Raw genomic sequence first — 53,043 nt, forward strand, 5'->3', positions numbered from 1 at the left:
TTACATGGACGTACTTGCAGCGGCCCCCAGCCAATCCACCCGCCCGGCCAAACCCAGCTTTACGGAACCCACCGCAGAGGGGGCTCAGCCCGTTGGCCGGGAAACCTCAATACCCCGCCGCCTGCCCGTCCTTGCGGCTCTCCGAAGCCCCGTAGTACACCCCGGTATCGGGATCGCGCATGATCGCCTGATAGCCACCATACGGGCCGTCGGCGAACACGATGCGATGCCCCTTGCGCATCAGCGCGCGCACGGTTTCATACGGGAAGCCGGTTTCCAGGTTCACTTCACCACCGTCGGTCATCGCCGTGGCCTGGCCGGTCGGCTCGGTGGAACCCTCATGCTGGATGCGCGGTGCGTCACCGGCTTCCTGCAGGTTCATGCCAAAGTCCACCAGGTTCATCACGATCTGCGCATGGCCCTGCGGTTGCATCGCGCCGCCCATCACGCCGAAGCTGGCATACGGCTTGCCCCCCTTGGTAATGAACGCCGGAATGATCGTCTGGAAGGGGCGCTTGCCCGGTGCGTATCCGTTGGGATGGTTCTTCTGCAGCACGAACATCTCGCCGCGGTCCTGCAGGATGAAGCCCAACCCCGGCGGCGCCATGCCGCTGCCCATGCCGCGGTAATTGGACTGGATCAACGAGACCATCATGCCGTCGGCGTCGGCCACCGTCATGTAGATCGTGTCGCCTTCCTCCAGCTGCTTCGGTGTGCCCGGCTGCACTTCCTTCAAGGCCTTGTCCATCGAGATCAGCGCGCGGCGCTGCGCGGCGTACTCCTTGGAGATCAGCTTCTGCACCGGCGCCGGCTGGAATGCCATGTCGGCGTAGAAGCGCGCACGGTCGGCGAAGGCCAGCTTCTTCGCCTCAACGAACAGGTGCACATGCTCGGGTGAGCCGAACGGGATCTTCGAGAAATCGTAGCCTTCCAGCACGTTGAGGATCTGAAGCGCAGCGATGCCCTGGCTGTTGGGTGGCAGCTCCCAGACATCGTAGCCACGGTAGTTGCTGCTGACCGGCTCGACCCATTCACCGTGGTGGTCGGCCATGTCCTGGTAGCTCAGGTAGCCACCGTTGGCCTTGAAGTAGTCACCGATGGTGCGCGCGATCTCGCCCTTGTAGAAGGCGTCGCGCCCGCCGTCGGCGATCTTCTGCAGGGTGCTGGCCAGGTTCGGGTTCTTCCACATCTCGCCCTTGCGCGGGGCGTGGCCGTTGATCGTGAACTGCTCCTTGAAGCCCGGGTACTGCGACAGCTTGGGCACCGAACGGTCCCAGTAGTAGGCGATCACCTCGGCCACCGGGTGGCCCTCGCGGGCGTAGCGGATGGCCGGCGCCAGGTTGTCGGCCATCGGCTTGCGACCGAAACGGTCGTGCAGGGCGAACCAGCCATCGACCGCGCCAGGTACCGACACCGGCAGCGGGCCGGTGGCCGGGATGTCCTTCAGGCCACGACGCTGGAACTCGGCCAGGGTGAGCGACTTCGGCGAGCGGCCCGAGCCGTTGTAGCCGTAGAGCTTCTGCGTCTTTGGGTCCCAGACGATGGCGAACAGGTCGCCACCGATACCGTTGCCGGTCGGCTCCATCAATCCGAGCGCGGCATTGGCCGCGATCGCCGCGTCGACCGCCGAGCCACCGCCCTTCATCACGTCCAGCGCGATCTGGGTGGCCAGCGGCTGCGAGGTAGCCGCCATCGCATGCGGGGCGATCACCTCCGAACGGGTGGCGAAGGTGTGGCCGGTGATGCGGTCGGCGGCGATGGACAGTGCAGGCACGGCAGCCAGCACGGCGGCGGCGAGCAGGGAGCGGGCAAGGCGTCGGGACACGGTCGGGTTCCGGTGGAAGGTGGTTCCGCGATCTTCGCCGCTGCGGCCTTCATGCGGTATCGGGCAGAGGTCATGGGCGATGGCCTTTCGGTAGGTGCCGACCAGGGTCCGCCCCAGCATGGCGAACAGCGACCCGGAATCCGCGCAAAAAGCGTGTTGAAAGGAGTGAATTCGGGTTCACTGAAACACTTTCAGTGGCAACCATCCTTGCGGCGCAAGCGATTTCGCTGGACTCACTGGAAACCGATAAAAAAACTGTCGTGAGGGTTGACACCGCCAAAACGCCTGTGTTTCTCTCGATCGCATGTTGCATCACAACACGCCACCGCGAACCCACATCGAAGCCGCCGCCATCGGCGCCGCCTCGCTGCGTTCGATTCTTGTGCTCGTACTTATTACCCAACCCACAGGTGCGGGACGAGCCAGCGTGTAAGCAACAGACACACCGGAACTCTTCAAAAACCCGCACCCGCCCCGGTGCGGGTTTTTTCATTTCAGAACCTGGTTTCAGACGCAACCACCATGACCAACGCTCATCGCACAACCCGGACCTGCAGCACCACGCCTCGTGGTGGCTGTGCCTGTGCGATGCGCGGCGCCCCCTCCACCGCTTTCCCCTGACCGGCCGGCACGTCACCTCGACGACCGGCCGTTCTTTTTTCTTCCCACCGCAAGGAACCTCCCCCATGAGCACCAACGACCTGCCCCAGACCAAGATCGCCGTCATCGGCTACGGCAGCCAGGGCCGCGCCCACGCACTGAACCTGCGCGAATCCGGCTTCGACGTGGTGGTAGGCCTGCGTCCGGGCGGTCCGACCGAAGCCAAGGCCCAGGCCGATGGATTCACCGTGGTCGCGCCCGCCGATGCGGTGAAGGACGCCGATCTGGTCGCCGTGCTGACCCCCGACATGGTGCAGAAGAAGCTCTACAACGATGTGCTGGCGCCGAACATGAAGCAGGGGGCGTGCCTGCTGTTCGCCCACGGACTGAACGTGCACTACGGCATGATCGAGCCGCGCGCCGATCTGGACGTGGTGCTGGTCGCGCCGAAGGGCCCGGGTGCGCTGGTGCGCCGTGAGTACGAGATCGGCCGTGGCGTGCCGTGCATCTGGGCGGTCTACCAGGACGTCAGCGGCAAGGCCGCGCAGCATGCCCAGGCCTATGCGGCCGGCCTCGGCGGTGCCCGTGCCAACCTGATCCAGACCACCTTCAAGGAAGAGACCGAGACCGATCTGTTCGGCGAGCAGGCGGTGCTGTGTGGTGGTGCGTCGGCGCTGGTGCAGGCCGGTTTCGAGACCCTGGTGGAAGCCGGCTACCAGCCGGAGATCGCCTACTACGAAGTACTGCACGAGCTGAAGCTGATCGTCGACCTGTTCTACGAAGGCGGCATCTCGCGCATGCTGGAATTCATCTCCGAGACCGCGCAGTACGGCGACTACGTCAGCGGCCCGCGCGTGATCGACGCCGGCACCAAGGCACGCATGAAGGAAGTACTGAAGGACATCCAGGACGGCACCTTCACCAAGAACTGGGTGGCCGAGTACGAAGCGGGCCTGCCGAACTACAACAGGTTCAAGCAGGCCGACCTGGAGCACCCGATCGAAAAGGTGGGCAAGGAACTGCGCGCCAAGATGGTCTGGTTGCAAGGACAGGCCGCGTAACCGCGCGGCCCTCCCCCACCCGCTTTGCAAGGTTCCCCCATGAACTCTTCCACACACCGCAGCGCGCCGCCCAACGGCGCGCGCTGGCTGACCCAGGCGCTGGAGGCCGAAGGCGTCCGCACGCTGTTCGGCTATCCCGGTGGCACCATCATGCCGTTCTACGACGCGCTGGTGGACTCGTCGCTGAAGCACATCCTGGTGCGCCACGAGCAGGGTGCCGCCCTGGCCGCCAATGGTTTCGCCCGCGCCAGCAACCAGGTGGGCGTCTGCGTGGCCACCTCCGGGCCGGGCGCGTCGAACCTGGTCACCGGCATCGCCGATGCGATGCTGGACTCGGTACCGATGGTCTGCATCACCGGCCAGGTCGGCACGCCGCTGCTGGGCACCGACGCCTTCCAGGAACTGGATGTGTTCGGCCTGACGATGCCGATCGTCAAGCACAGCTGGCTGGTGCGCAGCGTCGATGACCTGCCGCGCGTGGTGGCCGATGCGTTCCGGATCGCCCGCGAAGGTCGCCCCGGCCCGGTGCTGATCGACCTGCCCAAGGACGTGCAGCTGGCCGACGCCAGCCATCTGCCGGCCCATGCGCCCAGCAGCGTCGAACCACCGCCGGCGCCGGCCGAGGCCGCCATTGCCGAAGCCATTGCCGCGCTGGCCGCGGCCGAGAAGCCGGTGGTCTACGCCGGCGGTGGCATCGCGCTGGGTGATGCGGTGCAGGACCTGCGCGATTTCGTCGAGGCCAGTGCCATCCCCACCGTGATGACGCTGCGCGGCCTGGGCGCACTGCCGGCCAGCCATCCGCAGTCGCTGGGCATGCTGGGCATGCACGGGACCCGCGCGGCCAACATGGCGGTGCAGGAAAGCGACCTGCTGCTGGTGCTGGGCGCACGCTTCGACGACCGTGCCACCGGCAAGCTGGCCGAGTTCGCACCGTTCGCCCGCGTCGTTCACATCGATGCGGACGCATATGAGATCTCCAAGCTGCGCAGCGCCGATGTCGCCGTGCCCGGCAACGTCGGTCACGCCATCCGCGCCCTGCGTGCGGCCTTCCCCTCCCCCAAGGCCCACCAGGACGCATGGCGCAAGCGCTGTGCACAGCATCGCGATCGTTTCGCTGCGCGCTACGACGCACCGGGCCAGCACATCTACGCCCCGGCGCTGCTGAAGCGCCTGAGCGAGCTGGCCCCGGCCGATGCGGTGATCGCCTGCGACGTTGGCCAGCACCAGATGTGGGTGGCGCAGCACTGCCGCTTCAACCACCCGCGCAACCACCTGACCAGTGGCGCGCTGGGCACCATGGGCTTCGGCCTGCCGGCAGCGATGGGCGCGCAGTTCGCCTGCCCCGATCGCACCGTGGTGCTGGTGTCCGGCGACGGCAGCTTCATGATGAACGTACAGGAGCTGGCGACCATCGCGCGCTGCCGCCTGCCGGTGAAGATCGTGCTGCTGGACAACAGTTCGCTGGGCATGGTGCGGCAGTGGCAGGAGCTGTTCTTCGCCGAGCGCTACAGCGAGATCGACCTGTCCGACAACCCGGACTTCGTGGCGCTGGCGCAGGTGTTCGGCATTTCCGCCACCCGCATCGACGCGCGGGATGACGTCGAGGGTGGCCTGGCCGCGCTGCTGGCCGAACCCGGCCCGGCACTGCTGCACGTGGCCATCGATGCACGCGCCAACGTATGGCCGCTGGTGCCACCGAACACCGCCAACAGCACGATGCTGGAAAGCAACCCCGCCCATGCCCGCCAGGAGATCCCCAATGCACTACCGGCTTGACCTGGTGCTGCACCCGGCCGAAGGCGCGCTGTTGCGCGTGATCGGCATGGCCGAGCGCCGTGGCTTCGCGCCGCGTGCGATCAGCGGTGCGCCGGTGGCCGCCGACGATGGCCGCTGGCACCTGCAACTGGTGGTGGATGGCCAGCGCCCGGCGGAAACGCTGTGCCGGCAGATCGAAAAGATCTACGACTGCGTGTCCGTGCAGGTCACCGCCGTGGAAGGAGCATCCGTATGAACACCCGTACCGTAGTGACCACGGTGCCGGTACGGAGGCGTCTTCTTCGCCGCCCGTGCCCGCATGCGGCGGTCGCCTGCACCCCGCTGGTGGCCCATGCCGGCCGCTGATGCCAGCCAGGAAAGCGATGTCGGCGACGTAAGCGTCGCCGACGTACTGGCGGCGCAGGCCCGGCTGCGCCGCTTCCTGCCGCCTACCCCGCTGCACCATGCCGAGCGCTTCGGCACCTGGCTGAAGCTGGAGAACCTGCAGCGCACCGGGTCCTACAAAGTGCGCGGCGCGTTGAACGCGCTGCTGGCCGGCCGCGAGCGCGGCGATACCCGGCCGGTGATCTGCGCCTCGGCCGGCAACCATGCCCAGGGCGTGGCGTGGGCGGCCTACCGCCTGGACGTTCCGGCCATCACCGTGATGCCACATGGCGCGCCGGCCACCAAGATCGCCGGCGTCGCTCACTGGGGCGCCACCGTGCGCCAGCATGGCACCAGCTATGACGAGGCCTACGCCTTCGCGGTTGAACTGGCACAACGCCACGGCTACCGCTTCCTTTCCGCGTTCGACGACGCCGATGTGATTGCCGGCCAGGGTACGGTCGGCATCGAGCTGGCCGCGCACGCACCGGACGTGGTGATCGTGCCGATCGGCGGCGGTGGCCTGGCCTCCGGCGTTGCACTGGCGCTGAAATCACAGGGCGTGCGCGTGATCGGTGCCCAGGTGGAAGGCGTTGACTCAATGGCGCGCGCCATCCGCGGCGACGTACGCGAGATCGCCCCCGTCGCCTCGCTGGCCGACGGCGTGCGGGTGAAGATCCCTGGATTCCTGACCCGACGCCTGTGCACCTCGCTGCTGGACGACGTAGTGATCGTGCGCGAAGCCGAACTGCGTGAAACCCTGGTCCGGCTGGCACTGGAAGAACACATCATCGCCGAGGGCGCCGGTGCGCTGGCGCTGGCCGCAGGCCGCCGTGTCGCTGGCCGCCGCAAGTGCGCGGTGGTGTCCGGCGGGAATATCGATGCGGGTGTCCTGGCCGGCCTGCTCACCGACATCCGGCCGCGCCCGCCGCGCAAACCACGGCGACGGCGTAGTGAAACCCCGCGCTCGCCCGGCAAGGCCAGCGCCCTCGCGTCCCCCACCTCTTCCCCTTCCCCCCTGCAAGCCGCCGCACCCGCTGTCGAGGAGATTTCCCTGTGACCACCATCGAACGAATTACCACCCCGCGCATCCGCATCTTCGACACCACCCTGCGTGACGGCGAGCAGTCCCCCGGCTGCAGCATGAGCCCGCCGCAGAAGCTGGTGATGGCGCGTGCGCTGGACGAACTGGGCGTGGACATCATCGAGACCGGCTTCCCGGCCAGCTCGCAGTCCGACCGCGAGGCGATGGCGCTGATCGGCCGCGAACTGCGCCGCCCGAGCCTGAGCCTGGCCGTGCTGTCGCGCTGCCTGCAGGCCGACATCGAGACCTCGGCACGCGCACTGGAAGCGGCCGCCAACCCGCGCCTGCACGTGTTCCTGTCGACCAGCCCGCTGCACCGCGAGCACAAGCTGCGGATGACCCGCGAGCAGGTACTGGAATCGGTACGCAAGCACGTCTCGCTGGCTCGATCGTACATCGACGATGTCGAGTTCTCCGCCGAGGATGCCACCCGTACCGAGCTGGACTACCTGATCGAAGTCTCGCGCGTGGCCATTGCCGCCGGCGCCACCACCATCAACCTGCCCGACACCGTCGGCTTCACCACGCCGGAAGAGATCCGCGCGATGTTCCAGCAGGTCATCGCCGGCGTCGCCGACGTGCCGAATGCCGCCAATGTGATCTTCAGCGCGCACTGCCACAACGACCTGGGCCTGGCGGTGGCCAACTCGCTGGCCGCCATCGAAGGCGGTGCACGCCAGGTCGAGTGCACCGTCAACGGCATCGGCGAGCGCGCCGGCAACTGTTCGCTGGAAGAGATCGCGATGGTGCTGAAGGTGCGCCAGGCCTTCTACGAACAGGACAGTTCGATCAACACCCCGCGCATCGTCGGCACCTCGCAGCTGCTGCAGCGCCTGGTCGGCATGCCGGTACAGCGCAACAAGGCCATCGTCGGTGCCAATGCCTTCGCCCACGAATCGGGCATCCACCAGCACGGCATGCTGCGCCATCGCGGCACCTACGAAATCATGCGCCCGGAAGACGTGGGCTGGGAAGATTCGCAGATGGTGCTGGGCCGCCACAGTGGCCGCGCCGCCGTCGAAGCACGCCTGCGTGCACTGGGCTTCTGGCTGGACGAAGACGAACTGAAGCTGGTGTTCGAGCAGTTCAAGGGCCTGTGCGAACAGCAGCGCGTGGTCACCGATGCCGACCTGCAAACCTTGATGCAGGGCGGCTCCAACGCGCAGGGCTATCGCCTGGCGTCGATGACCATCAGCGACGTCGGCAGCCGCGCCAATGCACTGGTCGAACTGTCCGACCCGGACGGCAACCGCGTGGCCGAGACCGCGCAGGGCGACGGCCCGGTCGATGCGCTGTTCGGCGCGCTGTCGGCTGCCACCGGCGTGCAGCTGATGCTGGACAGCTACCAGGTGCACAGCGTCGGCATCGGCGCCGATGCGCGCGGTGAAGCCAATCTGAGCGTGCGCCACGACGGCGTGGAGTACGACGGCACCGGCACCAGCAAGGACATCATCGAAGCCTCCGCGCTGGCCTGGCTGGATGTGGCCAACCGCCTGCTGCGCCAGCGCCAGGCCACCGCCCACAGCAGCACCGACGTTCCCACCCCTGCCACCGCCTGAGGAACCCGAGATGAGCGCCTTCGACACTCCTACCGCAGCCGCTGGCCAGCAGTGGAACGCCCAGGACTATGCGATCGATGCCGGCTTCGTACCGTTGCTCGGTGGCGCGGTCGCGCGCCTGCTCGATCCGCGCGCCGGTGAGCGCATCCTCGACCTGGGCTGTGGCGATGGCGTGCTCAGCACCGAGCTGGCCCTGAGCGGCGCGTGCATCCACGGCGTGGACGCGTCGCCGGAACTGGTGATCGCCGCCCGTGCACGTGGCGTCGACGCGCAGGTGATGGACGGCCACGCGCTGTCGTTCGACAGCGAGTTCGATGCGGTCTTCAGCAATGCCGCATTGCATTGGATGGGCAACCCGGACCGCGTGCTGGAAGGCGTGCGTCGCGCGCTGCGCCCCGGCGGCCGCTTCGTCGCCGAGTTCGGCGGCCATGGCAACGTGGCCACGATCGTCGCGGCGGTACAGGCCGCACGCGTGGCCCACGGCCATGGCGCCAGCACCTTCCAGTGGTACTTCCCGACCGCCGATGCCTATGCAGACCGCCTGCGCCAGCATGGCTTCCAGGTGCAACTGATCGAATGCACGCCGCGCCCGACCCCACTGCCGACCGGCGTGGCCGGCTGGCTGCGGGTATTCGCCGCGCCGCTGCTGGATGACCTGCCCGCCGAGGCCCGCGCCACCGTGCGCGAGGCTGCCACCGCGTTGCTGGCCGACCTGCCACGCAATGCCGCCGGCCAGGCGCTGGCCGACTACGTGCGCCTGCGTGTGCTCGCCCGCCGTCGCTGACTTGACCGTTCCGCTTTCTTTACTGATGTTCGCTATCTCGTACTTCTGCCAGGCATACGCATGACTTCCGCACCCCGCACCCTGTACGACAAACTGTGGGACGCCCACGTGGTGGTTCCCGAATCCGACAGCGCGCCCGCCGTGCTGTACATCGACCTGCACCTGATCCATGAGGTCACCTCGCCGCAGGCATTCACCGAACTGCGCGAGCGCGGCCTGGCGCCGCGCCGGCCGGACCGCACCAAGGCGACGATGGACCACTCCACGCCGACCTTGCCGGCTGCGGCCGACGGCACGCTGCCCTATGCCAGTGCCGCCTCCGAAGCACAGGTCGCCACCCTGGCGCGAAACTGCGCCGAGCACGGCATCGAACTGTTCGACATGGCCTCGGACAACCGCGGCATCGTCCATGTCATTGCGCCGGAACAGGGCTTCACCCAGCCGGGCATGACCATCGTCTGCGGCGACAGCCACACCTCCACCCACGGTGCATTCGGCTCGCTGGCCTTCGGCATCGGCACCAGCGAGGTCGGCCACGTGCTGGCCACGCAGTGCCTGCTGCAGCGCAAGGCCAAGACCTTCGCGATCACCGTTGACGGTGCGCTGGCACCCGGCGTCGGCGCCAAGGATGTGGTCCTGCACATCATCGGCGTGATCGGCGTCAACGGCGGCACCGGCCACGTGATCGAGTTCCGTGGCAGCACCATCGAAGCGATGGACATGGAACAGCGCATGACCCTGTGCAACATGTCGATCGAGGCCGGTGCACGCGCCGGCATGGTCGCGCCCGACCAGGTCACCTTCGACTTCGTCGCCGCTACGCCGCGCGGCCCCAAGGGCGCCGACTTCGACGCTGCCGTGGCGCGCTGGCAACAGCTGCGCAGCGATGACGGCGCGCGCTTCGACAGCGAAGTGCACATCGACGCCGCCGACATCCGCCCGACCCTGACCTGGGGTACGCATCCGGGTACCGCGATCGCCGTGGATGCGCCGATTCCCGCCGCCAACGATGCCGCCGCACAGAAGGGCCTGGACTACATGAACTTCCAGGCCGGCAAGGCGCTGGCGGGCACACCGGTGGACGTAGTGTTCGTTGGTTCGTGCACCAACGGCCGCCTGAGCGACATGCGCGAAGTCGCACAGGTGCTGCGCGGCCGTCGTGTTGCCGAGCGCGTACGCATGCTGGTGGTACCGGGCTCGGAGATCGTCAAGCGCGAGGCCGAGGCCGAGGGCATCCACGAGATCGTGCGCGCGGCCGGTGCCGAATGGCGCGAGCCGGGCTGCTCGATGTGCATCGCGATGAACGGCGATCTGGTCGCCCCCGGCCAGCTGGCCGTGAGTACCAGCAACCGCAACTTCGAGGGCCGCCAGGGCCCCGGTTCGCGCACGCTGCTGGCCTCGCCGATGAGCGCGGCGTGGGCCGCGGTGAACGGGCACGTTGCCGATACCCGCGAACTGTTCGCACAGGAGGTGGCGTGATGGCCGGCTTCCGTACCCTGACCTCGGCCAGCGTGGTGCTGCGCCAGACCAACATCGACACCGACCAGATCATCCCGGCGCGGTTCCTGTCCACCACCGAGCGTGCCGGGCTGGGTCGCAACGCGTTCAACGACTGGCGCTGGCAAGCTGATGGTTCGCCGGTGGCCGACTTCGCCTTCAACCAGCCGCACAACGCCGGCCGCAGCATCCTGCTGGCGGGCCGCAACTTCGGCTGCGGCTCGTCGCGCGAACACGCACCATGGGCGCTGACCGACCTGGGCCTGCGTGCCATCGTCAGCAGCGAGATCGCTGATATCTTCCGCGGCAACGCGCTGAAGAACGGCCTGCTGCCGATCGTGCTGGACGAGGCCGACGTACAGGCGCTGATGCAGCGCCCGGACGATGCGCTGACCATCGACGTGGCTGCGCGCGAACTGCGCACCCCCGATGGCCAGGTCTATTCCTTCCCGCTGGATGGCTTCTCGCAGACCTGCCTGCTGGAAGGCGTCGACCAGTTGGGGTATCTGTTGGGCCGTGTCCCTGAAATCGAACGTTACGAGAGTGAGCATGCACGCTGAAATTGTTGTCCTGCCCGGTGATGGCATCGGCCCGGAAGTGGCCGCCGCGGCAGTTGCCGTCCTGAAGGCGGTCGCCGGACGCTTCAACCACACCTTCACCTTCAGCGAGCACGACATCGGTGGCATCGCCATCGACCGCCACGGTGAACCGCTACCGGCGTCGACGCTGGCCGCCTGCCAGGCCGCCAATGCGGTGCTGCTGGGCGCGGTCGGCGGCCCGAAGTGGTCCGACCCGAACGCCAAGGTGCGCCCGGAACAGGGCCTGCTGGCGATCCGCAAGGCGCTGGGCCTGTATGCCAACCTGCGCCCGGTGCGTACCCACGAGGCCGCGCTGCACGCCTCGCCGATCAAGGCAGAGCTGCTGCAGGGCGTGGACTTCGTGGTGGTGCGTGAACTGACCGGCGGCATCTACTTCGGCGACAAGACCCGCGACGCCGACAGCGCCAGCGACCTGTGCCGCTACACCGTGGCCGAGATCGAGCGCGTGCTGCGCAGCGCCTTCCGCCTGGCCCAGCAGCGTCGCGGCAAGGTCACTTCGGTGGACAAGGCCAATGTGCTGGAAACCTCGCGCCTGTGGCGCGACGTGGCCGCACGCATCGGCCGCGAGGAGTTCCCGGACGTGGCGCTGGAGCACCAGTTGGTCGACTCGATGGCCATGCACCTGCTGGCCAAGCCACGCGAGTACGACGTGATCGTCACCGAGAACATGTTCGGCGACATCCTCACCGATGAGGCCTCGATGCTGGCCGGTTCGCTGGGCCTGCTGCCGTCGGCCTCGCTGGGCGAGCCCGGCGCGGTGGGCATTTACGAGCCCATCCACGGTTCGGCCCCGGACATCGCCGGCAAGGGCATCGCCAATCCGTACGCGACAATCTTCAGCGCCGCGATGCTGCTGCGCCATTCGCTGGGGCTGGAAGCCGAAGCGGCCGCGGTGGAAGCCGCCGTGCATGCGGTGCTGGATGACGGCGTGTTCACCGCCGACCTTGCGGCCAAGGGCCAGGCCGTCAGCACCGCTGCGGCAACCGACGCGGTGCTGGCGAAGCTGGGCTGATCCATCGGGCAACACCTGTAGAGTCGAGCATGGCACGGCTCTACAGGTGGCCCGTGGCCACTGCCCGACTCCGTGCCAACCAAGGTTGGCACCTACCACAGCGGTAGATCCACGCCATGCGTGGATGATTCGGTTCCCGCGCAGTAGGGCCACGCCATGCATGGCTTTGCTTACTTGGTGGTGTACCCGCCATTGACCAGAATCGTCTGCCCGGTCATCCACCAGCCATCGGTCACCAGGAAGCGGATCCACGGCACGATGTCGGCGATGTCGGTCAGCCCGGTGCGGGTGAACGCCGACAACGCCGCCGCAGTCTTGTGATACGCCTGCGCATCGGCGCTCTCGGCCGGATAGAAGAACGGCGTGTCCATCGGACCGGGACCGATCGCGGTCACCGAGATGCCGCGCTCGCCGAACTCCTTCGACGCCGCACGGGTGAAATGCTCGACCGGCGCCTTGGTGCCGGCATAGCTGGAATAGAACGGCGTGAACGCACCCAGCAGCGAGGTGACCAGGGTGCAGATGCGGCCACCGTCATTGACGTGGCGACCTGCTTCCTTCAGGAAGAAGAACGCGGCCTTGGCATTGACCGCGCTCATTTCGTCGTACTCCGCCTCGCTGATGTCCAGCAGCGGCTTCTTGAGTACCTTTCCCACCGTATTGATGGCGATGTCAGGACGGCCGACTGCGGTCACGGCATCGACGAACAAGCGCTCCATCGCTGCCGCCGACGTCAGGTCGCCCTGCAGGGCCACCGCCTTGCTGCCGGCGGCCTGCACCGCGGCTACAGTCGCTTCTGCATCGGCCTGGGTAGCGGCACTGTTGTAGTGGATGACGATGGCTTTGGCGCCCTGTGCGGCGAAGTCGCGGGCGATCAGGCCGCCCAGGTTCTTGGCGCCACCGGCGATCAGCACGGTCTTGCCCTTGAGGGAATGCTCGGTCATGGCGTCGGTCTCGGGAGGGGGCTGCCCGGGGTGGCAACCCTGCCCTCATGACGATATCGTGCAGAAAAAGCGGATAAAGCCCGCCACATTGACTTAACTTTCCAGAGTCAGCGAACAATGGACCGGATCGATCGCTTCCGCATCTTCACCCGGGTCGTGGAGTGCGCGAGCTTCACCCGCGCCGCCGACCAGCTCGGCCTGCCCCGCTCCACTGTCTCGGCAGCCATTGCGGAGCTGGAGCAGCGGCTCGGCACCCGCCTGCTGCAGCGCTCGACCCGGCGGGTGTCCACCACCCACGACGGCGACGTGTTCCATGCCCGCTGCCTGCGCCTGATCGCCGAGGTCGAGGACGCCGAATCGCTGTTCCTCCAGGTCGACGCCCAGCCGTCGGGGCTGCTGAAGATCGACGTACCCAGCCGCATCGGCCGCCGCATCATCGCACCGGCGCTGCCCGACTTCTTCGCCCGCTACCCGCAGGTGGAAGTGGACCTGGGCATGAGCGACCGCGCGGTGAACCTGATCGAGGACGGTTGCGATGCAGTGTTGCGGGTCGGCCAGCTGGGCGACTCCAGCCTGGTGGCGCGCACGCTGGGCCAACTGGATTTTGCCAACGTTGCGGCGCCGGCTTACCTGCGCGAACACGGCGTGCCGCAGCATCCTGCCGACCTGCCGCAGCATCGCGCGGTGAACTACGCGTCGCCGACCACGGCACGGGTGGAACCTTGGGAGTGGCAGGACGGCGGCCAACTGCGCACGCTGCCGATGCCTGGCTGGGTGCGTGTGAACAGCGCCGAGGCATCGATTGCGTGCTGTGTGGCGGGGTTGGGTCTTTTGCAGATTCCGCGCTACGACGTACAGGCCGAGCTGCAATCCGGCGCGCTGGTGGAAGTGATGCCACAGCACGTCGCACAGCCATTGCCGGTCACCCTGCTGCAGCCGCATCGGCAGCACCGTGCGCTGCGCGTGCAGGTGTTCATCGAATGGCTGCTGCCGGTGCTGCGGAGCGGCCTGCAGCTGCAGTAGATCCACGCCATGCGTGAATGCATGCATCCGTGCCAACCAAGGTTGGCACCTACCGAGCGATGGCGAATCGCGGTAGATCCATGCCCTGCGTGATGCTTCTGTAGAGTCGAGCCATGCTCGACTCATCCCATCATCGCGCGAAGAGCAGCCGAGCATGGCTCGGCACTACATAAAGCTGGTCCCGCGAGCAGTGCCAACCAAGGTTGGCACCTGCCAGAGGCGCTGGCCGTGGACGCGGGGGCATCACGCCCCGGATTCATCGGGCTTCACCCGGAACCACGCCGCGTACAGCGCCGGCAGGAACACCAGGGTCAGCACCGTACCGACGATCAGGCCGCCCATGATCGAGATCGCCATCGAGCCGTAGAACGCGCTGCGCGACAGCGGAATCATCGCCAGCACCGCTGCCAGTGCAGTCAGCACGATCGGGCGGAAGCGGCGCACCGTGGCGTCGATGATCGAATGCCAACGGTCATGCCCGGCATCGATGTCCTGCTGGATCTGGTCGATCAGGATCACCGAGTTGCGCATGATCATGCCGGCCAGCGCGATCGTGCCCAGCAGCGCCACGAAGCCGAACGGCGCCCGGAACAGCAGCAGGAACAGGGTCGCGCCGATGATGCCCAGCGGCGCGGTCACCAGCACCATCGCTGCACGCGAGAAGCTGCGCAGCTGCAGCATCAGCAGCGTGGCCACCACCACCAGGAACAGCGGCATGCCAGCCTTGATCGAGTTCTGGCCACGCGCCGAATCCTCCACGGTACCGCCGGTTTCCAGCAGGTACCCACTGGGCAGCTCGGCACGGATGCCGTCCAGTGTGGGCAGGATCTGATGCACCACGTCCAGCGCCTGCATGCCATCACTGATGTCGGCGCGCACGGTCACCGTCGGCAATCGGTTGCGGTGCCAGATGATGCCGTCCTCGAAGCCGTACTCCATCGTCGCCACCTGCGACAGCGTGATGCTGCCACCGTTGGCGGTGGGCATCGACAGGCTGGACAGCAGCTCCAGTTGATTGCGCTCATCGGCCGGCCCGCGCAGCAGCATCTCGATCTGGCGATTGCCCTCGCGATACACGCTTACCGATTGCCCGGCCAACGAACTGGACAGGAACTGGCTGACCTGGGCGCTGCTCACGCCCAGCGCGCGGGCGCGCTCCTGGTCGACCACCAGGCGCACCACCTTGCTCGGCTCGCTCCAGTCCAGGTTGACGTTCATCACGTGCGGGTTCTCCCGCACCTTGGCCTCGACCTGGCGCGCGATCGCCTGCACCTTCTCGATGTGCTCGCCGGAGATGCGCATCTGCACCGGATAGCCGACCGGCGGGCCGTTCTCCAGGCGGGTCACGCGCATCTGCACGTCCGGGAACTTCGGGATCACCTCGTGCAGCAGCCAGTCGCGGGTGCTTTCGCGTGAAGTGATGTCCTTGGCCAGCACCACGAACTGGGCGAAGTTGGTCGCCGGCAGCTGCTGGTCCAGCGGCAGGTAGAAACGCGGCGAACCGGTGCCCACATAGGACACGTAGTTGGCAATGCCCTCGCGGCTGGACAGCAGCTTCTCAAGCTTCTCGGCCTGGGCCTGGGTCGAGCGCAGCGAGGCGCCCTCGGCCAGCTCGATGTCCACCATCAGTTCCGGCCGGGTCGAGTCCGGGAAGAACTGCTGCGGCACGAAGCGGAACATCATCAGCGAGAACACGAACAGGCCGATGGTCGCCGCGATCACCCACCAGCGATGCCGCAGGCAGGTATCGAGGAAGCGACGGAAACTACGATAGAACGGGCGCTGGTACGGATCGTGGTCGTGCCCGTGCTGCGGCGGCGCGATCAGATTGGCCAGCGCCGGATAGCGGTCGGCCCACTGCTGGCGCTTGGCGTGCCAGCGCGCTGACAGGCTGCCCGGCTTCGGCGGCTGCGGATTGAACAGGTCCGGCAGCATCTTGTCGCCCAGGTAAGGGATGAACAGCACCGCTGCGATCCACGACACCACCAGCGCGATGGTCACCACCTGGAACAGCGAGCGGGTGTATTCACCGGTACTCGATGCCGCAGTGGCAATGGGCAGGAAGCCGGCCGCGGTGATCAGGGTGCCGGTCAGCATCGGGAACGCGGTCGACTCCCAGGCGAAACTGGCGGCGCGCAGGCGGTCGTAGCCCTGCTCCATCTTGGTGGCCATCATCTCCACCGCGATGATCGCATCGTCCACCAGCAGTCCCAGCGCCAGCACCAATGCACCCAGCGAGATCTTGTGCAGGCCGATGTCGAAGTAGTGCATGACAAAGAAGGTCATCGCCAGCACCAGCGGGATGGTCACGCCCACCACCAGGCCGGTGCGCAGGCCCAGCGAGAAGAAGCTGACCAGCAGCACGATCACCACCGCCTCGGTCAGCACCTGCACGAACTCGCCGACCGACTCTTCCACCGATTGCGGCTGGTCGGACACCTTGCGCAGCTGCATGCCGGCCGGCAGGGTCTTCTGCAGGCGTTCGAACTCGGCATCGAGGTTGGCGCCGAGCTTGAGGATGTCACCGCCATCCTTCATCGCCACCGCCAGGCCGATCGCCTCTTCGCCCATGAAGCGCATCTTCGGCGACGCCGGATCGGCGAAGCCGCGCTTGACCTCGGCGATGTCGCCCAGGTGCACGGTGCGGTCGCCGGCGCGGATCGGGAACTGGCGGATCGCTTCGATGTCGTTGAACTGGCCGGTCACCCGCAGCTGCACGCGATCGGTGGCGGTCTCGAAGAAGCTGGTGCCGGTCACTGCGTTCTGGTCGGCCAGCGCCTGCTGCACCTGCTGCATCGACACGCCCAGCGTGGCCAGCCGGGTGTTGGACAGTTCGATCCACACCTTCTCGTCCTGCAGGCCGACCAGGTCGATCTTGCCGACGTCGGGCACCCGCTGCAGTTCCAGCTGGATGCGGTCGGCGTAGTCGCGCATCACCGCGTAGTCGAAACCCTTGCCGGTCAACGCGTAGATGTTGCCGTAGGTGTCGCCGAACTCATCGTTGAAGAACGGACCGACGATCTCGCGCGGCAGCGTCGGGCGGATGTCGCCCACGCGCTTGCGCACCTGGTACCACAGGTCCGGGATCTGCCTAGAACGCAGGCTGTCGCGCGCCATGAAGATGATCTGCGATTCGCCCGGGCGCGAGTACGAGCGGATGAACTCGTACTCGCCGGTATTCATCAGCGCCTTCTCAAGCGGCTCGGTCACCTGCCGCGAGACCTGCTCGGCGGTCGCCCCCGGCCACAATGTGCGCACCACCATCGCCTTGAAGGTGAACGGCGGGTCCTCGGACTGGCCCAGATGCTTGTACGACCATGCGCCGATCAGCGCGAAAGCCAGCATCGCAAACAGCACCAGCGGGCGGTTGGACAACGCCCACTCGGAAAGATTGAAGCGGCGCACCGGCTTACTCCCTGGCCTTGGCGGCAGCGGCCGGCGTAGCCGGCTTCAGAACGGGACGGTTCTGCCGGTCCACGGCGATCACCGGCTGGCCGGCCCGCAGCAGGTGGCCACCCGCAGCAACTACCCAGTCGCCCCCGCTCACGCCCGACAGTACCGGTACCGTCTCGCTGCCAAACGCACCGGTGGTAACCGTTGCGGCCTTCAGCGTGCTGTTGCCCGGATCGACCACCCATACGCTGGCGGCACCGTTGGCACCACGCTGCAGCGCGCCCAGCGGCAGCTGCAGGGTGCCGTGGCGACCGGCGCTGCTGTAGACGCGTGCACTCTGGCCCAGTTCGACGTCGGCCAGCGCATCGGCGGGCAGGCTGACCCGGGTGGCATAGGTACGTGCCTGCGGATCGGCAGCGGCGGCGATCTCCCGGATCGTGCCCGGCAGGCGCTGGCCGGGGCGGTTCCACAACTCCACCTCGACCGGTTGGCCCACAGCATAGTCGCGGATGGTGGCCTCGGGCAGGTCGATCAGCACTTCGCGGCCACCGTCGGCGGCCAGGTTGAAGATGGTCTGCCCGGCGGACACTACCTGCCCGGCCTCGGCCTCGCGGCTGGCGATCACACCGTCGGCCGGCGCACGCAGCTGTGCGTAGCTGGCCTGGTTGCGGAGCACATCGAGGTTGGCGCGGGCGGCGTTGGCCTGGCCCTGCGCGGCCTTGAACGCGGCGGACTGCTGGTCCAGCTGCGAGCGGCTGACCAGCTGCTGGTCGGCCAGCACCTGGTAACGCTTGAGGTCATCGCGGGCGCGCACCAGATCGGCTTCGGCTGCCGCCAGCTGCGCCTGCGAGGCACGGGCCTGCAGCGCGAAGTCGGCCACGTCCAGCTCGGCCAGCACGTCGCCCTTCTTCACCCGTTGCCCGGCATCGACGTGGCGCTTGACCAGGTTGCCGCCAACGCGGAACGACAGCGGGCTTTCCTGTCGCGCACGCACCGTGCCCGGGAACGCCGCCGGCGCCTGCCCGGCCTGCTCGCCGGGGTGAACCACCAGCACCGGTACGGCCGCCGGTGGCGCCTGTTCCTGCCCCGAACAGGCTGCCAGCGCAGCCATCCACACCATACCGCCCATCCAGCGCACGATCTTCATCGGTCAACGTCCTGAAAACGCAGGGTTGCAACTAAGGGAGGAGCCGCGACTGCCGGCCCAATTTAATAAACCGGCCGGTATAGTATAAATATCGAACCGCTTGGTCTAGTATTGTCGCGATGAGTTCCCACATTTCCCGCAAGCCGTCGGCCAAGCCCGCTGCCAAGGCCGCCGGACCCGGGCGCCCCAAGGACCTCGGCAAGCGCGCGGCGATCCTTGAAGCAGCCAAGGCACTGTTCATCGAACAGGGCTATACCGGCGTGAGCATGGACACCATCGCCGCTCAGGCCGGCGTCTCGAAGCTGACTGTGTACAGCCACTTCGGCGACAAGGAGACGCTGTTCTCCGAGGCGGTGCAGTCAAAGTGCATTGAAATGCTGCCCGACGCGCTGTTCATAGCCGACGCGGACGGCCCGCTGCGCGACCAGCTGATCGGTATCGGCCTGGCCTTCTTCGAGCTGATCACCTCCGACGCGGCGATCTCGATCCAGCGCATGATGATGGCGCCGGAGACCGACGAACGCCTGCGCGCGCTGTTCTGGAAAGCCGGCCCCGAGCGTACCTGCGAGGCCCTGGCCGATTTCCTGCGTGCCCGCGCCGAACGTGGCGAACTGGATATCCCCGACTGTGCTCTGGCCGGCGAGCAGTTCCTGACCCTGGTCAAGGGCGAAGTGCACATGCATATGATGTGCGGCATGCCACTGTCGCCCGTGGAATGCGACCCTGTTGCCCACGTGACCGCCAGCATCGACTTCTTCCTGCGCGCCTACGCGCCGCGAGGGGCCGGAACGGCTGAATAACCAAAACTGAACGAACCGGAGGTCGCGATGACTTCCGGCACTGCGACCCCGGCCCCCGGCAGCTGATGCTCTGGGCGCGCCGCCGGCCTCCGGCACCGGTAAAATGGCCGGCCCACTGCGCTGGATTTGAACCTCATGACGATTGATTACGCCCACGCCCGCGAACTGATGGTGGAACAGCAGATCCGTCCCTGGGACGTGCTGGACATCAAGGTGCTCGACGTCCTGGCCCGCCTGCCGCGCGAGGCCTTTGTCGCCGACGCGCACCGGGCACTGGCCTACGCCGATGTCGAACTGCCGATCGGCCACGGCCAGAAGATGATGAAGCCGGTCATCGAGGGCCGTACCCTGCAGGCACTGGACCTGCAGCCGGGTGACGAAGTGCTGGAAATCGGCACGGGCAGCGGCTTCCTGTCGGCCTGCATCGGCGCGCTGGCGCGCGATGTGCTGAGCCTGGAAATCGACCCGGAGCTGGCCGCCGCTGCGCGTGCCCGCCTGGATGCCTCCGGCCTGGGCACCAACGTCCGCGTGGAAGTGGCCGATGCCCTGTCCTGGCAGACCGAACGCCGTTTCGACGTGATCTGTGTCACTGGCGCCGTGGACGTGGTGCCGTCACAGTTCGCATCGTGGCTGCGTCCGGGAGGGCGGCTGTTCGTGATCCATGGCCGCTCGCCGGCGATGGAGGCCCTGCTGGTCAAGGCCGACGGCGGCACCGAGTCCCTGTTCGAGACCGATATCGATTACCTGCGCGGTGCCGCCCCGGCACCCCAGTTCCACCTCTGAGTCCAAGGAAGCCGCAATGATCCGTCGATCCCTCGCTGTTGCGCTGGCCACTGCCCTGCTGCCGTTGTCCGCCCATGCCGCCGACCTGCTGCAGGTCTACGAGATGGCGCGCAACGGTGATCCGCAGCTGTCGGCCGCCGAATCGACCCGGCTGTATGACAAGGAAGGCGCCGTGCAGGCGCGCGCTGCCCTGCTGCCGCAGATCAACGGCCAGGCCACGCTCAACCGCACGCGCAGCGAGCCCGACGCCGACGCCAACTCCGGCTCGTTCACCAGCAAGCGCCGCAACTATGCGATCGAAGGCAGCCAGACGCTGTTCAACTGGACCCAGATCAACAACCTGCGCTCGCAGCGCGAACTGAGCAAGGCGGCGGACTTCACCCTCGATTCGGCCAACGACAGCCTGATCGTGCGCACCTCGGCGGCCTATTTCAACGTGCTGGTGGCGATCGAATCGCTGAACGCCGCACAGACCAACGAAGCGGCCGCGAAGAAGCAGTTCGACTTCGCCGACAAGCGCCTGGAAGTGGGCCTGGCGCCGATCACCGACGTGCACGAAGCACGCGCCCAGTACGACCAAGCGCGTGCCAACACCATCATTGCGCAGAACACCCTGGCCGATAACTACCAGGCCCTGACCGAGCTGACCGGCCAGCCGGTAACCAACCTGAAAGGCCTGCCAGCCGACTTCCGCCCGGAAGTGCCGGCCAACCGCGGCAACATCGATGAGCTGGTGCAGCAGGCCACCACCCAGAACCCGGCGCTGAAGGCGCAGGAACTGAAGGTCAGCGCCGCCGAGGCCGGTGTGCAGGCAGCCCGTGGTGGTCACTACCCGACGCTGTCGCTGGGTGGCAGCTGGGGCAAGAGCGCCACCTGGGGCGACAGCGTAGGCGCCGGTTCGCTGTCGCCGGACGCGCGCACCAACAGCATCGGGCTGACCCTGAGCGTGCCGATCTTCTCCGGTGGCGCCACCCAGTCCGGCGTGCGCCAGGCGCTGGCCCAACGCGACATCGCCCAGGACGGTTACGAGCAGCAGAAGCGCGCCCTGGACCGCAATACCCGCAATGCCTACCAGACCCTGGTGCAGGGTATCAGCGAGGTGGAGGCCCGCCGCCTGGCCGTGGTCTCGGCACAGAGCGCCTATGACGCCTCGCAGGTCGGCCTGGAAGTCGGCACCCGTACCGTGCTGGACGTGATCCAGAACCAGCGCATCCTGTTCTCGGCACAGCTGGACTATGCCCAGGCCCGCTACACCTTCCTGCAGAACCGCCTGCTGCTGAGCCAGTCGCTGGGTGCGCTGGACGTGGCCGAACTGCAGGACGTCAATCGGCTGCTGACCCAGGACGCGGGCAACCCGGCCACGACCACGCACTGAGTCGTCGCCCCTGCAACGAAAAAGCCACCCGCGAGGGTGGCTTTTTTGCAGATGCTGCATCCACACGCGCGCGCCCCGGCGTGGCCCCACGAACCGTCAGCCCGGCCATGCGCGCAGGCGTTCCAACGCCGCGAGCGCGCACAGCACGGCTGCCAAGGGGGCCAGCATCGACATCATCAGCCCGCAGCCGGCTGCGCCTTGCCGGGTTTCATCCCGACGCCGCAGCACCCCCAAGCACAGCGCCGCCATCACCACCAGCGTTGCCGGACCCGGCAGCGCCGGCAAGGTGCCCTGCGGCAGCCCCAGCACCAGCATCACCGCCGGCAGCGCAACCACCATTGCGCTCAGGCGCGTGCGGGATCGTCCCGCCGCGTCAGCTGCGCGGGGCCACAACGATGTGGCCAACCGGACGGCCAGCATCAGCAGCACCAACTGCAGGGCGGCCAGGCCCGCTGCCCCGGCCAGGGGCAACAATGGCAGCATCCACTGCAGCTGGGGGTGCACCTGCAGCGCAACCGCCAGTGGCCGGGTACTGGCGAGCGCGGAAAACTCGACCAGCCCGGCCTGCAATGCTGCCAGCACGATCAGCAGCAGCATCGCCAGCAACGAGACCAGCGCCAGCACCGCCGGCTGCCACATCGCGCCCTGGCGGCGCAGCGCAGGAAAGCCCAGTGCCAGGCCCACGCTGGCAAATATGCCCAGCAGCGGCACCGCAGCCGCCAGCACGCCCCCCAGCCCGAAGCGATACGGTGCGGTCGCCGGAGGCAGCCAGGGAATCCAATGCCCGTAGTGCACGTGACGCGCCGCCAGCGCCAGCAGCAACACCCCCACACCGATCTTCACCGTCAGCAGCGCACAGGCCGCCAGAGCCACACCCCGCGGCGGCAGCAACGCGAGCGCGCTCAACATCAGCAGACCCATGGCCGCCGCTACCTGCACGGGCAGCCAGTCGTTGGCATGGAGGCCTCCGGTAGCCAGCACGGCATGTACATGGCGGGCCATGGACTGTGCCGCGCCCGCCGTGGTCGCCGTCAGCTCAAGCAACAGGATCGCGCCCAGAACGATGGCCACCCGTGGCCCCCAGCTGGCGGCCAACAGCCCGTACAGGCCATCGGCCGCCGGCAGTCGCAGCACCAGATCCTGCAGGCAGCACAGCACCAGGCCAGCCCCCAGTGCGGCCAGCAACAGGCTCAGTACGATGGCCGGGCCAGCCTGTGCCGCCGTGTGCTGGCCCACCAGCGCGATCACGCTGCCGCCCACCAGCAGCGTCAGTGCCACCACAGCCAGGTGGTCCATCCCCAAGCGCGCCCCACCGGTGCCGTCCCTGCCCCTGTCGCCGTCCATCGCAAGTTCCCTTGATATCCGCCCAAGCGCGGTCGACAGCAGGCTGGCAGCCTGCGTCGTCCTGCGGAATCAGAATCGGTGCTGCGTGCGCCACGATGTGATGGCAGGCACGCTGCCATCGGCAGGGTCGGTCCAGCAACGACAGAAAAATCGTTGCTAAGCAGAATTGATGAAATTGATCACGACAACGCTGCACAGCGCCGCCGACGCCGCGCTGCCGGGATCACTCGCGCGGTGGTGGCAGGTGCGGTGCGACCAGCGCAAGCGTGCGCTGCAGCGCGCCACGGCCATTGCTGACCAACGTGCAGCCCGCACGCGCCATGTCTTCGCGGGCCTGCGCATCTTCAAGCAGATGCTGCAGCAGGTCGCCCACTGCCTGCACATCTTCGCCGATCAGCAGCGCACCGGCCTCGCGCATGCGCCGGGAGATTTCCGCGAAGTTGTGCAGGTGCGGGCCGGTCACCGCCGCGGTTCCCATCGCAGCGGGCTCCAGCAGGTTGTGGCCACCGATGGCCTGCAGGCTGCCGCCGACGAAGGCGACCTGGGCGCAGGCGTAGAACGGCATCAGCTCGCCGAGGGTGTCGATGACGAACACGTCTGTGGCGGCGTGCGGCCACTGGTCCACGCGGCGGGTCGCCACGCTCCAGCCCTGTTCGCGCGCCAGCGCTTCCACCTTCGGGAAACGTTCGGGATGGCGCGGTGCCCACAGCAGCAGCAGATCCGGATGCTGCTGGCGCAGGCGCCGGTGCAGGTCGATCACCGCCTGCTCTTCGCCATCATGGGTACTGGCGGCGATCCATACCGGGCGCGCGCCCGGCACCCGTGCATGGAACTGTTCGACGAAGCCCTGCACGTCCGGCGTGGTGATGTCGAACTTCAGGTTGCCCAGTGCCTGCACCTGGCCGGGCTCCGCCCCCAGCTGCACGAAGCGCTCGGCATCGTCCTGCGACTGCGCGGCCACGCAGGTGACGGTGCGCAGGGCGCGGCGGATCAATGCGGCCAGCAGCCGGTAGCCGCGCAGCGAACGCGCCGACAACCGGGCATTGAGGATGTAGACCGGAACGCCACGGTCACGGCAGCCGAACAGCATGTTCGGCCACAACTCGGTTTCCAGAATCAGCGCCAGGCTGGGCTGGAAATGGCCGAGGAAGCGGTTGACGCTGCCCGGCACGTCGTACGGCAGGTAGACATGGTCCAGCGCGTCGCCCCACAGCGCACGCACGCGCTCGGAGCCGGTCGGAGTGATGGTGGTGATGACCCAGCGGATGTCCGGGCGCTGCTGGCGCAGGGCGTTGACCAGCGGCGCGGCGGCATTGACCTCGCCCACCGAGACCGCGTGCAGCCACACCCGCGGCTGGCCGGTCGGCTGCGGATAGGAGGCGTAGCGTTCATCCCAGCGCCGGAAGTACTCACGGACCCGGAAGCCGCGCCAGACCAGGTGGTACACGGTGATCGGCAGCAGGATGTAGAGCACGACCGAGTACAGGCCGCGCAGGATCCATTCGACAGGGTCTTTACGCATGCGGCAAGGATACGGGAGCCCCCCGGGAAAGACACGCGGCCGCCTTGGTAGAATGGGCCAATGTCCGATGCCACCACCGCCGTCCGGCCGTCGCTGCGCGATCCGCGCAACTGGCCGATGTTCGCCGCCATGCTCGGCGCCTTCGCCATCGCCCGCCTGCCGTGGATGCTGCAGCGCGCGCTGGGCCGGGGCGTCGGCTGGATCACCTGGCGCCTGCTCGGCAGCCGCCGCCGCGCCGCCGAGGTCAATCTGCAGCTGTGCTTCCCGGAGAAGGACGAGGCGTGGCGGCAGCGCCTGGTGCGCGACAGTTTCGATGCGCTGGGCGTCGGCGTGTTCGAGTGCATCCGCGCCTGGTGGGGCAGCATCGACAGCATCCGCCCGCAGGTACGGATCGAAGGCCTGGAACACCTGCGGCAGATGCAGGCCGAAGGCCGCGGCGTCCTGCTGGTCTCCGGCCACTTCATGACCCTGGAAATGTGCGGCCGCCTGCTGTGCGACTACGTCGATCTTTCCGGCATGTACCGCAAGCACAAGAACCCGGTGTACGAGTGGGCGGTGAAGTTCGGCCGCCTGCGCTATGCCAAGGCGATGTTCGCCAACGAGGACATCCGCGCGACCGTGCGCCACCTGAAGAAGGGCGGCTTCCTCTGGTACGCGCCAGACCAGGACATGCGGGGCAAGGACACCGTGTTCGTGCCGTTCTTCGGCCACACCGCTTCGACCATCACCGCCACCCATCAGCTGGCACGCATGACCGGCTGTGCGGTGATTCCGTACTTCCACCGGCGCGAAGGCGGAAAGTACTTCCTGAAGATCGGCGCGCCGCTGGAGAACTTCCCCAGCGAGGATGTGGAAGCCGATACCACGCGGGTCAACCAGGCCATCGAAGCGATGGTGCGCGAGGCTCCCGACCAGTACCTGTGGATCCACCGCCGCTTCAAGCGTCAGCCCGGCGGCCGGAGTGATTTCTACAAATAACGGTGGGGCGGGAGGGTTTCGTCCACGCATGGCGTGAATTTGATGACGCGGAGCATTCTGAAGTAGATCCACGCCATGCGTGGATGCTCTACATCCGGGTGCCGGCACCTACAACGGCCAACGGCACCATGCGTGCGGGTACTCACCCAACGTGCCGGCCAGGCCCGCACGGACCGGATTGGCCAGGATGTACATCGCCTTCTCATGAAGGGATTCATCGCTGCGTACGGCATGATCGTGGTAACCGTGCTGCCACAGCGCCCCTCGTCGCTCCAATCGCCGGTTCAGCAGTCGGCTGCTGCGTGATTTGAGCAGGGCCATACACTCGGCCAGGGTTCCTCCGCGCAGCTCCATCAGCCAGTGCAGATGGTCAGGCATGACCACCCAGGCGAGGCTGTGGCTGAAGCCCTTGCGCTCTACGAAGCGCAGGGTGTCGATAAGGATCGCCACGTTTGCCGCATCGGCGAACAACGGTTCGCGGCCGAGGGTTGCTGTGGTCAATGAATACACGTTGCCGGATCGGGAATACCGACCGTAGCGAAGTCTGGGGCTGGCCATGCCTCCAGCGTGCGCGAACTGCCGGGGCACCGATAGTGGAGATGTCACCGTGTTCAGGTCGGGAAAGCCTCATCCACGCATGGCGTGGATCTACTGATCGACTTCATGGTTGATCCCTACCATGCGCGGATGCGCGGTCACTTCACCGGCGGGGAATCATCTGCGTCCCGCGCCAGCAGGCTGCCGGCGAACAGGGCTGCCAGCAGCACCGTCAGGCCACCCCAGAACGCGGAATAGAACGCCAGGTGCGTATTGAGCGGGAACACCGTAACCGCCAGCGCCAGCATCGCCGGTCGGGCGCGATCACGCGCAGCCGCCGGGGCATAGCGCCAGGCCCGCCAGGCCTGCGCCACCGCCGCCAACCACAGCAGCACGCCCAGAACGCCGGTCTCGGCAAGAATTTCCAGCACGATCTGGTGGGCGTGCAACGCCGGTTGGTTGCCCCACACGGCGGGACCCTCATCTGACACGCAGGCCGGATACGCATCGCGGAAGCCGCGCGCACCGACACCGTTGACCGGATGCTCCTCGATCATGCACACCGCTGCGGTCCAGATGCGCGCGCGCCCCGAAAGCGCCTCGTCAACGCCCTGCCCGTCTTCGTTCCATGCCTGCGCCGTGCGCGCGACACGCTCGCGCAGCTGCGGCACGCCCGCTGTCAGTGCGGCCGTACCCAGCGCTGCCACCAGGGCCAGCAGCAGCAGCCGCTTCCAGCCGAACTGGCGCACGCCGCTGTAGGCCAGCACCAGCACAAAGGTGATCCACGAGGCGCGCGAACCTGCCAGCAGCAGCACGCACCCCAGTGTTGCAGCGGCCAGCAGCCACCCTGCATTGCCGAAACGCCGCGCCATCGGCAGCAGCAGGAACGGTGACAGGCTGGCCAGCACCTGGCCGAATTTCAGATTGCAGGGTCCAAGCGCGCCACTGAGGCGGTCGGCCAGTGCGGCTTCGTCGGCCGGGCACAACGCGTGGCCACTCACGGCCAGCTTCAGGTGTTCCAGCGACCAGAACCACGGGCTGGTGCCAGCCAGCGCCTGCACCAGCGCGTCCAGCGTCCACACGCCGGTGATCAGCGCCAGGCCACCGAAGGTCAAGCGCCGCCGTTCCGGCGTGGCCACCGCGATCGCCACCAGCCACATGAAGGGCAGGTAGCGCAGTCCGGCGGCCGCCTTGGTCCACGAGGCCGAAGGGTCGATCGCATCGATGGCCGAAAACGCCTGCGGCAGCCAGTAGCCGAGGAACAGGATCGAGGTCAGCGCCCACGCCGCCGTGCTCAACAGGTGCGGGCGGCGCTGCAGCCGGCGCATCACCATGCGCGCGGCAGCATAGACCGCGCCAAGGCCCAGCACGGTTTCGGCAATGCCCGGCAGCGGCCACATCGCCACGTACGCCAGCACCCACCAGGGCGCCCAGCGCCCGGCACGGTCGTCGCGCACGATGGCAGCGGGGTCAGCCGGCGAGATCGGCATAGAGGCGGAGGGTATCGCGCTGCATGGCCTGCAGGGTAAACGGGATGCGGGTCGGCAGGGACGGCGGCTGCGCCAGCAGGGCCAGCGCACGTTCACCCAGCGCGCGCGCGTCGCCGAGCGGCACCGCACCGCTGGGTTGCAGCTGCAGCAGCAGTTCGCCGACACCACCGTGGTCCCAGCCCAGCACCGGGCGGCCGACCGACAGCGCCTCGACCACGGTGCGGCCAAAGGCTTCCGGCTTGTCCGACAGCTGCAGCACCAGATCGCTGGCGGCGTAGGCCTGGGCGATGCGGGCGGTAGGCGTGCTGATCTGTACGGCCTCGGCCACGCCCAGTGCCGCGGCCTGGCGGCGCAGGTCAGCCACGTAGGCCTCGCGCCCGGGTTCGTCGGTGCCCAGCATCCACAGCTGGGCAGGCACGCCGGCGGCACGCACGTCGGCCAGCAGCTGCAGCGCGTGGGTGTGGCCCTTCAGCCGGGTGCCGCGCCCCGGCAGCAGCAGCAGCGGGCCTTCGACCTGGGCCAGCCACGGGTAGTCGGCCGCCAGCGCCAGCCGCGGGCGGCGGTCGGCGCGCGCCACGCGCGGGAACTGGTTGACGTCGACACCTCTCGGTATGACCCGCAGTTTTTCTTCCGGCACCGTCGGGTAATGGCGTTGCACGTAGGCGCGCACGGTGTTGGACACGCAGATCACGCGTTCGCCACTGGTCATCACCGCGCTGTAGCGGCTGGGCGAGTTCAACCCGTGCACGGTGGTCACCCAATGCGGGCGCTGTACGGCGGGCATGGCGCGGATCGCGTACAGGCCCAACCAGGCCGGCAGCCGCGAACGGGCATGCACGATGTCCGCACCAACTTCGGCAAACAGCCGGCGCAGGGTCGGCAGATGGCGCAGGGTCAGCAGCGACTTGCGGCCGATATCCAGGGTGAGGTGCTCGGCACCACTGTCCAGCAGCGGCTGCACCAGGCGGCCACCGGCAGACACCACCAGCGCGCGATGGCCGGCGGCAACCAGGGCCGCAGCGATTTCCAGGGTCGAGCGCTCGACACCACCGGAGTGCAGCGCCGGCAGCAACTGCACCACGGTCAATCGGCGCATCGAAGGGGCCGCCGTTTAGTCGGCCAGCACGAACACGGAACCGCAGTACGGGCACTGCGCTTCGCCGTTGGGCTCGTCCTCGATCGGCAGGTACACGCGCGGATGCGAGTTCCACAGCGCCATTTCCGGGGTCGGGCAGCTCAACGGCAGATCGCTGCGGTGCACGGTGTAGCGCTTCTCGGCGTTGGCGGGCGCGGTGGCGGTATGGCTCATGGCGGATTCGGTGAACGGGTTGCGAGGCCCGTGATTCTAGCATCTGGGCCGCAACGACATTGCCCCGCAACGGGCCTTTGCACGCCGCCGCCGATGCCTCGCATCTCCCCACCGCACGCCGGGCGGCGGCGATTCCGGGGATTTCGCGGTCGTTCCGGCAGGTTCGCTCGCCAGAATCGACTCCAGCGATATTTCCCGCATTTGGATCGAACTAAATGGCACTTGCCAGCGCGCGGCGGCTGTTGCAGGATCGGGCCAGGTCGCACCCCGACCCACCCAATCCAACCCGATCGCATGGCCCGCCCCCACCGGACCGGCATCGCCTCTTCCACTGCCAGCCTGGCGGGCGGAGCGATGCTGTCCGTGGTGTCCGCCGATGCGGGTTCGCCCGCCGCCAGCCCTTCCGGGAGACCCTTGCATGACCCTGTCCGATCCGCGCCGCGCCCTGCTTCCGCTCGCCCTGGCCCTGGCCTGTGCGACCACTGCGATGCCGGCGCGGGCGCAGGGGTTGCAGACCTCGTTCGAACCGGGCGAACCTGTACCGGCGCAGGCCACCGGTGCGCTTCAGGTCACGATCGGCAATGGACCGGCCGCGCCCTACGCCGCCAAGCGCAACGCCGGCTACAGCGGCCTGCATGCGCTGCGCTACAGCAGCGAAGGCGGCAGCGCGCGGCGCGAACTGTTCAAGGCCGACCTGCCCATCGAGGCCGATACCACGCTGTCGTGGCTGGTGCTGCCGGAAATCGTCGGCAAGGACACCGTCGCCTCGACCTATGTATCGCTGGACCTGCTGCTGGACGATGGCAGCCGCGTTTCGGCCGGTGCGGCACGCGACCAGCATGGCGTGGCGATCGGCGCACGCGCGCAGGGCGAATCGAAGACGCTGTACCCGCAACAATGGGCCCGCAAGGCAGTGCGGCTGGGCGACGTGCCCACGCTGAAGGGCCGCCGCGTGGTGGCGATCGAGCTGGAGGTAGCCAGTGCCGAGGGCGCGCCGGTCTCTGGCTGGATTGATGACGTGCGCCTGGATGCCCAACCGCGGCAGCGGCCGCAGCGCGTCTCCGACTGGGTGCTGACCACCCGCGGCACCCAGGCCAACGGCACCTTCTCGCGCGGCAACAATTTCCCGGCCACGGCGGTGCCGCACGGGTTCAACTTCTGGACCCCGGTGACCGACGCCGGCGCACTGAACTGGCTGTACCGCTGGAACGAACAGAACGATGCGCAGAACCGCCCGCAGCTGCAGGCACTGGCACTGAGCCACCAGCCCAGCCCGTGGATGGGCGACCGCCAGACCTTCCAGGTGATGCCCTCGGCCAGCCGTGGCGTGCCGGACGCCGACCGCCGCAAGCGCGCGCTGTCGTTCGACCGCCGTCATGAAAGCGCGCGCCCCTACCGCTACGACGTGCGCTTCGACAATGGCATCGCTGCTGCCATCGCACCGACCGACCATGCCGCGCTGTTCCGCTTCGAGTTCCCCGAGGGCGGCGACGCCAACCTGCTGTTCGACAATGTCGATGCGCGTGGTGGCCTGACCCTGGACACGGCCACGCAGACCCTCAGCGGCTACACCGATACGCGCAGTGGCCTGTCCAACGGCGCCAGCCGCATGTACGTGGTGGCCAGCTTCGACAAGCCGTGGCGCAGCAGCGGCCGCCTCGACACCGGCCGCCCGACCGGTTACATCAAGTTCGATGCTGGCAGCGACCGGCAGGTGACGATGCGCATCGCGACCTCGCTGATCTCGGTGGAACAGGCGCGTCACAACCTGGCGCTGGAAATCTCCGCCGCCGACACGCTGGAAAGCGTGGCCGGCCGTGCGCAGGATGCATGGGACGCGCGCCTGGCCCGCTTCGACATCGGCGATGCCACTGACGACCAGAAGACCACCTTGTATTCCAGCCTGTACCGGCTGTACCTGTATCCCAACTCCGGCCACGAGAATGCCGGCAGCGCGGCCGCGCCTGACTGGCGCTACGCCAACCAGGCCAGCGCCAGCGACGACAACACCGAAGGCAGCGCGAACCGCAGCTTCACCGGCGTGCGCGATGGCAAGGTGTTCGTCAACAACGGCTTCTGGGACACCTTCCGCACCACCTGGCCAGCCTATGCGCTGTTCACGCCCGACGATGCCGGGCAGATGGTGCAGGGCTTCATCGAGCAGTACCGTGCCGGTGGCTGGATCGCACGCTGGTCGTCGCCGGGCTACGCCGACCTGATGGTCGGCACCAGTTCGGACGTTGCCTTCGCCGATGCGTGGCTGAAGGGCATCGGCGGCTTCGATCCGGCCGAGGCCTACGCCGCCGCGCTGAAGAACGCGACCGTGGTCCCCCCCGACCGCCATGTCGGCCGCAAGGGCATGGACCGTTCGACCTTCCGTGGCTACGCCAGCGCGGACGTGCACGAAGGCATGTCGTGGACGATGGAAGGCGCACTGAATGACTTCGGCATCGCCAACATGGCCGACGCTCTGGCCAAGCGCGCAACCACGCCGGCCGCACGCGAGCGCTACAGCACCGAGGCCGACTACTTCCGCCATCGCGCCGCCAGCTACGCGACGATGTTCGATCCGGCCGCCGGCTTCTTCCAGGGCCGCAACGCCGATGGCCAGTGGCGCGTGGACGCCAAGTCCTACGACCCGCGCGTGTGGGGCCACGACTACACCGAATCCAATGGCTGGACCTTCGCCTTCACCGCCGCCCACGATGGCGAAGGACTCGCCGCGCTCTATGGTGGCCGTGACAAGCTGGCAGCGAAGCTGGATGCCTTCTTCTCCACGCCGGAAACCGCCGACCCCGCGTTTGCCGGATCCTATGGCGGCACCATCCACGAAATGACCGAAGCGCGCGATGTGCGCATGGGCATGTACGCACACAGCAACCAGCCGGCGCACCACATCCCATGGATGTACCTGTACGCCGGGCAGCCGTGGAAGACCCAGCAGCACGTGCGCGAGATCCTGTCGCGGCTGTATGTGGGCAGCGAGATCGGCCAGGGCTATCCGGGCGACGAGGACAACGGCGAGACCTCCGCGTGGTACGTGCTGGCCTCGCTGGGCCTGTATCCGCTGCGCATGGGCGCCCCGGAGTACGTGATCGGTTCACCGGCGTTCGAACATGCGAGGGTGGAACTGCAGGGCGGTGCGGTGCTGACCGTGAACGCGGCCAACAACTCACGCGAGAACGTCTACGTGCAGTCGCTGAAGATCAATGGCAAGCCGTGGACGAAGACCTGGGTGCCGCACGAGCTGATCGCCAAGGGCGCGACGCTGGACTTCGTGATGGGGCCGCAGCCGTCGCGCTGGGGCAGCGGCGTGGATGACGTGCCGCGCTCGCTGACCGCGCGGGGCCAGCGCCCGCAGCTGCTGCACGACCTGCTCGGCAGTGGCGCCAAGGCGACGCTGGCCGATGGCCGCGCCCTGCCGGCGCTGGTCGATGACGATGCAGCCACCACCGTCGGCCTGGGCGGCGGCGCAACCATCGCACTGACCGGCCTGGGTGACGGCGCGCCGACCATGTACACGCTCACCAGCGGTGACGGCCGCATCCAGGGCGGCGAATGGACGCTGGAAGCGCGCAGTGGCAACGGCCGCTGGATCGTGCTCGACCAGCGCAGCGGCGAAGCCTTCGAGTCTGCCCGCCAGACCCGACCGTTCCGCATCGCCAAACCCGGTCGTTACAGCGAGTATCGGCTGCGCCTGGCCGCACCGGGCCGGCTGCCGCTGGCGGAGATCGAACTGTTGGCGCCCAGCGCCGTACAATGAGCCCCATGCGCTACCGTCTGCTGCCTCTGGCCCTTGTTGCCCTTTCCTTCTCCAGCTTCGGCCAGACCCAGGCCTTTGATGCGCAGCTGACCCGCGATGGCGTGACGCTGAACTACCAGGACGCCCGTGGCGCCCTGGCCGCGCCGCAGCGCAAGCGGGTGATCGATACGTTCTACTTCGCCTACCTTCGCGAACGTGCGGACTTCCACCCGGCCGCGCCGTCGATGGTGCGCATCGTGATCGACCCGGCCTACACCGGGATCGCCTTCGTCGGTGACAAGGACCAGGCCGCAACGATCACCATCAACCCGGGTTGGCTGGCGCAGCACCCCAACGACATCGACCTGGTCACCCATGAGGCCATGCACATCGTGCAGGGCTATCCGGGCTATGGCGACGCACGGGTGCCGGGTTGGCTGGTGGAAGGCATCGCCGACTACGCACGCGACCGCTACGGCATGGACAATGCCGCCGCGGGCTGGGCACTGCCGGGCAAGGTCGAGAAGGGGCAGAACTTCGACAGCGGCTACCGTGTCACCGCTGCGTTCCTGAAATGGGCCGACGCCGAACATCCGGGCCTGGTGCTGGCACTGGACAAGGCCCTGCGCGACGGCCGCTATGCACCGGCGCTGTGGCAGAAGCACACCGGCAAGGCACTGCCGGCGCTGTGGGCGCAGTACGCCAAGCCGCGTTCCGACGCTCCGCCGCCGGCCCCTGCACGCCGCGGCAAGCGGCGCTGACACCCACGCTGTCGCCGGCGCCTCAGCGGGACTGCACGAAACCGGCGTACAGCGCGAACAGCTGCTGGAAGTACCGCCGCGTCACTCGATTGCGCATGACACCCTCGCCGATGGGAAGTTGGTCGGGCCCAGGGTGGGAAGGCCGGTCCGGTCCCTTCCCACGGCCGGGCCGCGTGGGCGTATTGGGCCGCAGCGGCGTTGCAGGGAAATGACCGCCGGACTGCAATTCATCGGGTAGCGCCGGGCCATGCCCGGCGGAATGCGAGAAGCGCCGCGCTGCGCGCTCGCCGGGCATGGCCCGGCGCTACCCGATCCGGTTTCCGCTGGGCGGAAACGAAACGCGCCCCGAAGGGCGCGTTTCTGCAGATCGCAGCGGAACGAAGGCTTACACCTTCTTTTCCGCTTCGATCTGCTTGCGGATCTGCGCATCGACCGCCGCAATGGCGGTCATGTTCAGGATCCGGCGCGAGGTCGCGCTGGTGGTCAGGATGTGCACTGGCTTGTTCACGCCCATCAGGATCGGGCCGATCGCCACGCCGTCGGTGAACACCCGCACCAGGTTGTAAGCGATGTTGGCCGCTTCCAGGTTCGGCAGCACGAACAGGTTGGCGCGGCCCTGCAGGGTCGAGCCCGGCAGCAGCTTCTGGCGCAGCGCTTCATCCCATGCGGTGTCGCCCTGCATTTCGCCATCCACGTTCAGGCGCGGGTTGCGCTTGAGCAGCAGCTCGCGCACCTGGCGCATCTTCAGCGCATCCTTCGAATCATGGCTGCCAAAGTTGGAGTGCGACAGCAGCGCCACCTTCGGCTCGATGCCGAACAGCTTCATGCGATAGGCCGCCTGCAGGGTCGCCTCGCACAGCTGCTCGGCGGTCGGATCTTCCTGCACGTGGGTATCGACGAAGAAGAACACGCCCTGCTGGTTGATCACGCCGGTCATCGCCGAGGTCGAGGTGACCTTCGGCTCCAGCGGCAGCACGCTGCGCACGTAGCCCAGCTTCTTGTGGAAGCGGCCGACGATGCCGGTCAGCATCGCATCGGCCTCGCCACGGGCCACCATCACCGCTGCGATCAGGGTCGGGCGCGAACGCATCAGGTTCTTCGCCGCGGCCACGGTCACGCCGCGACGGCCGGTCAGGCCGTGGTAGTACTGCCAGTATTCGTTGAAGCGCGGGTCATCGTTGATGTTGGTGACTTCAACGTTCTCGCCGATCTTCAGGCGCAGGCCGAGGCGCTCGATGCGCGACTCGATCACTTCCGGGCGGCCGATCAGGATCGGATGCGCCAGGCCGTCATCGACCACGTTTTGCACCGCCTGCAGCACCACTTCCTCTTCGCCCTCCGCGTACACCACGCGCTGCTTGTCGCTGCGCGCGCGGTCGTACACCGGCTTCATCATCAGGCTGGTGCGGTAGACGAACTGGGCCAGCTTGTCGCGGTAGGCGCCCATGTCCTCGATCGGGCGCGAGGCCACGCCCGAATCCATCGCGGCCTGGGCCACGGCGGCCGACAGTTCCACCAGCAGGCGGCGGTCGAACGGGCGCGGGATCAGGTATTCACGGCCGAAACTCGGGGTCTCGCCGCCGTAGGCCGAACCCATGTCGGTGGCTGCACGGCGTGCCAGTGCAGCGATGGCACGCACGCAGGCGATCTTCATTTCCTCGTTGATCGCGGTGGCGCCCACGTCCAGCGCACCACGGAACAGGTACGGGAAGCACAGCACGTTGTTGACCTGGTTCGGGTAGTCCGAACGGCCGGTGCCGATGATCGCGTCCGGACGCGCAGCGCGCGCCACCTCCGGCATGATTTCCGGGGTCGGGTTGGCCAGCGCGAAGATCACCGGATCCGGCGCCATGGTCTTGACCATGTCGGCGGTCAGGATGCCCGGTGCCGACAGGCCCAGGAAGATGTCCGCGCCGTCGACGATCTCGGCCAGGGTGCGCTTGTCGGTGTCACGCGCATAGCGCTGCTTTTCCGGGTCCAGGTCGGTACGACCGGTGTGGATCACGCCCTCGCGATCGAAGGCCAGGATGTTCTCCGGCTTCAGGCCCAGCTGCACCAGCATGTTCACGCAGGAAATGCCGGCCGCGCCCATGCCCGTGGTCGCCAGCTTCACTTCCTCGATCTTCTTGCCGGTGATCGCCATCGCGTTGAGCACGGCCGCGCCGACGATGATCGCCGTGCCGTGCTGGTCGTCATGGAACACCGGGATCTTCATGCGCTCGCGCAGCTTGCGCTCGACCACGAAGCATTCCGGCGCCTTGATGTCCTCCAGGTTGATGCCGCCGAAGGTCGGTTCCAGCGAGGCGATGATGTCGACCAGCTTGTCCGGGTCGGTCTCATCCACTTCGATGTCGAACACATCGATGCCGGCGAACTTCTGGAACAGCACGCCCTTGCCCTCCATCACCGGCTTGCCGGCCAGCGCGCCGATGTTGCCCAGGCCCAGCACCGCGGTGCCGTTGGAGATCACCGCCACCAGGTTGCCGCGGGCGGTCAGCTCGCTGGCCTGCTGCGGGTCGGCCTTGATCGCTTCACAGGCGTACGCCACGCCCGGCGAATACGCCAGCGACAGGTCGCGCTGGGTCAGCATGGGCTTGGTAGCGGAAACCTTGATCTTTCCCGGCGGGGACATCCGGTGGTAATCGAGGGCGGCCTGTTTGAAATCTTCGTTGGACATCGATGTGGGTTACATGAATGGGCAGAAGGGACAGGGGATGATACCCCCGTTGGAGCGTCCGGACCTGTCGCTATCCTGTCGCAAGCATGCTGCGACCGCACAATTCCGTGCCGTATGCGACGGTACCGCGATACCAGCTTCGGCGCCGCCCATGACAGCCATGGGACGCCCTGAAACGCCGCGGGGCCGTACCACTGACGTGATCGGCCCCGCGGTACCACACACCTGGATCAGCCCTTGGCCGGCAGCGCCTCGGGCAGCGCATCGACCGGCGGCGGCAGTTCGCTCTCGCGGCCATCCAGCGCCAGCTGCAGGCGGTTGCGGTCCAGCGCGCCTTCCCAGCGCGAGACCACCACGGTGGCCACCGCATTGCCGATGAAATTGGTCAGCGAGCGGCATTCGCTCATGAACCGGTCCACGCCCAGGATCAGCGCCATGCCAGCCACCGGCACCTCCGGCACCACGGCCAGGGTGGCGGCCAGGGTGATGAAACCGGCGCCGGTGACACCGGCCGCGCCCTTGGAGCTGAGCATGGCGACCAGCAGCAGGGCGATCTGGTGGCCCAGGGTCAGTTCGGTGTTGGTGGCCTGGGCGATGAACAGTGCCGCCAGGGTCATGTAGATGTTGGTGCCGTCCAGGTTGAACGAGTAGCCGGTCGGGACCACCAGGCCCACCACCGACTTGCTGCAGCCGGCGCGTTCCATCTTCTCCATCAGCGACGGCAGCGCCGACTCCGACGAGGAGGTGCCGAGCACCAGCAGCAGTTCGGCCTTCAGGTAGCGCGCCAGCTTGAACACCGAGAAGCCGCACAGGCGGCAGACCAGGCCCAGGATCACCGCGACGAACAGGAACGCGGTGAGGTAGAACGAGCCCACCAGCCAGGCCAGGTTGATCAGCGAGCCGACGCCGTACTTGCCGATGGTGAAGGCGATCGCACCGAAGGCACCGATCGGGGCGGCCTTCATCAGGATGTGCACCAGCTTGAACACCGGGGCGACCAGCGCCTCCAGGAAGTTCAGCACCGGCTTGCCCTTGTCGCCCACCATTGCCAGCGCGATGCCGAACAGCACGGCCACGAACAGCACCTGCAGGATGTTGCCATCGACAAAAGCGCTGAGCAGCGTCTTCGGGATGATGTCCATCAGGAAGCCGACCAGGGTCAGGTCATGCGACTTCTCGACGTAGCTGTGCACTGCGGTCTGGTCCAGCTCGGCCGGATTGATGTTCATGCCGGCGCCGGGCTGCACCACGTGCGCCACGATCATGCCGACAATCAGCGCCAGCGTGGAGAAGAACAGGAAGTACGCCATTGCCTTGGCGAACACCCGGCCCACCGTGCGCAGGTGGGTCATGCTGGCGATGCCGGTGACGATGGTGAGGAAGATCACCGGCGCGATGATCATCTTCACCAGGTTGATGAAGGCATCGCCGAGCGGCTTCATCTTCTCGCCGACCAGCGGTTCGTAGTGGCCGAGGATGGCACCCAGGACGATCGCCACGATCACCTGGAAGTACAGCTGGCGATAGATCGGCAACGGCTTTGCAGGCACCGGTGCTGCGGTCGGGATGTGCATGGCGGACTCCGGAAGGGGCGTTTTCAGGCACGTACGGCCCCGGGACTGCACGGGAGCCGTTACCGTGGAAACTGACCGCAGGCCCTGTACTGCACGCACAGGGGGTGCGACCAATGGACGCCTTTGTACGCGCCAGGCACGCCGGCGCAGATAACCTATTGGTACTAGCCCCCCGGTTCAGGTGGCACAGGTGCCTACACTGGCGCCGCACCGCCCAGAAACGGGAAGGCCGGTGGCCCGGGCTGAACGGCTGGGCATGTCCCTGCGAAAGTTTCGGCCCCTGCGGCCGTTGATGTCCTGTCCACACGCAATCTGAGAGAGCCGCACCCAACATGCGCCCGAATCCCACCTTGCTGGCCCTGTCGCTGGCCGCCCTACCCGCCCTCGCTTCGGCTGCGGATTTCGACAACTGGCCGACCAAGTACACCTTCGGCGACGGCACCGAGTTGGCCGCTACCGCCAACATCGCCTACGACTACAACGACTTTTCCTCGGCCAGTGGCCTCGAGGACGACGACGCCGTGCGCCGCAAGGAATTCGGTGCGACGCTGAAGAAGAAGGGCGTGTACGACGCGATGGTCTACTACGACTTCCAGGCCGATACCTGGCTGGACGTGTTCGTGCGCTTCGAGAGCAAGGCCTTCTTCGGCCGTGACGTCGGCCGCTTCCGCTTCGGCTACATGAAGACCCCGGTCGGCCTGGATGCGAACACCTCTTCGCGTGCCGGCAGCTTCCTGGAAACCTCGCTGCCGGTGCAGGCCTTCTACGAAGGCCGCCGTACCGGTGTGGAATGGGTGCTGGAGCGCCCGCAGTACCTGCTGCAGGCCGGCGCCTATGGCGGCAAGGACCTGCAGGGCGACAACCCCGGCACCACCCAGGCGGTGCGTGCGGTGTGGACGCCGGTGAAGGCACCGGGTGACGTTATCCACCTGGGCCTGGCCTACTCGCAGGAGAACCCACGCGGCTACAGCGATGGCCGCGACGTGCACCACGAGGCCAGCGCCCGCCTGCGCGCGCGCCCGGAAGCCGGCCTGACCGACATCCGCTACGTCGATTCCGGCGCGCTGGTCACCGCCGACCAGATCCGCCGCACCGGCCTGGAAGGCATCTGGATCCGCGGCCCGTTCTCGCTGCAGGCCGAAGCGCTGCGCGCCACGGTCACCCGCCATGACGGCAAGCCCGACTTCACCGGCAGCGGCCAGTACGCGATGGCCAGCTGGGTGCTGACCGGCGAATCGCGGCCGTACAACGCCGGCGCGGTGGCCAACATCAAGCCGGCGCACAACTACGGTGCGGTCGAACTGGTGGCGCGGTACAGCCGCCTGGACCTCGACGATGGTGACATCCTGGGTGGCCGCCAGCACGACCTGACGTTGGGTGCGAACTGGTACCTGACCAGCCACTTCAAGTTCCAGGCCAACTACGTGAAGGTCGACGCCAGCCGTCGTGGCGTGCACAGCACGCCGGAGATCTTCGAACTGCGCGCGCAGATGCACTTCTGACCCCTTCCACGTCAGACCCCGGCGGGCGTGCACGCCACGCCCGCCGGCCCTGCGTAGACTGCCGCCATGTACTGGCTCAGCCGCCACCGGATGCTGTTGCTGACGATCCTGGTGATGGTCGGTGGCACCGTGCTGTGCGCGGTCGCCGCTGGCCATTACGCCTGGCGGCGCGCGCTCGGCGACGAAAGCAGCCAGGTGCAACGCCAGCTGCAGCTGTATGGCCAGGGCCTGCAACAGCGCATCGACCGCTTCGGCACCTTGCCGCAGGTCATGGCGCTGGATCCGGATCTGCTGCACGCACTGCGTGTGCCGCCCTCGCCCGGCGAACGGCAGCGACTGAACCTGAAGCTGCAACGTGCCAATGAAGTCACCCGGGCCTCGACCCTGACCCTGGTCGGCCACGATGGTGTGGCGGTGGCGGCCAGCAACTGGGACCAACCGACCAGCAACGTCGGCGAGAACTACAGCTACCGCCCCTACTACCGCCAGGCGCTGGCGCAGGGCCGTGGCCGCTTCTACGGCATCGGCATGACTACCGGCGTGCCCGGCTATTACCTTTCGCAGGCCATCGAGGATGACGGCAAGCGGCTCGGCGTGGTGGTGATCAAGGTCGAGCTGTCCGCGCTGGAACAGGAATGGTTGAGCAGCCCGGACGTGGTGCTGGCCAGCGACGACCATGACGTCGTGTTCCTGTCCAACCGGGACAGCTGGCGCTACCGGCTGCTGCGTCCGCTGCGTGCCGGTGAGCGCCGCGAAATGCTCGATGCACGTCAGTACGCCGACCGTGCCCTGCAGCCCTTGCGTGCACGTACCGAAGACGTGCTGTCCGATGGCGGCCGCATGGTGCGGCTGCTGGATCCTGCGCTGCCGCAGCCGATGCTGTGGCAAAGCCTGGCGCTGCCCGCCGAGGGCTGGAACCTGCACCTGCTGCACGACGCCGGCGCCGCTACTGCTGCCGGTCGCGCGGCCGCCCTGACCGGCGGTGCCGCGTGGCTGGCCTTGGGCTTCCTGGTGCTGTTCGTGCAGCAGCGCAGGCGCTTGGCCAAGCATCGCCTGCGCAGCCGCCGCGAACTGGAAACCCTGCTCAAGCAGCACGCACAGGAGCTGCGCACCGCACAGGATGGCCTGCTGCAGGCCGCCACCGACGCCGACAGTGGTCTCAGCCGCAGCCTCGAACACCTGCCGCAGGGTGTGGTGGTGATCGACCGCGACCTGCGCCTGGTCGCGTGGAATTCGCGCTATCTGGAACTGTTCCGGTTCCCGGCAGACCTGGTGCGCGTGGGCCGGCCGATCGAGGAACTGTTCCGTTTCAATGCCCGTCGTGGCCTGCTCGGTCCCGGCCCGGTGGACGAGGCCATCGAGCGCCGCCTGAACCACCTGCGCAGTGGCCGCCCGCACATGCGCGAGAGCGAAAAGGACGACGGCACGGTGCTGGAGATCCGCGGCAATCCCCTGCCTGATGGCGGCTTCGTCACCAGCTACGCCGACATCACCAGCTACAAGAATGCCGCGCGCGAACTGCGCTCGCTGGCCGATGCGCTGGAACACCGCATCGCCGAGCGCACCCGTGACCTGGACGAAGCACGCCGCGAAGCCGAGCAGGCCAACCGCTACAAGACCCGCTTCGTGGCCTCGGCCGTGCACGACCTGCTGCAGCCGCTCAACGCGGCGCGCATGTTCGTTTCGGTGCTGCGCGGCAAGCTGGGCGACCCGGCGCAGCAGCAGACTGCCGATCATATCGATGCCGCGCTGGCGGCGCAGGACGCGATCCTCAACAGCCTGCTGGATATCTCGCGCCTGGAATCAGGATCGCTGCAGGTCCGCGTGCGCACGTTTGCACTTTCTCCGCTGCTGGAGACCCTGGCGCGCGAGTTCGGCATCGCCGCCCAGACCCGTGGCCTGCAGCTTGACTGGGTGGATACCCGCGCGGTGGTGGTCAGCGATGAAGCGCTGCTGCGCCGTATCCTGCAGAACTTCCTCTCCAACGCGCTGCGCTACACGCCACGCGGGCGCGTGCTGATCGGCTGCCGGCGTGCAGGCGATCAACTGCGCATCGAAGTGCATGACCAGGGCCCGGGCATTCCGGAAAGCCTGCAGGGTGAGATTTTCGAGGAGTTCCGCCGGCTGAACGACGGCGTGGAACAGGAACGTGGCGCCGGCCTGGGCCTGGCCATCGTCGAACGCATCGGCCGCCTGCTCGGCCACCGCATCAGCCTGCGCTCTACACTGGGCAAGGGCAGCGTCTTCGCCGTGAGCGTAGCACTCGGGCGCGCCGACGATGTGATCGCACCTGCCGCAGCGCCGGTCATCGCGAGCGAACCCTCCGACGACAGCCCACTGCGAAAGTGCCGGGTGTGGAGCATCGACGATGATCCCCACGTCTGTGCGGCGACCCGTGCGCTGCTGGAGCGCTGGGGTTGCCAGGTGGAACTTGCCGACGGTCCGCAGGGTGCTCTGGAAATCGCCAGTGCATTGAACGTGCCGCAGTTGCTGCTGCTGGACGTGCGCATGGGGCAATGGCACGGACCGGACCTGTATGAAGCGCTGTGCACGCTGTGGAAGGCGCGGCCGCCGGTGATCCTGGTGACCGCCGAGCGTGATGAGGCACTGAAGGCGCATGCCGCCGAGAACGGCTGGGGCTTCCTGCTCAAGCCGGTGCGACCGCCCGCGTTGCGGGCATTGATGACGCAGATGCTGTTGCGGCATCGGGGGTAGGACGGCTCGGCCACGCGGGCGTCGCGTTGCCGGCGCACGCTGGCTTTGCTCCTCGTTGATTCCGTACCGAATTCCCAAACCTCTTCGCGCGACAGCCATGGGCAAGGAGGAAATGGATGCGCCGCGTCATTGCGTAGGGCATGGAGAAAATCCGAGTGGAGAGAGAGCAGTCTCCTGACTGACCGGCGCTGCTGAGGATCAGTAGATTTCAACGTTCGGCTGATCGGCAGATCGTACTGAAGACAGCCACAGCCTACGGCCAAGGATCCAGCATGCCCTGCCATCACCTATCCATCGCCCCCCTCCGATACCTCCATCGAATCACAGCAATGCTCTTCTGCCTGTGCTGCGCGGGATGCATGGCTGACAGCACACCAGATACGGACGTCAGCCTCAGGAGGGCCGCGACAGAAGCACAGGCTCCTCCAGCCATATCGAATGCGGACGCCTCGCCGAACCCCGGCATTCCGACAGCGGCCACGCATCGCGCAGCAGCTTCGCTCGCGCTTCTTCGATCAGAATCCGCACTCATGTTCAAGGACGGCATCTCGATCCTGGCCGCCGAGGGCCTCCTGCAGTCAAGCAGAAACATGTCGGATGCGATCAACCGCATGACGCAGGATGCAGCTTCCAGCCCCGAGGCGCAGGACCTGACCCGGCACTATCGATCATCACTTGAACGTGCAATCGGTCAAGAAGGTGTACTTGAACGCTTTTCGTGTGGCCTGAGCATCTGCATCGGTATCGCCCGGACCCGAAGCAGCGCGGATCATGAGGCGTGGGGTCACAGGTTTGCGTCAGATGCATCCTCTCCCACTTACAGCTATGCCGAAGCGTCTGAGCATTCCTGGATGGGATACGAGAACAGGTTCATCTTTTCGATCGACCCGCAGATGAGTTCGATCAGCGGCAACTGACGGGCCAGACTCCATTTTCGCGTTGGCGCAGTTGATTCGAGCAGCTCAGAATGCTCTCACCGAGAGCCAAGTGCCCTGCCCAGGTCAGCCGTCCATCCCTGCCCGCGCGTCGCCTTCCGGTTCCAGCGCCTTCACCAGCACCGCCGCCTGCGTGCGGCTATGGCATTCGAGCTTCTTCAGGATGGCAGTGACGTGCACCTTCACCGTGTTCTCGGCCAGGCCCAGCTCGTAGGCGATCTGCTTGTTGAGCAGGCCATCGGCCAGGCACAGCAGCACGCGGAACTGCTGCGGGGTCAGCTGCGCCAGGCGGCTGGCCAGCAGTGCATCGGCCTCAGAACGCTCGGCGGCCATCGCCGGGAACCACAGGCCACCATCGAGCACCGCCTGCACGGCCTCGCCGATGGTCTCGGCCGGGGCCGACTTCGGGATGAAGCCGGCCGCGCCGAACTGCTGGGCACGGCGGATCACCCGCGGATGGTCGTTGGACGATAGGATCACCACCGGAATGTCGGGATGCGAGCCACGCACGTGCAGCAGCGCGGAAAAGCCGTGCGCGCCAGGCATGGTCAGGTCGAGCAGCACCAGGTCCACGTCCGGCTGCGCGTCGAGCGTCTCGGCCAATGCCTCGGCGCTCGCAACCTCGCGCACCTGTGCCAACGGCAGGCTCTGCCGCAAGGACTGCACCACCGCCGAACGCAGCAGCGGGTGGTCATCGGCGATCAGGATGGTGTATTCGCTCATACCGCCATTGTACGGGCAGGTCGCCGCCTCAGCGCCCGGCCGGCTCGACGCTGCTGCGCCAGGCATCGAGAAACTGGCGACGCTTGAGCGCGTCCAGATACACCAGCAGGCCCGGACCCAGCTGGATCGGGCGGCGGCTGCGGCCCGGCGCATCATCGCCGCGCGCGTTGCCGGTCACGATCGGCATCAGCCGTGCCTCGCGCGACAGCACCTGCTGGCCGCGTGGCGACAGCAGGTAGTCAAGGAAGCGCCGGGCTTCTTCCGGGTGTGGGCCGGTACGCGGGATCACTGCGGTACGCAGCACCACCAGCGTGTAGTCCTCGGGCTCCACAATGCCCAGCGGCGCGCCGGCATCAACGCGCGCCTGCGCGTAGGAGCCAAGCACGTTGTAGACCAGCGACAGCTGGCCACTGGCCACCTGGTCCAGCAGCACGCCGGTGCGCTCCTCGCGCACCACGTCGTTGTCGCCGAGCGCGCCCAGCAGCGCGCCGGCAATGCTGCCGCGCTGCGCGTCCTGGGTCGCCAACAGGTAGCCGACGCTGCTGCGCTCGATGTCATAGGTGCCGACCCTGCCGCGCAGGGGTGCACCTTCAGCACGCAGCCGGTCCAGCAGCTGGCGGCGCGTGTGCGGCACATTAGCCGCCGGCAGTGCGCGGGTGTTGTAGACCATCACCACCGGCTCGTAGCTGATGCCGAACGCCTCGCTGCGCCATTGCGCCCACGCCGGCAGCGCCGCGGTCTGCGCCGAGCGATGCGGCAGCGCATGGCCATCGTTGACCAGCTTGGTCTGCAGGTCCATGCCGCTGGAGATCAGCAGGTCCGGCGATGCCGGCCCGGCACGGTCGTGCAGGTAGCGCGCGTACAGGTCCTGGGTGATGATGTCCTCGTACACCACCTCGGTGGCGGGGTGCAGGCGCTGGTAGTCGGCGATGACCACCGCGAACACTTCGATGTCGGTGGTGCCGTGGATGCGCAGCTGAGCGGTGGCCGCTCCCTGTGCGGGAAAACGGCGCACATCGCCGGGCGCGGCCAACACCGGCAGGGCCAGCAGCAGCGCAACAGTCGTGGCGAACAAGCGGATCATGGACTGCTCCGGGGCAGGCGGATGGTGGCGACCAGCCCGCCCTGCGGGCGGTTGCTCAGGTCAATGCGGCCGCCATGGCTGTCGACCACGCGCTTGACGATGGCCAGGCCCAGCCCGGCACCACCTGAGGGCGCGCCTTCGCCACGGGCGAAACGCTCGAATACGCGCTCGGCATCGGCCGGGGCGATGCCCGCGCCGTGGTCGGCGATGGTCAGCACGGCCTGCTCGCCTTCCACGGTCAGGGCTATCTGCAAGTCGCCGTCACCGCCGTACTTCAGTGCGTTGTCGACCAGGTTCTTGATTGCCTCGCGCAGCAGCAGCGCATCGCCGTGCACCAATGCCGGTTCGGCGGTCATCGCCAACTGCACGCGCGGCGCCGGACCGGCCTGCGGCAGCGCTTCATGCAGGGCCTGGTGCACGGTCTCGGCCAGGTCCACCGCTGCAAAGCGCTGCAGGTGCGAACGATGGATCACGCTGGCATCGCTGAGCAGCTGGTTCAGCAGCCGGCTCATATGGGTGGCGTTGCGCTCGATCGCCTGCAGGCTGCGCCGCATGTCCTCCGGATCGTCATCGTCCAGCGCCAACTGCGCCTGCGCACGCAATGCCGCCAGTGGCGTGCGCATCTGGTGCGCAGCCTCGGCCATGAACGCGCGCAGTGTCTCGTTGCTGCTGGACAGGCGTTCCATGAAGCGGTTCAGCGCCGCCACCATCTGGTCCATCTCACGCGGTACACGGGCGTCGAGCGGCTTCAGGTCGGAAGGCTCGCGACGCGACAGCTCGCGTTCCACCCGCACCAGCGGGCGGAACGCGCGATGCACGCCGAACGCCACCAGCGCCAGCAGCAGGCCGGACAGCACGCCGATCGCCAGCAACGCGCGATTGACCATATCCTGCGCGACGGCTTCGCGTGCGCGCCGGGTCTGGCCGACCTGGACCTGCACTTCGCCCTGCGCCGAGGCAGCGGCGAAGCTGCGGCCGACCACCACGAAGCGCACGGTCTCGCCGCTGTAGGTGGCATCGAACAGCTGCGGCTGGGTACCGGGCCGGCGCGGCGCTGCCGGCAGGTCATCGTAGCCGGTGATCAGCGTGCCGCGGCTGTCGGCCACGCGATAGAACACGCGGTCCTCCGGCGCCATCGCCAGCAGGTCCAGCGCCGCATACGGCAGATCGACCTGCCACTGCCCATCGACCAGCGCCACCGAATCGGCGATGGACAGTGCCGAGGACACCAGCAGGTGATCGTAGGAACGGTTGGCGGCACGCTGGCCGTAATCGCGTGCGGCGAACAGCAGGGCCACCGCGAACACCGCCAGCAGCACGCCGAGATAGAGCAGCAGCGTGCGCCGCAGCGAACCCGGCGCCGCAGTCGCAGCGCGCGCGTCAGCCATCGGCGTCGGCATGGGTATCGCTGGCCTCCAGCAGATAGCCGACACCGCGCACCGTGGTGATGCGCAGCGGTGCGCCCGCCAGCTTCTTTCTCAGGCGACCAACATACAACTCGATGGCATTCGGGCCCGCTTCGTCATCGAAACCGAACAGGCCGTTGCCGATCTCATCCTTGCCGACCACTTGGCCGAGGCGCCCGACCAGGATCTCCAGCAGGCGGTACTCGCGGTTGGGCAGTTCGATCGGTTCGCCGTCGAGGCTGACCCGGTGCGCAGCGTTGTCGAACTGGAAGCCGCCGATCTGCACCACTTCGCTGGCCTGGCCACGCGCACGCCGCAGCAGCACGCGGCAGCGCGCTTCGAACTCGCGGAAATCGAACGGCTTGCCCAGGTAATCGTCGGCACCGACATCCAGCGCCTGCACGCGATCCTCGATGCCATCGCGCGCGGTCAGCATCAGCACCGGCGTGCTGTCACCGCGCTCGCGCATGCCGGCCAGCACGCGCAGGCCATCGAGCTTGGGCAGGCCGATATCCAGCACCACCAGGTCGAAGCTCTGGTAACGCAGCACGCTGGCGGCGGCCAGGCCATCGGCCTGCCAGTCCACGGCGTGCCCGCTGCGGCGCATCCGGCGGATGATCGCATCGGCCAGATCCGGGTTGTCTTCGACCAGCAGCAGGCGCATGGGCACACGGGTGGGAGGGGAACCGAATGCTACCGCATGCCGCCGGGTCCGCCCGCCGGTCATGGACCGGCGCTACCGGGATACATCGCATGGGTAGCACAGGGCGGTGCCCGGCGGTCGTTTACGCTGCACCGCACAAACCACTGACAGGACGATGACAGCTTGCCCGACCCAGACTGCGGCCGCGCACCGTCCGGTGCCCACGATTGCCGCGCGCCTGGCGCGCACCTGGGAGGGTTTGTGGAATTCACGTTTGCCTGGCGGCGTCCTGCCGCCATGATGGCGCTGGCTGCCCTGTCGGCGCCGGCCTTCGCTGCCGAAGACGACCGCCCGGTCACCGCCACCCTCGGTGGCCGCCTGCACCTGGACTTCGCCACCTTCGACAACGACAACCGCGGCACCCCGAACAAGGACGACACCGAGATCCGTCGCGCCTGGCTGGACGTGTCCGGCAAGTTCTTCGTGGTCGACTACAAGCTGGAAGCCGACTTCTCCGGCGACCGCGTCGAGGCCAAGGATGTCTACCTGGCACGCAGCTTCGGCGAGGCCGGCAAGCTGACCGTCGGCCAGTTCAAGCAGTACTTCTCGCTGGATGACCGTACCAGCTCCAACTACGGCAGCTTCCTGGAGCGCGGCAACGCCGGCACCACGCTGGCGCCGCTGTACCGCCTGGGTGCGTCCTGGCAGGCCAATCCGGGGGATTTCACCTGGGCGGCCAGCCTCTACAGCCTGGAGAGCATCGACGCCTGGCAGGTGAAGGGCCGCGCGGCGGGTGGTCGCGTCACCTGGGCGCCCACGCCCAGCGACGGTGACGTGCTGCACCTGGGCCTGTCGCTGGCCCGCGAGGCCTACGACAACCCGGGTGCCAACGGCGTGCCCGGCCTGCGCATCCGTCCGCGCCCGGCCGGCCACCTGTCCGACAACAGCCGCCTGACCCTGGTCGACTTCTCCGCCGGCCGCGATACCGACGTCAACAAGTGGTCGCTGGAATACGCGCAGGTGCGCGGCCCGCTGTCGTGGCAGGGCGAGTTCAGTGGCGCCACCTTCGATGACGGCGCCCAGCGCGGCGACGTGATGGCGGCCTACGGCATGCTCAGCTGGTTCGTCACCGGCGAAAGCCGTGCCTACGACCGCAAGACCGGCCGCTTCGCACGGGTCAAGGACATCCGCCACAAGGCTGGGGCCTTCGAAGTAGCGCTGCGTTACGACCAGATGTGGGGCGCGCAGCACCTCGATGGCGCGCCGGACCTGCGCCGTGGCAGCACCGAAGCCTGGACGCTGGGTGGCAACTGGTACCTGCGCGACAACCTGCGCTTCATGCTCAACGTGATCGAAAGCCGCAACCGCGACCGCCTGGCCGGGGTCACAGTGGACCGCACGCGCGCGGTCACTGGCCGCCTGCAGTACGACTTCTAAGCCAGCTGTGCCGGGCAAACCACCCGGCCCCCTTCCACTCCCCCACATCCTGTTTTCGCAAGGAGTCCGCAGATGATGCTGAGCATCCTCGGCTTTGGCATGGTCATTACATTCATGTACTTGATCATGAGCAAGCGGTTGTCGCCGCTGGTGGCCCTGATCACCATTCCCATCCTGTTCGCGCTGATCGGCGGCTTCGGTGCCGGCATCGACGAGATGATGCTGGAGGGCATCAAGAAGATCGCGCCGACCGGCGTGATGCTGATGTTCGCCATCCTCTACTTCGGGGTGATGATCGACGCCGGCCTGTTCGATCCGCTGGTAAGGGTGATCCTGCGCTTCGTCAAGGGCGACCCGATGAAGATCGTGCTTGGCACTGCGGTGCTGGCGATGCTGATCTCGCTCGATGGCGACGGTTCGACCACCTACATGATCACCGTCTCGGCGATGCTGCCGCTGTACCAGCGCCTCGGCATGAACGCGCTGAACATGACCTGCGTGACCATCCTGGCCGGCGGCGTGATGAACCTGACCCCGTGGGGCGGCCCGACCGCACGCGCGGCCACCGCGCTGCACGTGGACCCGGCCGATGTGTTCGTGCCGCTGATCCCGTCGATGGTGATCGCCTGTGCCGGCGTGCTGCTGCTGGCCTGGTACCTGGGCCTGAAGGAACGCCGTCGCCTTGGCGTGGTGACCCTGCCCAAGGGCGGCAGCTGGATGGACAACAGCGTGTCCGATGACAGCAATCCGCTGCCGACCGTGGAAGACGCCGAGGACATCAAGCGTCCGAAGCTGCTGTGGGTCAACCTGGCCCTGACCGTGGCGCTGATGACCGCGCTGATCATCGGCGTGCTGCCGATGCCGGTGCTGTTCATGGTCGGCTTCGCCATCGCCCTGGTGATCAACTACCCGAACCTGGCCGAGCAGCGCCGCCGCGTGGTCAACCATGCCGGCAACGTGCTGTCGGTGGTGTCGCTGATCTTCGCTGCGGGCATCTTCACCGGCATCCTCAACAACACCGGGATGGTCGAGGCGATGTCACACAGCTTCCTGGCGGTGATTCCGGAGTCGTGGGGCCCGTACCTGGCGGTGATCACCGCCGTGGCGTCGATGCCGTTCACCTTCTTCATGTCCAACGACGCGTTCTACTTCGGCGTGCTGCCGATCCTGTCCGAGGCCGCCGGCAACTACGGCATCACCCCGGTGGAAATGGCGCGCGCCTCGCTGGCCGGCCAGCCGGTGCACCTGCTCAGCCCGCTGGTGCCCTCCACCTACCTGCTGGTGGGCCTGGCCAAGGTCGAATTCGCCGACCACCAGAAGTTCACCCTGAAGTGGGCCATCGCCATCTCGATGCTGCTGATGATCGGCAGCCTGCTGTTCGGCCTTTACCCCCTCGCCGCCTGACCCTTTGCCAAGGAGCCTTCTGCAATGACGCTTCGAATCGCTTACGTCACCAGTGGAATGGGCAGTGTCGGCACTGCCATCTGCCAGAGCCTGGCCCGCAGCGGCCACACCGTGGTTGCCGGCTGCGCGCCGAACTCGCCGCGCAAGGCCAACTGGCTGCGCGAGCAGCGCGAACAGGGCTTCGACTTCATCGCCTCCGAAGGCAACGCCACCGACTGGGCCTCGACCAGCGCCGCGTTCGCCAAGGTCCGCGCAGAAGTCGGTGAAGTGGACGTGCTGGTCAACAACTCCGGCGGCAGCCGCGACCTGCTGTTCCGGCAGATGACGGTGGAAGACTGGAATGCGGTGATCGCCTCCAACCTCAATGCGCTGTTCAACCTGACCAAGCAGGTGGTCGATGGGATGGCCACGCGTGGCTGGGGCCGCATCATCAACATCGGTTCGGTCAGCGCCCACAAGGGCCAGATCGGCCAGGTGAACTACGCCACCGCCAAGGCCGCGATGCACGGTTTCAGCCGCGCACTGGCCGCCGAAGTGGCCTCGCGCGGCGTTACCGTCAACACGCTGTCGCCGGGTTACATCGCCAGCCAGGCGATCAGCAGCTTCCCGCCGGACGTCCTGGATCGGCTGGCCGCATCGGTGCCGGTGCGCCGCCTCGGCCGCCCCGAGGAAGTGGCCGGCCTGTGCGCGTGGCTGGCCTCGGATGAAGCCTCGTACGTGACCGGCGCCGACTATCCGGTCAACGGTGGCCTGTACATGGGTTGAGCCCTCCCCCACGCAACGCGTGGACCGCCTCCCCCACGGAGTGCGCGGGGCCGGTGAACCTTCGCTTGCGAGGGGAATCCGGCCCCTTTTTTATTCGGCTGCGGGACATGTGCGGGTGCCCTGCACCGTTCGTTGGTTTTTCGTAAAGAAGGTTTCATGTTCCGTTCGCATAGTGGCCATGCACCGCGCACGCGTGCCGGTGACCACCCCCCATGCAACGGACCACCATGCAGACCCGACACCTGACGATCGCCGTGGCGATCGCGCTCTCCGCCGCCGCCAGCGCCCACGCTGCCACCACCGCCGATACCGGCGCCAGCACCGATGCCGCGCTGAGCGCGCAGACGCTGGATACCGTCTCCGTGATCGGCCAGGGCGAGACCCGCCAGGTGCAGCGCATCACCACCGTCGACAAGCAGGTGCTGCCGCCGGGCACCAGTGGCCAGAAAATCCTCGACCGCCTCCCGGGCGTGTCGGTGCAGTCCAACGATGCCTTCGGCGCGAACGAAGAATCGCAGACCATCAGCCTGCGCGGCTTCGACAAGAGCCGCCTCGGCTATACGCTGGACGGCATCCCGCTGGGTGACAACAGCTACGGCAACTACAACGGCCTGAGCATTGCCCGCGCGATCATTGCCGAGAACCTGGCCGGTGCCGAGCTGTCGCAGGGCATCGGTTCGCTGGGCGTGGCTTCGACCAGCAACCTGGGCGGCACCATCCAGTATTTCTCGATGGACCCGTCCACTGAATTCGGTGGCCGCGCCAGCGTCACCGTCGGCGACAACAACCAGCGCCGTGGCTACCTGCGCGTGGACACCGGCGACCTCAACGGCTTCTCGGCCTATGTGTCCGGCGTGCACCAGGACCAGGACATGTGGGCCGCGCCGTACCAGAACCAGACCACCCGCCAGTTCAACGCCAAGGCCGTGTGGAATATCGGCGACCACCGTTTCGGTGCGTTCGTGGCGACCTCGCGCGCCAGCCAGGCCAACTACGCCTACCTGTCCAAGGACATGCTGGCCCGCGGCCTGGGCTATGACTGGAACATCTACGCACCGGACTGGGACCGCGCCGTCGCTGCTGCGTACTGCGCGCCGGGCACCTACAACAAGGCGCGCTGCAGGTTCAGCGGCGGCGTCAACAGCATCGACGATGCGTACTACCAGAGCCGTGCACTTCGCGACGACAACCTCTATTCGGTCGATGCCGACCTGCGCCTGGGCGAGCAGGGTCGCCTGAAGCTGCTGGCCTACCACCACGACAACCGTGGCCAGGGCCACTGGTGGGCGCCGGGCCAGCCGTCCTACCCGGGCACCGACAGGATGCTGCCGATTTCGATCCGCAGCACCAACTACACGATCAACCGCGATGGTGTGACCGCCGCGCTGTCGTGGACGGTGGGCATCCACGAACTGGAGGCCGGCCTGTGGTACGAGCAGAACGACCATAACGTGTCGCGCAACTTCTACTACATCAGCGGCCCGTTCCTGGACGACCTGTACCTGAAGAACCCGGACCGCCGGCTGTTCAACCAGGATTTCGACATCCGCACGCGCCAGTTCTACGTGCAGGACCGCATGCGCTTCCTCGACCAGCGCCTGACCGTGGACGTGGGCATCAAGAGCCCGAACACCCGCATGCGCGCCACCGCCCAGCCGGGCGTGGAAACCCGCATCGCTTCGGGCACGCTGACCGCCAAGAAGTCGGTGCTGCCGCAGGTGGGCCTGGGCTTCAAGCTCAACGCCAACAATGAACTGTTCGCCTCGTACGCCGAGAACATCGCCGCCTTCGTCGGTGGCGGCAGCGGTGGCCCGTTGCAGGTGTCGCCGGAATCGTTCGCAGCCAGCGCCGGCCTGGAGCCGGAGAAGTCCAAGAGCCTGGAAGCCGGCTTCCGTACCTTCGGCGAGAAGTACCAGGCCTCGATCGCGGCCTACAACGTGAAGTTCGACAACCGCCTGCTGTCGCTGAACCCGTGTTCCAGCATCGAAGTCGGCACGCGTCCGGAGTGCGTAACGCGCTTCATCAATGTCGGTTCGGTGAAGAGCCACGGCGCGGAACTGACCTTCATCCTCAAGCCGATCGACGGCCTGCAGTGGTACAACGCGCTGTCCTGGAACAAGACCACTTACGAGGATGACTACACCTCGGGCGGCGCGATCGTGCCGGTGGCCGGCAAGATCACGGTGGATACGCCGCAGCGCATGGCCTCCAGCGAGATCAGCTGGAACCGCGATGGCTTCTTCGCCAGCCTGCGTGCCAAGTACACCGGCAAGCGCTACTACACCTACACCAACGACCAGTCGGTGCCGGGGGTGACCACCTTCGACGCCGGTGCAGGCTACGACTTCGGCCCGGGCCTGGGCCTGCGCAACGTTCGGGTGTCGTTGAATGCGACCAACCTGACCAACAAGCGCTACGCCGGCCAGCTGAGCTCGTTCGCACCGACCGATCCGAAGGGCACGCGCTATGCGATCCATGCGAGCGCACCGCGGCAGCTGTTCATGACGGTGGCGGCGGAGTTCTAAGTCAGAAGCGGGCGCTGCGGCGCGTTGATTGTTCCTGCATGGCGCGGGTAGGCAGGCCCATGCAGGACACGCCGTAAACCCATCCATGGGGGCTCGATCAGCGCATCCATGCGCCTCACGGTCCTGCATGGGCCTGCCTACCCCCGCTGGACACTTCCCCGCGCCGGCGCGGAGGCAATGGAAAGCAAGAGCAAAATCAAAGAGCCGGGCAATGCCCGGCTCTTTGATTTTCAAGCGCAATCCCTCTGGTGGACCTGCTACCGCGCCCGCAGGAATCTGTCTGGAGGAGGCGGGGCACCCTGGCCAGGACAGTTGGCGCCATGGATGGCGCCATCGAGCACCATG

General features: G+C 67.4%; 39 protein-coding genes. 23 read left to right on the forward strand and 16 right to left on the reverse strand.

Translation table 11 applies throughout. The features are described 5' to 3' along the window. Positions 1-106: 106 nt before the first annotated feature. The gene (ggt, locus tag HMPREF3114_RS13300) at positions 107-1,825 is read right to left on the reverse strand and encodes a gamma-glutamyltransferase (protein WP_053499098.1); all 1,719 of its coding nucleotides are present in this window, start codon (positions 1,823-1,825) and stop codon (positions 107-109) included. A gap of 686 nt (positions 1,826-2,511) precedes the next feature. On the opposite strand from ggt, the gene ilvC reads away from it, so the two are divergent. The 9 genes from ilvC to leuB all read left to right on the forward strand — a co-directional run bounded on the left by ilvC (position 2,512) and on the right by leuB (position 12,160). Beyond that, positions 2,512-3,486 (forward strand): ketol-acid reductoisomerase, encoded by a 975-nt coding sequence (ilvC, locus tag HMPREF3114_RS13305; RefSeq protein WP_053499062.1) that lies wholly within the window; start codon positions 2,512-2,514, stop codon positions 3,484-3,486. 39 nt (positions 3,487-3,525) lie between these two features. Continuing rightward, positions 3,526-5,262 carry an acetolactate synthase 2 catalytic subunit gene (gene ilvG / locus HMPREF3114_RS13310; protein WP_005419106.1) on the forward strand — a complete coding sequence of 579 codons (1,737 nt, stop codon included), beginning with the start codon at positions 3,526-3,528 and terminating at the stop codon, positions 5,260-5,262. Then, complete coding sequence (locus HMPREF3114_RS13315) at positions 5,246-5,497, forward strand: ACT domain-containing protein (RefSeq protein ID WP_005419108.1); 252 nt, start codon at positions 5,246-5,248, stop codon at positions 5,495-5,497. Before ilvG ends, HMPREF3114_RS13315 begins: the two co-directional genes overlap by 17 nt. A 96-nt stretch (positions 5,498-5,593) precedes the next feature. Then, positions 5,594-6,685 (forward strand): threonine dehydratase, encoded by a 1,092-nt coding sequence (locus tag HMPREF3114_RS13320; protein ID WP_053499063.1) that lies wholly within the window; start codon positions 5,594-5,596, stop codon positions 6,683-6,685. Continuing rightward, positions 6,682-8,268, forward strand: coding sequence for a 2-isopropylmalate synthase (locus tag HMPREF3114_RS13325; protein WP_053499065.1), 1,587 nt, complete (start codon positions 6,682-6,684; stop codon positions 8,266-8,268). The genes HMPREF3114_RS13320 and HMPREF3114_RS13325 overlap by 4 nt, the downstream gene beginning before the upstream one ends. Positions 8,269-8,278: 10 nt before the next feature. Beyond that, complete coding sequence (locus tag HMPREF3114_RS13330) at positions 8,279-9,052, forward strand: class I SAM-dependent methyltransferase (protein ID WP_053499067.1); 774 nt, start codon at positions 8,279-8,281, stop codon at positions 9,050-9,052. 60 nt (positions 9,053-9,112) lie between these two features. Further along, entirely contained in the window at positions 9,113-10,531 is a 1,419-nt protein-coding gene (leuC, locus tag HMPREF3114_RS13335) for a 3-isopropylmalate dehydratase large subunit (RefSeq protein WP_053499069.1), read from the forward strand. Further along, a complete protein-coding gene (leuD, locus tag HMPREF3114_RS13340) occupies positions 10,531-11,109 on the forward strand; it encodes a 3-isopropylmalate dehydratase small subunit (protein ID WP_005419117.1) in 579 nt (192 codons plus the stop codon). The genes leuC and leuD overlap by 1 nt, the downstream gene beginning before the upstream one ends. Next, positions 11,099-12,160 (forward strand): 3-isopropylmalate dehydrogenase, encoded by a 1,062-nt coding sequence (gene leuB / locus HMPREF3114_RS13345; RefSeq protein ID WP_053499071.1) that lies wholly within the window; start codon positions 11,099-11,101, stop codon positions 12,158-12,160. The genes leuD and leuB overlap by 11 nt, the downstream gene beginning before the upstream one ends. 170 nt (positions 12,161-12,330) lie before the next feature. Here leuB and HMPREF3114_RS13350 read toward each other — a convergent pair whose 3' ends face one another. Then, positions 12,331-13,104 carry an SDR family oxidoreductase gene (locus tag HMPREF3114_RS13350; protein ID WP_053499073.1) on the reverse strand — a complete coding sequence of 258 codons (774 nt, stop codon included), beginning with the start codon at positions 13,102-13,104 and terminating at the stop codon, positions 12,331-12,333. 117 nt (positions 13,105-13,221) lie between these two features. Here HMPREF3114_RS13350 and HMPREF3114_RS13355 point away from each other — a divergent pair, with 117 nt between their 5' ends. After that, the gene (locus HMPREF3114_RS13355; protein ID WP_053499076.1) at positions 13,222-14,127 is read left to right on the forward strand and encodes a LysR family transcriptional regulator; all 906 of its coding nucleotides are present in this window, start codon (positions 13,222-13,224) and stop codon (positions 14,125-14,127) included. A gap of 243 nt (positions 14,128-14,370) precedes the next feature. Here the strand turns inward: HMPREF3114_RS13355 and HMPREF3114_RS13360 are convergent, their stop codons facing one another. Next, on the reverse strand, positions 14,371-17,532 hold the full coding sequence (locus HMPREF3114_RS13360; RefSeq protein ID WP_049416701.1) for an efflux RND transporter permease subunit: 3,162 nt from the start codon (positions 17,530-17,532) through the stop codon (positions 14,371-14,373). A gap of 4 nt (positions 17,533-17,536) precedes the next feature. After that, positions 17,537-18,667: an efflux RND transporter periplasmic adaptor subunit gene (locus HMPREF3114_RS13365; protein ID WP_053499077.1), complete on the reverse strand. Its 1,131-nt coding sequence runs from the start codon at positions 18,665-18,667 to the stop codon at positions 17,537-17,539. A 119-nt stretch (positions 18,668-18,786) separates the two neighbouring features. Here HMPREF3114_RS13365 and HMPREF3114_RS13370 point away from each other — a divergent pair, with 119 nt between their 5' ends. The 3 genes from HMPREF3114_RS13370 (at position 18,787) to HMPREF3114_RS13380 (ending at position 21,625) form a co-directional block, all read left to right on the forward strand. Continuing rightward, complete coding sequence (locus tag HMPREF3114_RS13370) at positions 18,787-19,467, forward strand: TetR/AcrR family transcriptional regulator (protein ID WP_053499079.1); 681 nt, start codon at positions 18,787-18,789, stop codon at positions 19,465-19,467. Between the two features lie 135 nt (positions 19,468-19,602). Further along, positions 19,603-20,250: a protein-L-isoaspartate O-methyltransferase family protein gene (locus tag HMPREF3114_RS13375; protein WP_053499081.1), complete on the forward strand. Its 648-nt coding sequence runs from the start codon at positions 19,603-19,605 to the stop codon at positions 20,248-20,250. Positions 20,251-20,266: 16 nt separating this feature from the next. Next, positions 20,267-21,625 (forward strand): TolC family outer membrane protein, encoded by a 1,359-nt coding sequence (locus HMPREF3114_RS13380; protein WP_053499083.1) that lies wholly within the window; start codon positions 20,267-20,269, stop codon positions 21,623-21,625. 96 nt (positions 21,626-21,721) lie between these two features. Here HMPREF3114_RS13380 and HMPREF3114_RS13385 read toward each other — a convergent pair whose 3' ends face one another. Both HMPREF3114_RS13385 and waaA read right to left on the reverse strand, forming a co-directional pair. Further along, on the reverse strand, positions 21,722-22,969 hold the full coding sequence (locus HMPREF3114_RS13385; protein ID WP_053499085.1) for an APC family permease: 1,248 nt from the start codon (positions 22,967-22,969) through the stop codon (positions 21,722-21,724). A 223-nt stretch (positions 22,970-23,192) separates the two neighbouring features. After that, a complete protein-coding gene (gene waaA / locus HMPREF3114_RS13390) occupies positions 23,193-24,491 on the reverse strand; it encodes a lipid IV(A) 3-deoxy-D-manno-octulosonic acid transferase (RefSeq protein ID WP_053499087.1) in 1,299 nt (432 codons plus the stop codon). A 60-nt stretch (positions 24,492-24,551) separates the two neighbouring features. Here waaA and HMPREF3114_RS13395 point away from each other — a divergent pair, with 60 nt between their 5' ends. Beyond that, entirely contained in the window at positions 24,552-25,469 is a 918-nt protein-coding gene (locus tag HMPREF3114_RS13395) for an LpxL/LpxP family Kdo(2)-lipid IV(A) lauroyl/palmitoleoyl acyltransferase (protein WP_070489909.1), read from the forward strand. A 108-nt stretch (positions 25,470-25,577) separates the two neighbouring features. Here the strand turns inward: HMPREF3114_RS13395 and HMPREF3114_RS13400 are convergent, their stop codons facing one another. From HMPREF3114_RS13400 to HMPREF3114_RS13415, 4 genes are all read right to left on the reverse strand, one after another. Further along, positions 25,578-26,027 (reverse strand): REP-associated tyrosine transposase, encoded by a 450-nt coding sequence (locus HMPREF3114_RS13400; RefSeq protein WP_032954504.1) that lies wholly within the window; start codon positions 26,025-26,027, stop codon positions 25,578-25,580. A gap of 137 nt (positions 26,028-26,164) precedes the next feature. After that, complete coding sequence (locus HMPREF3114_RS13405; protein ID WP_053499091.1) at positions 26,165-27,496, reverse strand: O-antigen ligase family protein; 1,332 nt, start codon at positions 27,494-27,496, stop codon at positions 26,165-26,167. Further along, entirely contained in the window at positions 27,477-28,592 is a 1,116-nt protein-coding gene (locus HMPREF3114_RS13410; RefSeq protein ID WP_053499093.1) for a glycosyltransferase, read from the reverse strand. The genes HMPREF3114_RS13405 and HMPREF3114_RS13410 overlap by 20 nt, the downstream gene beginning before the upstream one ends. A 15-nt stretch (positions 28,593-28,607) precedes the next feature. Continuing rightward, positions 28,608-28,805: a zinc-finger domain-containing protein gene (locus HMPREF3114_RS13415; RefSeq protein WP_005410967.1), complete on the reverse strand. Its 198-nt coding sequence runs from the start codon at positions 28,803-28,805 to the stop codon at positions 28,608-28,610. 418 nt (positions 28,806-29,223) lie between these two features. Here HMPREF3114_RS13415 and HMPREF3114_RS13420 point away from each other — a divergent pair, with 418 nt between their 5' ends. Continuing rightward, positions 29,224-32,568, forward strand: coding sequence for a GH92 family glycosyl hydrolase (locus HMPREF3114_RS13420; protein WP_053499094.1), 3,345 nt, complete (start codon positions 29,224-29,226; stop codon positions 32,566-32,568). Next, positions 32,565-33,308 (forward strand): basic secretory protein-like protein, encoded by a 744-nt coding sequence (locus HMPREF3114_RS13425; RefSeq protein ID WP_053499096.1) that lies wholly within the window; start codon positions 32,565-32,567, stop codon positions 33,306-33,308. The genes HMPREF3114_RS13420 and HMPREF3114_RS13425 overlap by 4 nt, the downstream gene beginning before the upstream one ends. Positions 33,309-33,693: 385 nt before the next feature. On the opposite strand, the gene HMPREF3114_RS13430 is transcribed toward HMPREF3114_RS13425, so the two are convergent. Both HMPREF3114_RS13430 and HMPREF3114_RS13435 read right to left on the reverse strand, forming a co-directional pair. Next, positions 33,694-35,985 carry an NADP-dependent malic enzyme gene (locus HMPREF3114_RS13430; RefSeq protein ID WP_053501175.1) on the reverse strand — a complete coding sequence of 764 codons (2,292 nt, stop codon included), beginning with the start codon at positions 35,983-35,985 and terminating at the stop codon, positions 33,694-33,696. 230 nt (positions 35,986-36,215) lie between these two features. Continuing rightward, entirely contained in the window at positions 36,216-37,559 is a 1,344-nt protein-coding gene (locus tag HMPREF3114_RS13435; RefSeq protein WP_005419151.1) for a dicarboxylate/amino acid:cation symporter, read from the reverse strand. A gap of 332 nt (positions 37,560-37,891) precedes the next feature. Here HMPREF3114_RS13435 and HMPREF3114_RS13440 point away from each other — a divergent pair, with 332 nt between their 5' ends. From HMPREF3114_RS13440 to HMPREF3114_RS21025, 3 genes are all read left to right on the forward strand, one after another. Further along, complete coding sequence (locus tag HMPREF3114_RS13440; RefSeq protein ID WP_005419152.1) at positions 37,892-39,061, forward strand: OprO/OprP family phosphate-selective porin; 1,170 nt, start codon at positions 37,892-37,894, stop codon at positions 39,059-39,061. Positions 39,062-39,127: 66 nt separating this feature from the next. Then, on the forward strand, positions 39,128-41,776 hold the full coding sequence (locus HMPREF3114_RS13445) for a hybrid sensor histidine kinase/response regulator (protein WP_070489910.1): 2,649 nt from the start codon (positions 39,128-39,130) through the stop codon (positions 41,774-41,776). 359 nt (positions 41,777-42,135) lie between these two features. Next, on the forward strand, positions 42,136-42,693 hold the full coding sequence (locus HMPREF3114_RS21025; RefSeq protein ID WP_141750822.1) for a hypothetical protein: 558 nt from the start codon (positions 42,136-42,138) through the stop codon (positions 42,691-42,693). A gap of 84 nt (positions 42,694-42,777) precedes the next feature. Here the strand turns inward: HMPREF3114_RS21025 and HMPREF3114_RS13455 are convergent, their stop codons facing one another. The 4 genes from HMPREF3114_RS13455 to HMPREF3114_RS13470 are packed head-to-tail and all read right to left on the reverse strand — an operon-like array spanning position 42,778 to position 46,588. Next, on the reverse strand, positions 42,778-43,434 hold the full coding sequence (locus HMPREF3114_RS13455; RefSeq protein WP_005419171.1) for a response regulator: 657 nt from the start codon (positions 43,432-43,434) through the stop codon (positions 42,778-42,780). A gap of 28 nt (positions 43,435-43,462) precedes the next feature. Continuing rightward, the gene (locus HMPREF3114_RS13460) at positions 43,463-44,518 is read right to left on the reverse strand and encodes an ABC transporter substrate-binding protein (protein WP_070489912.1); all 1,056 of its coding nucleotides are present in this window, start codon (positions 44,516-44,518) and stop codon (positions 43,463-43,465) included. After that, positions 44,515-45,906, reverse strand: coding sequence for a sensor histidine kinase (locus tag HMPREF3114_RS13465; protein ID WP_032954514.1), 1,392 nt, complete (start codon positions 45,904-45,906; stop codon positions 44,515-44,517). The genes HMPREF3114_RS13460 and HMPREF3114_RS13465 overlap by 4 nt, the downstream gene beginning before the upstream one ends. Further along, positions 45,899-46,588 carry a response regulator transcription factor gene (locus HMPREF3114_RS13470; protein WP_005419188.1) on the reverse strand — a complete coding sequence of 230 codons (690 nt, stop codon included), beginning with the start codon at positions 46,586-46,588 and terminating at the stop codon, positions 45,899-45,901. Before HMPREF3114_RS13470 ends, HMPREF3114_RS13465 begins: the two co-directional genes overlap by 8 nt. A 276-nt stretch (positions 46,589-46,864) precedes the next feature. Here HMPREF3114_RS13470 and HMPREF3114_RS13475 point away from each other — a divergent pair, with 276 nt between their 5' ends. The 4 genes from HMPREF3114_RS13475 (at position 46,865) to HMPREF3114_RS13490 (ending at position 52,698) form a co-directional block, all read left to right on the forward strand. Further along, positions 46,865-48,004: an OprO/OprP family phosphate-selective porin gene (locus HMPREF3114_RS13475; protein WP_070489913.1), complete on the forward strand. Its 1,140-nt coding sequence runs from the start codon at positions 46,865-46,867 to the stop codon at positions 48,002-48,004. Positions 48,005-48,079: 75 nt separating this feature from the next. Next, the gene (locus HMPREF3114_RS13480) at positions 48,080-49,408 is read left to right on the forward strand and encodes a CitMHS family transporter (protein WP_005419191.1); all 1,329 of its coding nucleotides are present in this window, start codon (positions 48,080-48,082) and stop codon (positions 49,406-49,408) included. Between the two features lie 24 nt (positions 49,409-49,432). Continuing rightward, entirely contained in the window at positions 49,433-50,173 is a 741-nt protein-coding gene (phbB, locus tag HMPREF3114_RS13485; RefSeq protein WP_005419193.1) for an acetoacetyl-CoA reductase, read from the forward strand. Between the two features lie 227 nt (positions 50,174-50,400). Next, positions 50,401-52,698 carry a TonB-dependent receptor gene (locus HMPREF3114_RS13490; protein WP_070489914.1) on the forward strand — a complete coding sequence of 766 codons (2,298 nt, stop codon included), beginning with the start codon at positions 50,401-50,403 and terminating at the stop codon, positions 52,696-52,698. The last annotated feature ends 345 nt before the right edge of the window (positions 52,699-53,043 follow it).

The organism is Stenotrophomonas sp. HMSC10F07 (assembly GCF_001807895.1).
Lineage (GTDB): Bacteria > Pseudomonadota > Gammaproteobacteria > Xanthomonadales > Xanthomonadaceae > Stenotrophomonas > Stenotrophomonas sepilia.

Bases quoted from the DNA above. Each gene is read 5' to 3' on its own strand.
- ilvC (WP_053499062.1), top strand. From the start codon at position 2,512: ATGAGCACCAACGACCTGCCCCAGACCAAGATCGCCGTCATCGGCTAC.
- ilvG (WP_005419106.1), top strand. From the start codon at position 3,526: ATGAACTCTTCCACACACCGCAGCGCGCCGCCCAACGGCGCGCGCTGG.
- HMPREF3114_RS13315 (WP_005419108.1), top strand. From the start codon at position 5,246: ATGCACTACCGGCTTGACCTGGTGCTGCACCCGGCCGAAGGCGCGCTG.
- HMPREF3114_RS13320 (WP_053499063.1), top strand. From the start codon at position 5,594: ATGCCGGCCGCTGATGCCAGCCAGGAAAGCGATGTCGGCGACGTAAGC.
- HMPREF3114_RS13330 (WP_053499067.1), top strand. From the start codon at position 8,279: ATGAGCGCCTTCGACACTCCTACCGCAGCCGCTGGCCAGCAGTGGAAC.
- leuC (WP_053499069.1), top strand. From the start codon at position 9,113: ATGACTTCCGCACCCCGCACCCTGTACGACAAACTGTGGGACGCCCAC.
- leuD (WP_005419117.1), top strand. From the start codon at position 10,531: ATGGCCGGCTTCCGTACCCTGACCTCGGCCAGCGTGGTGCTGCGCCAG.
- leuB (WP_053499071.1), top strand. From the start codon at position 11,099: ATGCACGCTGAAATTGTTGTCCTGCCCGGTGATGGCATCGGCCCGGAA.
- HMPREF3114_RS13350 (WP_053499073.1), bottom strand. From the start codon at position 13,104: ATGACCGAGCATTCCCTCAAGGGCAAGACCGTGCTGATCGCCGGTGGC.
- HMPREF3114_RS13355 (WP_053499076.1), top strand. From the start codon at position 13,222: ATGGACCGGATCGATCGCTTCCGCATCTTCACCCGGGTCGTGGAGTGC.
- HMPREF3114_RS13365 (WP_053499077.1), bottom strand. From the start codon at position 18,667: ATGAAGATCGTGCGCTGGATGGGCGGTATGGTGTGGATGGCTGCGCTG.
- HMPREF3114_RS13370 (WP_053499079.1), top strand. From the start codon at position 18,787: ATGAGTTCCCACATTTCCCGCAAGCCGTCGGCCAAGCCCGCTGCCAAG.
- HMPREF3114_RS13375 (WP_053499081.1), top strand. From the start codon at position 19,603: ATGACGATTGATTACGCCCACGCCCGCGAACTGATGGTGGAACAGCAG.
- HMPREF3114_RS13380 (WP_053499083.1), top strand. From the start codon at position 20,267: ATGATCCGTCGATCCCTCGCTGTTGCGCTGGCCACTGCCCTGCTGCCG.
- HMPREF3114_RS13385 (WP_053499085.1), bottom strand. From the start codon at position 22,969: ATGGACGGCGACAGGGGCAGGGACGGCACCGGTGGGGCGCGCTTGGGG.
- waaA (WP_053499087.1), bottom strand. From the start codon at position 24,491: ATGCGTAAAGACCCTGTCGAATGGATCCTGCGCGGCCTGTACTCGGTC.
- HMPREF3114_RS13395 (WP_070489909.1), top strand. From the start codon at position 24,552: ATGTCCGATGCCACCACCGCCGTCCGGCCGTCGCTGCGCGATCCGCGC.
- HMPREF3114_RS13400 (WP_032954504.1), bottom strand. From the start codon at position 26,027: ATGGCCAGCCCCAGACTTCGCTACGGTCGGTATTCCCGATCCGGCAAC.
- HMPREF3114_RS13405 (WP_053499091.1), bottom strand. From the start codon at position 27,496: ATGCCGATCTCGCCGGCTGACCCCGCTGCCATCGTGCGCGACGACCGT.
- HMPREF3114_RS13410 (WP_053499093.1), bottom strand. From the start codon at position 28,592: ATGCGCCGATTGACCGTGGTGCAGTTGCTGCCGGCGCTGCACTCCGGT.
- HMPREF3114_RS13415 (WP_005410967.1), bottom strand. From the start codon at position 28,805: ATGAGCCATACCGCCACCGCGCCCGCCAACGCCGAGAAGCGCTACACC.
- HMPREF3114_RS13420 (WP_053499094.1), top strand. From the start codon at position 29,224: ATGACCCTGTCCGATCCGCGCCGCGCCCTGCTTCCGCTCGCCCTGGCC.
- HMPREF3114_RS13425 (WP_053499096.1), top strand. From the start codon at position 32,565: ATGAGCCCCATGCGCTACCGTCTGCTGCCTCTGGCCCTTGTTGCCCTT.
- HMPREF3114_RS13430 (WP_053501175.1), bottom strand. From the start codon at position 35,985: ATGTCCAACGAAGATTTCAAACAGGCCGCCCTCGATTACCACCGGATG.
- HMPREF3114_RS13435 (WP_005419151.1), bottom strand. From the start codon at position 37,559: ATGCACATCCCGACCGCAGCACCGGTGCCTGCAAAGCCGTTGCCGATC.
- HMPREF3114_RS13440 (WP_005419152.1), top strand. From the start codon at position 37,892: ATGCGCCCGAATCCCACCTTGCTGGCCCTGTCGCTGGCCGCCCTACCC.
- HMPREF3114_RS13445 (WP_070489910.1), top strand. From the start codon at position 39,128: ATGTACTGGCTCAGCCGCCACCGGATGCTGTTGCTGACGATCCTGGTG.
- HMPREF3114_RS21025 (WP_141750822.1), top strand. From the start codon at position 42,136: ATGGCTGACAGCACACCAGATACGGACGTCAGCCTCAGGAGGGCCGCG.
- HMPREF3114_RS13455 (WP_005419171.1), bottom strand. From the start codon at position 43,434: ATGAGCGAATACACCATCCTGATCGCCGATGACCACCCGCTGCTGCGT.
- HMPREF3114_RS13460 (WP_070489912.1), bottom strand. From the start codon at position 44,518: ATGATCCGCTTGTTCGCCACGACTGTTGCGCTGCTGCTGGCCCTGCCG.
- HMPREF3114_RS13465 (WP_032954514.1), bottom strand. From the start codon at position 45,906: ATGGCTGACGCGCGCGCTGCGACTGCGGCGCCGGGTTCGCTGCGGCGC.
- HMPREF3114_RS13470 (WP_005419188.1), bottom strand. From the start codon at position 46,588: ATGCGCCTGCTGCTGGTCGAAGACAACCCGGATCTGGCCGATGCGATC.
- HMPREF3114_RS13475 (WP_070489913.1), top strand. From the start codon at position 46,865: ATGATGGCGCTGGCTGCCCTGTCGGCGCCGGCCTTCGCTGCCGAAGAC.
- HMPREF3114_RS13480 (WP_005419191.1), top strand. From the start codon at position 48,080: ATGCTGAGCATCCTCGGCTTTGGCATGGTCATTACATTCATGTACTTG.
- phbB (WP_005419193.1), top strand. From the start codon at position 49,433: ATGACGCTTCGAATCGCTTACGTCACCAGTGGAATGGGCAGTGTCGGC.
- HMPREF3114_RS13490 (WP_070489914.1), top strand. From the start codon at position 50,401: ATGCAGACCCGACACCTGACGATCGCCGTGGCGATCGCGCTCTCCGCC.